Source organism: Pseudomonas sp. Irchel s3h9, from assembly GCF_900187475.1.
GTDB classification, from domain to species: Bacteria; Pseudomonadota; Gammaproteobacteria; order Pseudomonadales; family Pseudomonadaceae; genus Aquipseudomonas; species Aquipseudomonas neuropathica.
On the sequence record NZ_FYDH01000015.1, the window covers coordinates 57,672 to 115,342 of the forward strand.

At 60.2% G+C, this 57,671-nt stretch carries 49 protein-coding genes (1 of these 49 only partly in view); 28 read left to right on the plus strand and 21 right to left on the minus strand.

Annotation, left to right across the window (positions count from 1 at the left end; all coding sequences use genetic code 11):
- Positions 1-1,088, plus strand: the 3' portion of a protein-coding gene (gbcB, locus tag CKW26_RS22865) for a glycine-betaine demethylase subunit GbcB (RefSeq protein WP_007911227.1). The gene continues 13 nt to the left of window position 1, outside the view; only the last 1,088 of its 1,101 coding nucleotides appear in the window; the start codon falls outside the window, past its left edge; the stop codon is at positions 1,086-1,088.
- Between the two features lie 181 nt (positions 1,089-1,269).
- Here gbcB and CKW26_RS22870 read toward each other — a convergent pair whose 3' ends face one another.
- The 3 genes from CKW26_RS22870 to CKW26_RS22880 form a co-directional block, all read right to left on the minus strand.
- A complete protein-coding gene (locus CKW26_RS22870) occupies positions 1,270-2,094 on the minus strand; it encodes an NAD(P)-dependent oxidoreductase (RefSeq protein WP_095050269.1) in 825 nt (274 codons plus the stop codon).
- A 294-nt stretch (positions 2,095-2,388) separates the two neighbouring features.
- A complete protein-coding gene (locus tag CKW26_RS22875) occupies positions 2,389-2,922 on the minus strand; it encodes a transposase (RefSeq protein ID WP_095050270.1) in 534 nt (177 codons plus the stop codon).
- A 309-nt stretch (positions 2,923-3,231) separates the two neighbouring features.
- Positions 3,232-4,272: a low specificity L-threonine aldolase gene (locus CKW26_RS22880; protein WP_093429910.1), complete on the minus strand. Its 1,041-nt coding sequence runs from the start codon at positions 4,270-4,272 to the stop codon at positions 3,232-3,234.
- A 126-nt stretch (positions 4,273-4,398) separates the two neighbouring features.
- Between CKW26_RS22880 and CKW26_RS22885 the strand changes: the two genes are divergently transcribed.
- The 8 genes from CKW26_RS22885 (at position 4,399) to fdhA (ending at position 14,512) form a co-directional block, all read left to right on the plus strand.
- Positions 4,399-5,109: a TraX family protein gene (locus tag CKW26_RS22885; protein WP_095050271.1), complete on the plus strand. Its 711-nt coding sequence runs from the start codon at positions 4,399-4,401 to the stop codon at positions 5,107-5,109.
- 285 nt (positions 5,110-5,394) lie between these two features.
- A complete protein-coding gene (locus tag CKW26_RS22890; RefSeq protein ID WP_007913117.1) occupies positions 5,395-6,648 on the plus strand; it encodes a serine hydroxymethyltransferase in 1,254 nt (417 codons plus the stop codon).
- Between the two features lie 20 nt (positions 6,649-6,668).
- The gene (locus tag CKW26_RS22895) at positions 6,669-7,919 is read left to right on the plus strand and encodes a sarcosine oxidase subunit beta (protein ID WP_034155011.1); all 1,251 of its coding nucleotides are present in this window, start codon (positions 6,669-6,671) and stop codon (positions 7,917-7,919) included.
- 14 nt (positions 7,920-7,933) lie between these two features.
- Complete coding sequence (locus CKW26_RS22900) at positions 7,934-8,263, plus strand: sarcosine oxidase subunit delta (RefSeq protein WP_007913119.1); 330 nt, start codon at positions 7,934-7,936, stop codon at positions 8,261-8,263.
- Positions 8,260-11,277, plus strand: a complete 3,018-nt coding sequence (locus CKW26_RS22905; RefSeq protein WP_095050272.1) for a sarcosine oxidase subunit alpha — start codon at positions 8,260-8,262, stop codon at positions 11,275-11,277. Before CKW26_RS22900 ends, CKW26_RS22905 begins: the two co-directional genes overlap by 4 nt.
- Before the next feature lie 132 nt (positions 11,278-11,409).
- Entirely contained in the window at positions 11,410-12,042 is a 633-nt protein-coding gene (locus CKW26_RS22910; RefSeq protein WP_008086919.1) for a sarcosine oxidase subunit gamma, read from the plus strand.
- Positions 12,043-12,255: 213 nt separating this feature from the next.
- Positions 12,256-13,113: a formyltetrahydrofolate deformylase gene (gene purU, locus CKW26_RS22915; RefSeq protein ID WP_008086918.1), complete on the plus strand. Its 858-nt coding sequence runs from the start codon at positions 12,256-12,258 to the stop codon at positions 13,111-13,113.
- A gap of 199 nt (positions 13,114-13,312) precedes the next feature.
- Positions 13,313-14,512, plus strand: coding sequence for a formaldehyde dehydrogenase, glutathione-independent (gene fdhA / locus CKW26_RS22920; RefSeq protein ID WP_093429915.1), 1,200 nt, complete (start codon positions 13,313-13,315; stop codon positions 14,510-14,512).
- A gap of 252 nt (positions 14,513-14,764) precedes the next feature.
- Here fdhA and CKW26_RS22925 read toward each other — a convergent pair whose 3' ends face one another.
- Positions 14,765-15,439 (minus strand): anti-sigma factor domain-containing protein, encoded by a 675-nt coding sequence (locus tag CKW26_RS22925; RefSeq protein ID WP_095050273.1) that lies wholly within the window; start codon positions 15,437-15,439, stop codon positions 14,765-14,767.
- Positions 15,436-16,071, minus strand: coding sequence for an RNA polymerase sigma factor (locus tag CKW26_RS22930; RefSeq protein WP_095050274.1), 636 nt, complete (start codon positions 16,069-16,071; stop codon positions 15,436-15,438). Before CKW26_RS22930 ends, CKW26_RS22925 begins: the two co-directional genes overlap by 4 nt.
- 150 nt (positions 16,072-16,221) lie before the next feature.
- On the opposite strand from CKW26_RS22930, the gene CKW26_RS22935 reads away from it, so the two are divergent.
- Positions 16,222-16,779, plus strand: a complete 558-nt coding sequence (locus CKW26_RS22935) for a DUF2780 domain-containing protein (protein WP_095050275.1) — start codon at positions 16,222-16,224, stop codon at positions 16,777-16,779.
- Between the two features lies 1 nt (position 16,780).
- Here CKW26_RS22935 and CKW26_RS22940 read toward each other — a convergent pair whose 3' ends face one another.
- Positions 16,781-17,668 (minus strand): acyltransferase, encoded by an 888-nt coding sequence (locus CKW26_RS22940; protein WP_095050276.1) that lies wholly within the window; start codon positions 17,666-17,668, stop codon positions 16,781-16,783.
- Positions 17,669-17,853: 185 nt separating this feature from the next.
- On the opposite strand from CKW26_RS22940, the gene CKW26_RS22945 reads away from it, so the two are divergent.
- From CKW26_RS22945 to creD, 4 genes are all read left to right on the plus strand, one after another.
- On the plus strand, positions 17,854-18,357 hold the full coding sequence (locus CKW26_RS22945) for an ATP-dependent zinc protease (protein ID WP_095050277.1): 504 nt from the start codon (positions 17,854-17,856) through the stop codon (positions 18,355-18,357).
- Positions 18,358-18,430: 73 nt separating this feature from the next.
- Positions 18,431-19,111, plus strand: a complete 681-nt coding sequence (gene creB, locus CKW26_RS22950) for a two-component system response regulator CreB (protein ID WP_038363216.1) — start codon at positions 18,431-18,433, stop codon at positions 19,109-19,111.
- Positions 19,111-20,529 carry a two-component system sensor histidine kinase CreC gene (gene creC / locus CKW26_RS22955; RefSeq protein ID WP_095050278.1) on the plus strand — a complete coding sequence of 473 codons (1,419 nt, stop codon included), beginning with the start codon at positions 19,111-19,113 and terminating at the stop codon, positions 20,527-20,529. The genes creB and creC overlap by 1 nt, the downstream gene beginning before the upstream one ends.
- A gap of 168 nt (positions 20,530-20,697) precedes the next feature.
- Positions 20,698-22,068 (plus strand): cell envelope integrity protein CreD, encoded by a 1,371-nt coding sequence (creD, locus tag CKW26_RS22960; RefSeq protein ID WP_095050279.1) that lies wholly within the window; start codon positions 20,698-20,700, stop codon positions 22,066-22,068.
- A 208-nt stretch (positions 22,069-22,276) separates the two neighbouring features.
- On the opposite strand, the gene CKW26_RS22970 is transcribed toward creD, so the two are convergent.
- From CKW26_RS22970 to CKW26_RS23005, 8 genes are all read right to left on the minus strand, one after another.
- Complete coding sequence (locus CKW26_RS22970) at positions 22,277-22,906, minus strand: glutathione S-transferase (protein ID WP_095050281.1); 630 nt, start codon at positions 22,904-22,906, stop codon at positions 22,277-22,279.
- A gap of 209 nt (positions 22,907-23,115) precedes the next feature.
- Positions 23,116-23,295, minus strand: a complete 180-nt coding sequence (locus tag CKW26_RS22975) for a hypothetical protein (RefSeq protein WP_095050282.1) — start codon at positions 23,293-23,295, stop codon at positions 23,116-23,118.
- Positions 23,292-24,422 carry a PepSY domain-containing protein gene (locus CKW26_RS22980; protein WP_095050334.1) on the minus strand — a complete coding sequence of 377 codons (1,131 nt, stop codon included), beginning with the start codon at positions 24,420-24,422 and terminating at the stop codon, positions 23,292-23,294. The genes CKW26_RS22975 and CKW26_RS22980 overlap by 4 nt, the downstream gene beginning before the upstream one ends.
- A gap of 74 nt (positions 24,423-24,496) precedes the next feature.
- Entirely contained in the window at positions 24,497-26,923 is a 2,427-nt protein-coding gene (locus CKW26_RS22985) for a TonB-dependent siderophore receptor (protein WP_095050283.1), read from the minus strand.
- Positions 26,924-27,157: 234 nt separating this feature from the next.
- Positions 27,158-28,132, minus strand: coding sequence for a FecR domain-containing protein (locus tag CKW26_RS22990; RefSeq protein WP_095050284.1), 975 nt, complete (start codon positions 28,130-28,132; stop codon positions 27,158-27,160).
- A complete protein-coding gene (locus CKW26_RS22995) occupies positions 28,129-28,605 on the minus strand; it encodes an RNA polymerase sigma factor (protein WP_189661312.1) in 477 nt (158 codons plus the stop codon). Before CKW26_RS22995 ends, CKW26_RS22990 begins: the two co-directional genes overlap by 4 nt.
- A gap of 353 nt (positions 28,606-28,958) precedes the next feature.
- Positions 28,959-29,666 carry a PolC-type DNA polymerase III gene (locus CKW26_RS23000; protein ID WP_095050285.1) on the minus strand — a complete coding sequence of 236 codons (708 nt, stop codon included), beginning with the start codon at positions 29,664-29,666 and terminating at the stop codon, positions 28,959-28,961.
- Positions 29,663-31,597, minus strand: a complete 1,935-nt coding sequence (locus CKW26_RS23005; RefSeq protein ID WP_305883329.1) for a putative nucleotidyltransferase substrate binding domain-containing protein — start codon at positions 31,595-31,597, stop codon at positions 29,663-29,665. The genes CKW26_RS23000 and CKW26_RS23005 overlap by 4 nt, the downstream gene beginning before the upstream one ends.
- Positions 31,598-31,856: 259 nt before the next feature.
- Between CKW26_RS23005 and CKW26_RS23010 the strand changes: the two genes are divergently transcribed.
- Positions 31,857-32,303, plus strand: coding sequence for a response regulator (locus CKW26_RS23010; protein WP_095050287.1), 447 nt, complete (start codon positions 31,857-31,859; stop codon positions 32,301-32,303).
- Positions 32,304-32,702: 399 nt separating this feature from the next.
- Here CKW26_RS23010 and CKW26_RS23015 read toward each other — a convergent pair whose 3' ends face one another.
- The gene (locus CKW26_RS23015) at positions 32,703-34,880 is read right to left on the minus strand and encodes a malate synthase G (RefSeq protein ID WP_095050288.1); all 2,178 of its coding nucleotides are present in this window, start codon (positions 34,878-34,880) and stop codon (positions 32,703-32,705) included.
- Positions 34,881-35,333: 453 nt separating this feature from the next.
- Here CKW26_RS23015 and CKW26_RS23020 point away from each other — a divergent pair, with 453 nt between their 5' ends.
- Positions 35,334-35,852 carry a glycine cleavage system protein R gene (locus CKW26_RS23020; RefSeq protein WP_093429935.1) on the plus strand — a complete coding sequence of 173 codons (519 nt, stop codon included), beginning with the start codon at positions 35,334-35,336 and terminating at the stop codon, positions 35,850-35,852.
- 223 nt (positions 35,853-36,075) lie between these two features.
- Here CKW26_RS23020 and rarD read toward each other — a convergent pair whose 3' ends face one another.
- The 5 genes from rarD to CKW26_RS23045 form a co-directional block, all read right to left on the minus strand.
- Complete coding sequence (gene rarD / locus CKW26_RS23025) at positions 36,076-36,963, minus strand: EamA family transporter RarD (protein WP_093429936.1); 888 nt, start codon at positions 36,961-36,963, stop codon at positions 36,076-36,078.
- A gap of 206 nt (positions 36,964-37,169) precedes the next feature.
- Entirely contained in the window at positions 37,170-38,144 is a 975-nt protein-coding gene (locus tag CKW26_RS23030; RefSeq protein ID WP_095050289.1) for a serine/threonine protein kinase, read from the minus strand.
- A 170-nt stretch (positions 38,145-38,314) separates the two neighbouring features.
- A complete protein-coding gene (locus CKW26_RS23035; protein WP_093429938.1) occupies positions 38,315-40,216 on the minus strand; it encodes a PhoX family phosphatase in 1,902 nt (633 codons plus the stop codon).
- A 70-nt stretch (positions 40,217-40,286) separates the two neighbouring features.
- Positions 40,287-41,051 (minus strand): TOBE domain-containing protein, encoded by a 765-nt coding sequence (locus CKW26_RS23040; RefSeq protein WP_095050290.1) that lies wholly within the window; start codon positions 41,049-41,051, stop codon positions 40,287-40,289.
- 182 nt (positions 41,052-41,233) lie between these two features.
- Positions 41,234-41,968, minus strand: coding sequence for a ComF family protein (locus tag CKW26_RS23045; protein WP_095050291.1), 735 nt, complete (start codon positions 41,966-41,968; stop codon positions 41,234-41,236).
- A 91-nt stretch (positions 41,969-42,059) separates the two neighbouring features.
- Here CKW26_RS23045 and bioB point away from each other — a divergent pair, with 91 nt between their 5' ends.
- The 10 genes from bioB (at position 42,060) to CKW26_RS23095 (ending at position 54,610) form a co-directional block, all read left to right on the plus strand.
- A complete protein-coding gene (gene bioB / locus CKW26_RS23050) occupies positions 42,060-43,115 on the plus strand; it encodes a biotin synthase BioB (protein WP_007910031.1) in 1,056 nt (351 codons plus the stop codon).
- A gap of 159 nt (positions 43,116-43,274) precedes the next feature.
- Positions 43,275-44,453 carry an 8-amino-7-oxononanoate synthase gene (bioF, locus tag CKW26_RS23055; RefSeq protein ID WP_095050335.1) on the plus strand — a complete coding sequence of 393 codons (1,179 nt, stop codon included), beginning with the start codon at positions 43,275-43,277 and terminating at the stop codon, positions 44,451-44,453.
- Positions 44,446-45,177 carry an alpha/beta fold hydrolase gene (locus CKW26_RS23060; RefSeq protein ID WP_095050292.1) on the plus strand — a complete coding sequence of 244 codons (732 nt, stop codon included), beginning with the start codon at positions 44,446-44,448 and terminating at the stop codon, positions 45,175-45,177. The genes bioF and CKW26_RS23060 overlap by 8 nt, the downstream gene beginning before the upstream one ends.
- Positions 45,170-45,979 carry a malonyl-ACP O-methyltransferase BioC gene (gene bioC, locus CKW26_RS23065; protein WP_095050293.1) on the plus strand — a complete coding sequence of 270 codons (810 nt, stop codon included), beginning with the start codon at positions 45,170-45,172 and terminating at the stop codon, positions 45,977-45,979. Before CKW26_RS23060 ends, bioC begins: the two co-directional genes overlap by 8 nt.
- The gene (bioD, locus tag CKW26_RS23070) at positions 45,976-46,656 is read left to right on the plus strand and encodes a dethiobiotin synthase (protein ID WP_095050294.1); all 681 of its coding nucleotides are present in this window, start codon (positions 45,976-45,978) and stop codon (positions 46,654-46,656) included. Before bioC ends, bioD begins: the two co-directional genes overlap by 4 nt.
- Before the next feature lie 107 nt (positions 46,657-46,763).
- Entirely contained in the window at positions 46,764-47,060 is a 297-nt protein-coding gene (locus tag CKW26_RS23075) for a pyrroloquinoline quinone biosynthesis protein PqqE (RefSeq protein ID WP_093429944.1), read from the plus strand.
- A gap of 274 nt (positions 47,061-47,334) precedes the next feature.
- Positions 47,335-49,140 (plus strand): phenylacyl-CoA dehydrogenase, encoded by a 1,806-nt coding sequence (locus tag CKW26_RS23080; RefSeq protein WP_095050295.1) that lies wholly within the window; start codon positions 47,335-47,337, stop codon positions 49,138-49,140.
- Positions 49,141-49,440: 300 nt separating this feature from the next.
- Positions 49,441-50,730: a GGDEF domain-containing protein gene (locus tag CKW26_RS23085; RefSeq protein WP_095050296.1), complete on the plus strand. Its 1,290-nt coding sequence runs from the start codon at positions 49,441-49,443 to the stop codon at positions 50,728-50,730.
- A 90-nt stretch (positions 50,731-50,820) separates the two neighbouring features.
- Entirely contained in the window at positions 50,821-52,617 is a 1,797-nt protein-coding gene (locus CKW26_RS23090) for an acyl-CoA dehydrogenase C-terminal domain-containing protein (RefSeq protein ID WP_095050297.1), read from the plus strand.
- Positions 52,618-52,831: 214 nt separating this feature from the next.
- Positions 52,832-54,610: an acyl-CoA dehydrogenase C-terminal domain-containing protein gene (locus tag CKW26_RS23095; RefSeq protein WP_095050298.1), complete on the plus strand. Its 1,779-nt coding sequence runs from the start codon at positions 52,832-52,834 to the stop codon at positions 54,608-54,610.
- Positions 54,611-54,837: 227 nt separating this feature from the next.
- Here the strand turns inward: CKW26_RS23095 and CKW26_RS23100 are convergent, their stop codons facing one another.
- Positions 54,838-55,752 carry a LysR family transcriptional regulator gene (locus CKW26_RS23100; protein WP_077574788.1) on the minus strand — a complete coding sequence of 305 codons (915 nt, stop codon included), beginning with the start codon at positions 55,750-55,752 and terminating at the stop codon, positions 54,838-54,840.
- A gap of 169 nt (positions 55,753-55,921) precedes the next feature.
- Between CKW26_RS23100 and CKW26_RS23105 the strand changes: the two genes are divergently transcribed.
- Together CKW26_RS23105 and CKW26_RS23110 are read left to right on the plus strand one after the other, a co-directional pair.
- A complete protein-coding gene (locus CKW26_RS23105) occupies positions 55,922-57,205 on the plus strand; it encodes an aspartate aminotransferase family protein (protein ID WP_095050299.1) in 1,284 nt (427 codons plus the stop codon).
- Positions 57,206-57,398: 193 nt separating this feature from the next.
- Positions 57,399-57,557, plus strand: a complete 159-nt coding sequence (locus tag CKW26_RS23110) for a YqaE/Pmp3 family membrane protein (protein WP_003228885.1) — start codon at positions 57,399-57,401, stop codon at positions 57,555-57,557.
- Positions 57,558-57,671: the final 114 nt, after the last annotated feature.

Sequence of the window (57,671 nt, forward strand, 5' to 3'; positions counted from 1 at the left end):
TCCTGAATCCGGTCACCACCCAGACCTGGGCCAATGGCCGACACATCGTCCGTTGCGTCAAAGTCATCCAGGAAACCTGGGACGTGCGCACCTTCTGCTTTATGGCCGATCAGCCGATCCTGTTCTTCTTCAAGCCCGGGCAGTTCGTGACCCTGGAGCTGGAAATCGAAGGCCAGCCGATCATGCGCTCGTACACGATCTCCAGTTCGCCGTCGGTGCCGTACAGCTTTTCGGTGACGATCAAACGGGTGCCGGGCGGTAAGGTTTCCAACTGGCTGCACGATACGCTGCATGAAGGCCAGGAGCTGGCGGTGCACGGGCCGGTCGGGCTGTTCAATGCCATCGACTTTCCGAGCCCGAAAGTGCTGTACCTCAGCGGCGGCGTCGGGATCACGCCGTGCATGTCGATGGCGCGTTGGTTCTACGACACTAACGCCAACGTCGACATGACCTTTATCCACAGCGCGCGCTCGCCGAAAGACATCATTTACCACCGCGAGCTGGAACACATGGCGTCGCGGATTGACAACTTCAGCCTGCACCTGATTTGCGAGAAGCACGGCTTGGGCGAGCCGTGGGCCGGGTATCGCGGCTACCTCAATCACAAGATGCTTGAGTTGATGGTGCCGGACTTCCTTGAGCGCGAAGTGTTCTGCTGCGGCCCGACGCCGTACATGAACGCGGTCAAGCGCCTGCTGGAAGTGGCCGGTTACGACATGTCGCGTTATCACGAGGAATCCTTCGGTGCTACGCCACCGGAAGCTCGTGCCGATGCGGTCGAGCAAGCCGAACAGGCAGCCGATGCGCCAGAAATCGATGCAGCGGATCTGCATCAGGTCGAATTCACTTCGTCGGGCAAGAGCATTCGTGTTGCACCGGGCGAGACGGTGCATGCGGCGGCGGCCAAGCTGGGGTTGATGATTCCGAAGGCGTGCGGGATGGGCATTTGCGGGACGTGCAAGGTGCTCAAGCTGGGCGGCGAGGTGGAGATGGAGCACAACGGCGGGATTACCGAGGACGATGAGGCGGAAGGTTTTATCTTGTCTTGCTGCAGTGTGCCTAAAGGGGATGTGCGAATCGATTTTTGAGTGGGGCGAATTTTTGCGTACGGCTTGTCCCTCACCCCAGCCCTCTCCCAGAGGGAGAGGGGGCCGATTTTTAGGCTTTTCAAAATGTGAGTTCGGCGGGGAATTTCACGTCGGCGTAGCTCTGATAAACACCACGGTCAGTCCCCTCTCCCTCCGGGAGAGGGCTAGGGTGAGGGGCTTTTCAGTCGATAAACAAATCCGGCATGAGTGCCGCGTCGCTTTCTCGATCAAAGCGATATTGACCGAACTCCGTCACACCGCTCTCCCGCAAAATCTCCTCATCAATCAACAACCGCCCGGTAATCTGCCGCCCGCTGCTATCCAGAATCACATGCGCCGCATCCGCCATGATCGCTGGCGTTCGCGCCTGCTTGAACGACTCCCGATTACCCAACTGAAATTCAATCGCCGCCGTCGCAATCATCGTCTGCGGCCACAACGAATTGACACTGATCCCGTAACTGGCAAATTCCTCGCTCATCCCGATCGTCAGCATGCTCATGCCGTATTTGGTCACGGTGTAAGGGCTGAACTGTGCAAACCATTTGCTCGCCAGATTTAGCGGCGGCGACAGGTTGAGAATGTGCCCGGCGGACTTTTTCAGATAAGGCAGGGCGGCCTGGCTGCACAGCAACACCGCGCGGGTGTTGATCTGGTGCATCAGGTCGAAGCGTTTGAGCTCGATGTGTTGCACACCGGTGAGTTTGATCGCCCCGGCGTTGTTCACCAATGCATCGATGCCGCCGAAATGTTCGTTGGCCTGAGCCAGTGCCTGGCGTACGGCGTCTTCATCACGCACATCGACTTGCAGGGCCAAAGCCTTGCCGCCCGCTGCTTCGACTTCCGCTGCGACGCTGTGAATGGTCCCGGGTAACTTTGCGTGGGGTTCGGCGCTCTTCGCCGCAATCACGATATTGGCCCCGTCCCGGGCGGCCCGTAGCGCAATCTCACGGCCAATGCCACGGCTGGCGCCGGTGATGAACAGGGTTTTGCCTTGTAACGACATGCCGATGCTCCTGCTTATTGTTATGTGAGCGGAGGGCTCGACAGACAATGTAGACCAAGTCTTTCAGGGCAGAAGGAAGGCGTTTGATCGTTCCCACGCTCCGCGTAGGAATGCAGCCGTCGACGCTCCGGGTCATAGCGGTGTTAAGCATGTCGACAGTGGTGAGGCTGGAACGCGGAGCGTTCGGAGAGGCATTCCCACGCGGAGCGTGGGAACGATCAGTGGGGTGGAGTCGGATCTGATCGTTCCTACGCTCTGCGTGGGAATGCAGCCCGGGACGCTCCGCGTCCCATTTCAATACCAGCACTGAACCTCAATCAGCCCCGGCATTCCCGTGTAGTTTCTGGCACTCGAATAACGCCAATGCTCTGGCAAATCCACATACCCGCGTTTCACCGGGTTGTTGTGGATGTATTCAAGCTTCTGGCGCATGACCGATTCGCTATAAACCATCTCAGCGTGGGAGCCTTCCTGCCACAACTGGTAAACCCGGTCTTGCTTGTGCGCACGTTTGCTAAAGCGCAGACGTTGCAGGGCTTTGTCTGCACCTTTGCTTTGCAGATCATCGATGATTTGTCGCTCGGTGAAAGATTTGAACTGGCTGAGGCATTTACTCAGGTCGGGCGCCTGAGCGACGAAGTGAAGATGGTTTTCCAGAATCACGTAGCCGTACAGCTTCAAGTCATGGTGGGTCTGTTGATAACGCCAGCAGTTGAGCAGGTGGTCGACGATGTAGGGACGGATGAACAGCGGCAACCACTCCATGACCGTGCAGGTCAGAAAATGTGGCTTGTCGGTTTCGGTAAGGGTGTAGCGGCTGCGGCCCATGGGATTCTTCCTTGAATCTTGCGGTGCATTGGAGATGGAACGCGGAGCGTCCCGGGGTGCGTTACCACGCGGAGCGTGGGAACGATCAGGATGAGGCGGGTGGCATGTTCTCGCTAGAAGAGAAGTCTGGTGTTGCGGTGGGAAAAATCATTCCCGATCGAAGATCGTTTCCACGCTCTGCGTGGGAATGCAGCCGTCGACGCTCTGCGTCATAGCGGTGTTAAGCATGTCGACAGTGGTGAGGCGGGAACGCGGAGCGTCCCGGGAGGCATTCCCACGCGGAGCGTGGGAACGATCAGTGCAGGGGGATCAGGCGGACATGACTTCGCGGATGTCGCGGGCCAGTTCGCGGACGCGTTCTTCTTCGGTGTCCCAGGAGCACATGAAGCGCGCGCCGCCCTTGCCGATGAAGGTGTAGAAGCGCCAGTTCTTCGCGGTCAGCGCGGCGATGGCCGGTTCCGACAGTTGCAGGAACACGCCGTTGGCCTGGACCGGGAACATCAGTTCGACGCCTGGAATGTCGCTGACCAGCTCGGCCAGCAGTTGCGCGCAGTGGTTGGCGTGGCGGGCGTATTTCAGCCAGGCACCGTTTTCGAGAATGCCGACCCAGGGTGCCGAGAGGAAACGCATTTTCGACGCCAGTTGTCCGGCCTGTTTGCAGCGGTAATCGAAATCTTCGGCCAATTTGTGGTTGAAGAACAGGATCGCTTCACCCACGGCCATGCCGTTCTTGGTGCCGCCGAAGCACAGCACATCGACACCGGCCTTCCAGGTCAGATCCGCCGGCGAGCAGCCGAGGAAGGCGCAGGCGTTGGAGAAACGCGCGCCGTCCATGTGCAGGTGCAGACCCAGTTCTTTGCAAGTGGCGCTGATGGCGCGGACTTCTTCCGGGGTGTAGACACTACCGACTTCAGTGGCTTGGGTCAGGGTCACCACACGCGGTTTCGGGTAGTGAATGTCCTGGCGCTTGAGCGCGACTTCGCGGATCGATTGCGGGGTGATCTTGCCGTTTTCGGTGCCGGCGATCAGCAGTTTCGAGCCGTTGGAGAAAAATTCCGGGGCGCCGCATTCGTCAGTTTCGACGTGGGCGGTTTCCGAGCAGATCACGCTGTGGTAACTCTGGCACAGCGACGACAGGGCCAGCGAGTTGGCGGCGGTGCCGTTGAAGGCGAAGAACACTTCGCAGTCGGTTTCAAACAATTGGCGGAAATGGTCGGCCGCGCGTGCGGTCCATTCATCGTCGCCATACGCGCGCTGGTGGCCGTGGTTGGCCTGTTCCATTGCAGCCCAGGCTTCAGGGCAGATACCGGAGTAGTTGTCGCTGGCGAATTGTTGGCTCTTGTCGGTCATGGCCGGCTTCCGTGGTCGAGACTCTTGTGAAGGCTCGTGGTCAATGAGGGTGCGCACTTTACCGAAGATCTTCCGGGGAGCACACGGGATGTCACGTTCAGGAAATTACCAGTTTGTAGGACGATTATGCACTTGAGCAAACGCGACGGCGCACTGGATCTGCTCAAGTGGCTGGCGCTGCTGTGCATGTTGCTCGATCACCTGCGATATGCCGGGTTCTCCGCCGATTGGCTGTATGTGCCTGGGCGGCTGGCGTTTCCGTGGTTTTGCCTGGCGATGGCGGCGAATCTGGCGCGCGCCGGGTCGCGGAGGATGGAATGGCGCTATCTGGGCTGGTTGATGCTGTTCAGTGCAGTCAGTGAGATTCCCTATCGGCTGTACATTCCTGAGCCCGATACGTTGAACGTGATGCCGACGCTGGCGTTGGGCTTGCTGGTGGCGCGGGGGTGGCAGGATCCCTCGATCATGTCGCGATTGCTCGGTGTTGCTGTGCTGGTGCTGGCCGCCATGTTTCCGGAACGGCTGATGTTCGGTTTCTTCGGGATTCTGCTACCGCTGGCAATGCTGTTGGTGTTTCGCCGTCCGTGGTACTTCAGCTTCCTGCCGGGTTTGATATGCCTCGCAGCGAATCAATGGCAAGTGCTGTACGACTCGGCGAGGTTCGGCAGTAGCGTCGCCATTCTCGGTATTGCGACATGCCTGTTTGCGCCAATGCTAGGAATGTTCCTGTTGCGACATGGGCGATATCTCCAGCCGACACCGATGCGGCGCTGGGCCTATACCCTTTATCCCGCGCATTTTCTCCTCTTGCTACTTATCCGCCAGGTCGCCGCATAACCCTGTGGGAGCTGGCTTGCCAGCGATAGCGGTGGGTCAGCCACCATCAATGCCGGATGTGCCGCCGCCATCGCTGGCAAGCCAGCTCCCACAAGGTTCTCCAGTGTTTTCGAGATCGAGTCTGGCAATGGCATTTCAGGCCATGTCGTAAACGCACCTTTGCGTGGCGCGCGCAGGCATTTGAGCTGTCTGCGCCGGTCATACCATCGGCATCAAAGGGCACTGCCTTCATTGCCAGTGCCTTACCGAGACGAATGGCGCACAGATGCCGCTGGGAGAGACGCGATGTTCAGCAAGCAAGACCAGATCCAGGGTTACGACGATGCACTGCTGGCGGCGATGAATGCCGAGGAGCAACGTCAGGAAGATCACATCGAGCTGATCGCGTCGGAGAACTACACCAGCAAACGCGTGATGCAAGCGCAAGGCAGCGGCCTGACCAACAAATACGCCGAAGGCTACCCGGGCAAGCGCTACTACGGTGGCTGCGAGCATGTGGATAAAGTTGAAGCACTGGCCATCGAACGCGCCAAGCAACTGTTCGGCGCCGATTACGCCAACGTCCAGCCGCACTCCGGTTCTTCGGCCAACAGCGCCGTGTACCTGGCGCTGATCCAGCCAGGCGACACCATCCTCGGCATGAGCCTGGCCCACGGCGGGCACCTGACCCACGGCGCGAAAGTGTCGTCTTCGGGCAAGCTCTACAACGCCGTGCAGTACGGCATCAACACCGACACCGGGCTGATCGATTACGACGAAGTCGAGCGTCTCGCCGTCGAATCCAAGCCGAAAATGATCGTCGCCGGTTTCTCCGCTTACTCGAAGACCCTGGACTTCCCGCGCTTCCGTCAAATCGCTGACAAGGTCGGCGCGCTGCTGTTCGTCGACATGGCCCACGTTGCCGGTCTGGTCGCCGCCGGTCTGTACCCGAACCCGCTGCCGTACGCCGACGTGGTCACCACCACCACGCACAAAACTTTGCGCGGTCCACGTGGCGGGCTGATCCTGGCCAAGTCCAACGAAGAAATCGAGAAGAAGCTCAACGCTGCCGTGTTCCCCGGCGCCCAGGGCGGCCCGCTGATGCACGTCATCGCCGGTAAAGCCGTGTGCTTCAAGGAAGCGCTGGAGCCCGGCTTCAAGGCGTATCAGCAACAAGTGATCGACAACGCTCAGGCGATGGCCAGCGTGTTTATCAAACGTGGCTACGATGTAGTGTCCGGCGGCACCGACAACCACTTGTTCCTGGTCAGCCTGATCCGTCAGGGCCTGACCGGCAAAGACGCCGACGCCGCCCTCGGCCGCGCGCACATCACCGTCAACAAGAACGCCGTGCCGAACGATCCGCAGTCGCCATTCGTGACCTCGGGCCTGCGCATCGGCACCCCGGCCGTCACAACTCGCGGCTTCAAGGTGACCCAGTGCGAAGTGTTGGCCGGCTGGATCTGCGACATCCTCGACAACCTCGGCGATGCCGATGTTGAGGCCAATGTTGCCCAGCAAGTGTCGGCCCTGTGCGCAGACTTCCCGGTTTATCGCTGAGTGTTCTGGAGTAACTGACTATGCAACGCTATTCGGGCTTCGGCCTCTTCAAACACTCCCTCAGCCACCACGAAAACTGGCAGCGCATGTGGCGCACGCCGACGCCGAAGAAGGTCTACGACGTGGTCATCGTCGGCGGCGGCGGGCACGGTCTGGCGACGGCTTACTACTTGGCCAAAGAACACGGCATCACCAACGTCGCCGTGGTCGAGAAGGGCTGGCTGGGCGGCGGTAACACCGCGCGCAACACCACCATCGTGCGGTCCAACTACCTGTGGGACGAGTCGGCGCACCTGTACGAACACGCGATGAAATTGTGGGAAGGCCTGTCGCAGGATCTCAACTACAACGTGATGTTCTCCCAGCGTGGCGTCTACAACCTGTGCCACACCCTGCAGGACATCCGTGATTCCGAGCGTCGGGTCAGCGCCAACCGCCTCAATGGCGTCGATGGCGAACTGCTCAACGCCAAGCAAGTCGCTGACGAGATTCCGTACCTCGACTGCTCGAAAAATACTCGCTACCCAGTGTTGGGCGCGACTGTTCAGCGTCGCGGCGGCGTTGCCCGTCACGATGCCGTGGCCTGGGGCTTTGCCCGTGCCGCTGACGCCCTCGGTGTCGACTTGATCCAGCAGACCGAAGTGATCGGCTTCCGCAAGGAAAACGGCGTGTGCATCGGTGTCGAAACCAACAAGGGCTTCATCGGCGCCAAGCGCGTCGGCGTGGTCACGGCCGGTAACTCCGGGCACATGGCCAAACTCGCCGGTTTCCGCCTGCCGATCGAATCCCACCCGCTGCAAGCGCTAGTGTCCGAGCCGATCAAACCGATTATCGACAGCGTGATCATGTCCAACGCCGTGCACGGTTACATCAGCCAGTCCGACAAGGGCGACCTGGTGATCGGCGCCGGTATCGACGGCTACAACGGCTACGGCCAGCGTGGTTCGTACCCGGTGATCGAACACACCATTCAGGCCATCGTCGAGATGTTCCCGGTGTTGTCCCGCGTACGCATGAACCGCCAGTGGGGCGGCATCGTCGACACCACCCCGGACGCTTGCCCGATCATTTCGAAAACCCCGGTACCGAACATGTTCTTCAACTGCGGTTGGGGCACCGGTGGCTTCAAGGCCACACCTGGCTCGGGCAACGTGTTTGCCGCGAGTCTGGCCAAGGGTGAAATGCACCCGTTGGCCGCACCGTTTTCCATCGACCGTTTCCACAACGGCGCACTCATCGACGAACACGGCGCTGCTGCCGTCGCCCACTAACAGGAGAAATCCCCATGTTGCATATCTTCTGTCCTCACTGCGGCGAGTTGCGCTCCGAAGAGGAATTCCACGCATCCGGCCAGGCGCACATTCCGCGCCCGCTGGATCCAGGCGCCTGCACCGACGAGGAGTGGGGCGACTACATGTTCTTCCGCGATAACCCGCGCGGACTGCACCACGAACTGTGGGATCACGTCGCCGGTTGCCGCCAGTACTTCAACGTCACCCGCGACACCGTGACTTACGAGATTCTCGAAACCTACAAGATCGGCACCAAGCCGCAATTCACCGACAAGGCTGATTCGGCGAAAACAGCCACGACGGCGCTGGGAGAGAAGGTATGAGCCAGACCAATCGCCTGTCCAATGGTGGACGGATCGACCGCAACAAAGTGCTGAGCTTCACCTTCAACGGTCAGAGCTACAAAGGCTTCGAGGGTGACTCGCTGGCCGCCGCACTGATCGCCAACGGCGTCGATATCATCGGCCGCAGCTTCAAGTATTCGCGTCCGCGCGGGATTTTCGCTGCTGGTGCCGAAGAGCCGAACGCGGTGCTGCAGATCGGTGCTACCGAAGCCACGCAGATTCCCAACGTGCGCGCCACGCAACAGGCGTTGTATCAAGGCCTGGTTGCGACCAGCACCAACGGCTGGCCGAGCGTCAACAACGACATGATGGGTATTCTCGGCAAGGTCGGCGGCAAGCTGATGCCGCCGGGTTTCTACTACAAAACCTTCATGTACCCGCAGTCGTTCTGGATGACCTACGAGAAGTACATTCGCAAGGCTGCCGGTCTGGGCCGTTCGCCGACCGAGAATGATCCGGACACCTACGACTACATGAACCAGCACTGCGACGTGCTGATCGTCGGCGCTGGCCCGGCCGGTCTGGCCGCTGCCCTGGCCGCTGCGCGCAGCGGTGCCCGAGTGATTCTGGCCGATGAGCAGGAAGAGTTCGGTGGCAGCCTGCTCGATTCCCGCGAAAGCCTCGACGGCAAACCGGCGATGGACTGGGTCGCCAGCGTCATCACGGAACTGAAGAACACCCCGGACGTGCTGCTGTTGCCGCGCGCCACGGTCAACGGTTACCACGACCACAACTTCCTGACCATTCACGAACGCCTTACCGATCACCTCGGCGACCGTGCGCCCATCGGTCAGGTGCGTCAGCGTATTCACCGTGTTCGCGCCAAGCGTGTCGTGCTGGCGACCGGTGCTTGCGAGCGTCCGCTGGTTTACGGCAACAACGATGTGCCGGGCAACATGCTTGCCGGTGCGGTGTCGACTTACGTGCGTCGTTACGGCGTAGCACCGGGCAAGAAGCTTGTCCTCAGCACCAACAACGATCACGCCTACCGCGTGGCACTGGATTGGCTCGACGCCAGTCTGCAAGTGGTGGCCATCGCCGATGCGCGCAGCAATCCGCGTGGTGCGCTGGTGGAAGAAGCCCGCGCCAAAGGCATCCGCATTCTCACCGGCAGCGCCGTGATCGAAGCCCGTGGCAGCAAGCGCGTCACCGCTGCTCGTATTGCCGCGATCGATGTCAAAGCGCACGCCGTGACCAGCCCGGGCGAATGGCTCGACTGCGATGTGATCGCCAGTTCCGGCGGTTACAGCCCGGTCGTTCACTTGGCCTCGCACCTCGGTGGCAAGCCGACCTGGCGTGAAGACATCCTCGGTTTCGTTCCGGGCGAAGCACCGCAGAAGCGCGTGTGCGTTGGTGGCATCAACGGCGTGTACGGTCTCGGCGATTCGCTCGCTGACGGTTTTGAAGGTGGCGTGCGCGCTGCCGCTGAAGCCGGTTTCCAGACCGTCGAAGGCGTGCTGCCAAAAGCCCTGAGCCGTCTAGAAGAGCCGACGCTGGCGCTGTTCCAGGTGCCGCATGAAAAGAACACCGCACGGGCGCCGAAGCAATTCGTCGATCTGCAAAACGATGTGACCGCTGCTGCGATCGAACTGGCGACCCGCGAAGGTTTCGAATCGGTCGAACACGTCAAACGCTACACCGCGCTGGGTTTCGGCACCGATCAGGGCAAGCTCGGCAACGTCAACGGTCTGGCCATCGCGGCCCGCTCGCTGAACGTGACCATCCCGCAGATGGGCACCACCATGTTCCGTCCGAACTACACGCCGGTGACTTTCGGCGCCGTGGCCGGTCGTCACTGTGGGCACATCTTCGAGCCGGTGCGTTACACCGCGCTGCATGCCTGGCATGTGAAGAACGGTGCCGAGTTTGAAGACGTCGGTCAGTGGAAGCGTCCATGGTACTTCCCGAAAAACGGTGAAGACCTGCATGCCGCCGTGAAGCGTGAATGCAAAGCTGTGCGCGACAGCGTCGGCCTGCTCGACGCCTCGACCCTCGGCAAGATCGACATTCAAGGCCCGGATGCCCGCGAGTTCCTCAACCGCGTGTACACCAACGCCTGGACCAAACTTGACGTGGGCAAGGCTCGCTACGGTTTGATGTGCAAAGAAGACGGCATGGTCTTCGACGACGGTGTGACGGCGTGCCTGGCCGACAACCATTTCGTCATGACCACCACCACCGGCGGCGCGGCGCGCGTGCTGCAGTGGCTGGAGCTGTACCACCAGACTGAATGGCCGGACATGAAGGTTTACTTCACCTCCGTGACTGACCACTGGGCGACCATGACCCTGTCCGGGCCGAACAGCCGCAAGCTGCTCAGCGCCGTGACCGACATTGATCTGAGCAACGAAGCGTTCCCGTTCATGACCTGGAAAGAAGGTCTGGTCGGCGGCGTGCCGGCGCGGGTGTTCCGCATCTCGTTCACCGGTGAGCTGTCGTACGAAGTCAACGTGCAGGCCGACTATGCGATGGGCGTGCTGGAGAAAATCGTCGAGGCCGGCAAGCAGTACAACCTGACCCCGTACGGCACTGAAACCATGCACGTCCTGCGTGCCGAGAAGGGCTTCATCATTGTCGGTCAGGACACGGACGGCTCGATGACCCCGGATGACTTGAACATGGGCTGGTGCGTCGGTCGCACCAAACCGTTCTCGTGGATCGGCCAGCGTGGGATGAACCGTGAAGACTGCGTGAAGGATCAGCGTAAACAGTTGGTCGGCCTGAAGCCGATTGATCCGAATGTCTGGCTGCCGGAAGGCGCGCAATTGGTGTTCAACACCAAGCAGGCGATCCCGATGACCATGGTCGGCCACGTGACGTCCAGCTACGCGCACAACTCCCTCGGTTATTCGTTTGCCATGGGTGTGGTCAAGGGCGGTCTGAAGCGCATGGGTGAGCGGGTGTTTGCACCGCTGGCCGATGGCAGCGAGATCGAGGCGGAGATTGTTTCTTCGGTGTTCTTTGATCCGAAGGGTGATCGCCAGAACATCTGACACTGATCGTTCCCACGCTCTGCGTGGGAATGCATCCCGGGGCGCTCCGCGTCCCAAGAGCGGACGCAGAGCGTCCATGGCGGCATTCCCACGCAGAGCGTGGGAACGATCAAGAATTCAGGAAGGTGCTTTATGACCACAGCCAATGTTTACCAACAACGCCCGACCACCGGCGCCAAGGCCGAGTCGTCGCTGCACCATGCCGACCTCGCCAGCCTGGTCGGCAAGGGCCGCAAGAACGCCGGCGTGATCGTGCGGGAAAAGAAACTCCTCGGCCACCTGACCATTCGTGGCGATGGCCACGATGCCGCGTTCGCCGCCGGTGTGCACAAGGCCCTGGGTATCGAACTGCCCGGCGCTCTGAGCGTGATCGTCAAAGGCGAAACCAGCCTGCAATGGATGGGCCCGGATGAGTGGCTACTGATCGTGCCGAGCGGTGAAGAATTCGCCGCCGAACAGAAACTGCGTGAAGCCCTGGGCGATCTGCACATCGCGATCGTCAACGTCAGCGGTGGCCAGCAGGTGCTCGAACTGAGCGGCCCGAACGTGCGTCAAGTGCTGATGAAATCGACCAGCTATGACGTGCATCCGAATAACTTCCCGGTCGGTAAAGCGGTGGGCACGGTGTTCGCCAAGTCGCAGCTGATGATTCGCCACACCGCTGAAGACACTTGGGAATTGCTGATTCGTCGCAGCTTCTCGGATTACTGGTGGTTGTGGTTGCAGGATGCTTCGGCTGAGTACGGGTTGAGCGTTCAGGCCTGATCAAAAGCCACCCCCTCACCCCAGCCCTCTCCCCCCAGGGGGGAGAGGGGGAAAGGGAGCGGATTTGTGTGTTTTTCGAGCTTGAGTTCGACGCGATATTTCAGGTCGGCGTAGCTCGAATGAACACCTCGGTCAGTCCCCTCTCCCTTTGGGAGAGGGCTAGGGTGAGGGAAAAACCTGACACCCCGCACAAAGAACAGGAGTCACCGCACCATGAGCCGCGCCCCAGACACATGGATTCTGACCGCCGACTGCCCCAGCGTCCTCGGCACCGTGGACGCGGTGACGCGTTTTCTGTTCGAGCAGGGCTGCTACGTCACCGAGCACCACTCGTTCGATGACCGCCTCTCCGGGCGTTTCTTCATTCGCGTGGAATTCCGTCAGCCCGACGGCTTCGACGAACAATCCTTCCGCGCCGGTTTAGCCGAACGTGGTCAGGCCTTCGGCATGATCTTCGAACTGACCGCGCCGAACTACCGGCCGAAAGTGGTGATCATGGTCTCCAAGGCCGATCACTGCCTCAACGACTTGCTCTACCGCCAGCGCATCGGCCAGTTGTCGATGGACGTCGCGGCGGTGGTCTCCAATCACCCGGACCTCAAACCGCTGGCCGACTGGCACCAGATTCCCTACTACCATTTCCCCCTCGACCCCAACGACAAACCGTCGCAGGAGCGTCAGGTGTGGCAGGTGATCGAAGAGTCCGGCGCCGAACTGGTGATCCTCGCCCGCTATATGCAGGTGCTGTCGCCGGAGCTGTGCCGCAAGCTCGATGGCAAGGCGATCAACATTCACCACTCGCTGCTGCCGGGTTTCAAGGGCGCCAAGCCGTATCACCAGGCCTACAACAAGGGCGTGAAACTGGTTGGCGCGACGGCGCATTACATCAATAACGACCTCGATGAAGGGCCGATCATTGCCCAGGGTGTCGAGGCGGTGGATCACAGTCATTACCCTGAGGATCTGATTGCCAAGGGGCGCGATATTGAAGGCCTGACGCTGGCGCGGGCGGTTGGGTATCACATTGAGCGGAGGGTGTTTCTCAACGCCAATCGTACGGTCGTTCTTTAGGCCGCCATCGCTGGCAAGCCAGCTCCCACAGGGATTTGTGTCGTACACAGGATTTGAATCCAATCCGAACCTTGTGGGAGCTGGCTTGCCAGCGATGAGGCCCTGACAGGCAACACATAAACAGCATCTGTACCCGAGCACTCAACGCGCTGCCTGCCTGGGCAACGCGGTTCCATAAAAACAACAGCGAGGTGAAAGCATGTCTGGCAATCGTGGTGTGGTGTATCTCGGCGCTGGCAAGGTCGAAGTACAGAAAATCGACTATCCGAAAATGCAGGACCCGCGCGGTCGCAAGATCGAGCACGGGGTCATTCTCAAAGTGGTTTCCACCAACATCTGCGGCTCCGACCAGCACATGGTGCGCGGCCGTACCACGGCGCAAACCGGTCTGGTGCTGGGGCACGAGATCACCGGCGAGGTGATCGAAAAAGGCTCCGACGTCGAAAACCTGAAAATCGGTGACTTGGTCTCCGTACCGTTCAACGTGGCTTGCGGGCGCTGCCGTTCCTGCAAAGAGCAACACACCGGCGTGTGCCTGACCGTCAACCCGGCCCGTGCCGGCGGTGCTTACGGTTACGTCGACATGGGCGACTGGACCGGTGGCCAAGCCGAGTACGTGCTGGTGCCATACGCCGACTTCAACCTGTTGAAACTGCCGGACCGCGACAAGGCCATGGAGAAAATCCGCGACCTGACCTGCCTCTCCGACATCCTCCCTACCGGTTACCACGGCGCCGTCACTGCCGGCGTTGGCCCGGGCAGCACCGTTTACATTGCCGGCGCCGGCCCGGTCGGTCTGGCCGCTGCCGCTTCCGCGCGTCTGCTCGGTGCGGCGGTGGTGATCGTCGGCGACGTCAACACCATCCGCCTGGCCCACGCCAAGGCGCAGGGTTTTGAAATCGTCGACCTGTCCAAGGACACGCCGCTGCACGAACAGATCGCCGCACTGCTGGGCGAGCCGGAAGTGGATTGCGCAGTGGACTGCGTCGGCTTCGAAGCACGCGGCCACGGCCACGACGGCGTGAAAGCCGAGGCTCCGGCCACCGTACTCAACTCACTGATGGGTGTGGTGCGCGTGGCCGGCAAGATCGGTATTCCCGGCCTGTACGTCACCGAAGATCCGGGCGCTGTCGATGCCGCCGCGAAAATGGGCAGCCTGAGCATTCGCTTCGGTCTGGGCTGGGCCAAGTCGCACAGCTTCCACACCGGCCAGACGCCGGTGATGAAATACAACCGTCAGCTAATGCAGGCGATCATGTGGGATCGCATCAACATCGCCGAAGTGGTGGGCGTGCAGGTGATCAGCCTCGATCAGGCGCCGGAAGGGTATGGCGAGTTCGATGCCGGCGTGCCGAAGAAGTTTGTGATTGATCCGCATAAGTTGTTTAGTGCGGCGTAAGGCTTAAGTTCGATACAAAACGGCGACTTCAGGGGCGCCGTTTTTTTGTTTAGAGCCAAGGTCAAAAGCTACCCCTCACCCCAGCCCTCTCCCGGAGGGAGAGGGGGCCGACCGAGGGATGCTCACAATTTACGCCGACCTGAAAATACCGCTGTGAATCCATAATCGGCTCGGTAATTCAGGTCGATGAAACTCGAGAGAACACCACGGTCAGTCCCCTCTCCCTCTGGGAGAGGGCTAGGGTGAGGGGCTTTACAAGGCCGCCAACGTCCCTTGATACAGCACCGGCCCCGTCGGCTGCCCGGTCGGCGAACCACCTTTCGGTTCCAGGCTCACTGCCAGCGCAATCGGTTTGCCGATCAACACCTTCTGCGCCTCGTTCAACTCAACCTTGGCTTTGCCGCCCGCCGGAATAACGCCGAGGGAAATCGGTTTGCCATCCGCCGGAATCGCCCACAGCTCCAGGCTACGATCCGAATCAACCGCCGCCAGCGTCAGCGGCTCAACTTGCAGATAATCCGCATGCGCTTCGACCTTCAGCGCCGGTTGCGCATCGGCGGTCAGCAGCGTGGCGCGGTAGCGGGCGTCGTCGCGGTTGTACAGCGAGCCGAGGAGCACCAGCACGGCAATGGAGCAGATCGCAGCGGTGAGTCGCAGCCAGTTCCAGAATGGCCGTTTCTCAGGCACATGCAGCACCTGCGGTTCGATGCGCGCGGTGATGCCTTGCCACACGCGGTCGGGCACCGGATGTTCCGGCAGCGCTTCGGTGAGAGAGACGAGGCTTTCCTGCCATTGCGCCAGTTCAGCCCTTAATGCCGCGTCATCCAGCAGCAACTGTTCAAAGCGCCGCCGCGCAGGTGCAGACATCAGGCCAATCGCGTAATCGGCGGCGAGGGCGCGGCGCAGGGCAGGGGTCTGGTAGTTCATGATTCAAGGCACCGGCGCAGACGTTCGAGGCCACGGCGAATCCAAGATTTGACTGTCCCCAGTGGCGTGGCGAGATGTTCGGCGAGTTCCGTGCACGACAATCCTTGAAAGTAGGCCACGGTGATTGACTGGCGCTGCATGCTTTCGAGGGTTTCGAGGCATCGGTTCAGCGCGTTGGCCTCACGGGCGCTGTTCAGTTGCTCGTGAACCGAGGGGCTTTCGTCCGGCAGTGTGTCCTGTTCCAGATCGGTCAGTGGCCTTTCGCGATGTTTACGCAACTGATCGATGGCCTGATTACGGGTGATGTTGATCATCCAAGTCAGCGGCGCCGACAGGTGCGCTTCGTAGCGCGAGGCGTTGTTCCAGATGCGCACGAAGCTTTCCTGCAGCACTTCCTCCGCCAGATCGGTGCGGCCCATAAACCGCAGGGCGACGCCATGCAGACGCGGGCCGACGCTGCGGTACAGCGTTTCGAAGGCGCGACGATCGCCCAGTGCACACTGGGCCAACAGCTGGCGCAACTGATCGGTGTCGGCGATGGAAATGACCACTCTCCAGGCAAAGGTCGAGCGACGAGGGCTGGGCTCGGACTGTTCACAGGCTAGTTCAGCGACAGCGGTTGTGCCATTCATCGCGAAGGTGTCCGGGATTTCACGTTTTATATACGCAGGCCGGACGAAAATGGATGCGCCGCGCCGGAACATGCCGGCGGATACCCGGTCAAACCGGCAGTTTCACTGCTCGTGCAACGGGTGGTTTTCACAGCGCAAGAGGATGTCTGAATGAAGATTTCACGCGGTATTGCCTTGGCATCGCTCCTGACCCTGGCCGCCGGGCCGGTGTTTGCCGGTTTCAGTCTGAACGACGTCGCTGGTGCGGTTTCGGGGATGCAGGGCGGTGACAAGGCGGCCGCTGCGGCGCCGACCTCGGAAACCGCCGGTTTGCTCAGTGCTCTCAGTGCGCTGGATGTCACGCCGGAGCAAGCCGTTGGCGGCACCAGTGCGATGCTCGGTCTGGCCAAGAATCAATTGAGCAGTACCGATTATTCGCAGTTGGCCAAAGAAGTGCCAGGCATCGACAAACTGTCGGGTGGCAGCGGCAATCTGGCGGCGTTGGGCGCTTTGCTCGGCTCGTCCGGCAAGTCCGCCGGGCTGGAGAATGCGCTGGGCAACGTCAAGGACACCAATGACCTGAACAATGCCTTCAGCGCATTGGGCATGGACAGCGGCATGATCGGCCAGTTTGCCCCTGTGCTGTTGCAATACCTCGGTCAGCAGGGCGTCGGCGGTTCGCTGCTGAGCAGCCTGGGCAGCATCTGGGGTGCCGGCACCGGTAGCTGATTCAGCCGCGTTCGCTGCGCAGTTCGGCGATGCGCTGATCCTTCTCGTTCCAGAGCTGGTTGACCCAGTTCTGGACCGTCTGGCGGAACGCCGGATCATTCTCGTAATCGCCCTGCCACAGTGCCGGGTCGAGTTCGCGGGTCTTGATGTCGATGATCACGCGCGGCACTTTGCCGCTGATCAAATCCCAGAAACCCGGGATGTTCGCCTGTGGATAAACCACCGTGACATCGAGAATCGCATCCAGCTGTTCACCCATCGCCGCCAGCACAAACGCTACGCCACCGGCCTTGGGCTTGAGCAAATACTTGAACGGTGATTGCTGCTGCGCGCTTTTCGCGGCGGTGTAGCGCGTGCCTTCCAGGTAATTCACCACGGTCACTGGCTGACGCTTGAACAGCTCGCAGGCCTGTTTGGTGATTTCCAGATCCTTGCCGGCCAGCTCCGGATGCTTCGCCAGAAACGCCTTGGTGTAGCGTTTCATGAACGGGTAATCCAGAGCCCACCATGCCAGTCCGAGAAACGGCACCCAGATCAGTTCTTTCTTGAGGAAGAATTTGAAGAACGGCGTGCGGCGGTTGAGGGTCTGGATCAGCGCCGGAATGTCGACCCACGACTGGTGGTTACTGACCACCAGATACGAAGTGTCACTGCGCAAGTCTTCGCCACCGCGAATGTCCCATTGGGTGGGGATGCACAGGCGGAAAATCAGCTTGTCGATTTCGGCCCAGGTCTCGGCGATCCACATCACCGCCCCCGACGCGTAATCGCGCCAGCGGCCTGGTGCGATCAGTTTGAGCAGAGCAAATACCAGCAACGGCCCGATCAGGATCAGGGTGTTGAGCAACAGCAGCAGGGTGACGAAACAGCCGGTGAGCAGGCGGCGCATAAGCAACTCTTTGCAAACGGATGGGCACGCCATGATAAGCAGCTTCGCGCGACAGGCCAAATCGGCGGTGACGAATGTTTCACTTTAGTCGCGTTAACCTGATCGTTCCCATGCTCTGCGTGGGAACGATCAAGCGCGCAACGGTCTAAAATCCCGTTGCCCAACCTCTCAAGGAAGCCCCTTACGTGAAATCCCTCCTTGCACTGTTTGCCCTCGTCGCCCTGCCGGTCATGGCCGCCGAGCCGACCCTGTACGGGCGCTATGAATACATCGCGCTGCCGGAAATCGGCGGTGAAGTGCTCAAGGCCAAGATGGACACCGGCGCCCTGACCGCCTCGCTGTCGGCCAAGGACATCGAGACCTTCACCCGCGATGGCGATGAATGGGTGCGGTTCCGCCTCGCCACCAAAGACGCCAGCAACAAGGTCTATGAACACAAGGTCGCGCGGATCAGCAAGATCAAGAGCCGTTCGGATGAAGAGGACGAGGGCGAAAGCACCGAAGTCGCCAAGCGCCCGGTGGTCGATCTGGAACTGTGTCTGGGTAACGTCAAGCGTACCGTCGAGGTCAACCTGACCGACCGCAGCAACTTCAACTACCCGCTGCTGATCGGTGCCAAGGCCTTGCGTGAATTCGGCGCGGCAGTGAACCCGGCGCGGCGCTTCACCGCCGACAAACCGGACTGCTGAACCAAGTGGTCTCATTGACGTAACGTCAGGCTTGGGGCACCGTTCGCGCACCTAACCCACGGGCTCGGACGCCATGCCTCATATCCTGATTGTCGAAGACGAAGCGGCGATTGCCGACACGCTGATTTTTGCTCTGCAGGGCGAGGGCTTCACCACCACGTGGCTGAGCCTAGGCGCGGCGGCGCTTGAACATCAGCGGCAGACGCCGGCCGATCTGATCATCCTCGACATTGGCCTGCCGGACATCAGCGGTTTCGAGACCTGCAAGCAACTGCGGCGCTTCAGCGAGGTGCCGGTGCTGTTCCTCAGCGCCCGCGATGCCGAGATTGATCGTGTGGTCGGGCTGGAAATCGGCGCCGACGACTACGTGGTCAAGCCGTTCAGCCCGCGAGAAGTCGCGGCGCGAGTAAAGGCAATCCTGAAACGCATGGCGCCGCGTCCAGCGATTGAGACCAGTTCAGCGCTGTTCCGTATTGATCCGGAACGGATTCAAATCATTTATCGCGGCCAGACGTTAAGCCTGACCCGCCACGAATTCCGCCTGCTGCAATGCCTGCTCGAACAACCCGAGCGGGTCTTCAGCCGCGAGCAATTACTCGATGCGCTGGGCGTGGCGGCCGACGCCGGTTACGAGCGCAGCATCGACAGCCACATCAAAAGCGTGCGCGCCAAACTGCGTCTGGTGCGTGCCGACGCCGAGCCGATCCAGACCCATCGCGGCCTTGGTTACAGCTACAGCCCGGGGCACAGCTGATGTCACTGGGGCTGCGGATCTTTTTGGTGTATGTGCTGTTTGTCGGCCTGACCGGGTATTTCGTGCTCAACACGGTGATGGAAGAAATCCGCCCCGGCGTGCGCCAGTCCACCGAAGAAACCCTGGTCGATACCGCCAACCTGATGGCGGAAATCCTCCGTGATGATTTCAAGGCCGGCACCCTCAGTGAGAATCGCTGGCCTGAATTGCTGCGCGCGTATGGCGAGCGTCAGCCGCAAGCGACCATCTGGGGCTTGCCGAAAAATCAGGTCAACCACCGTATCTACGTCACCGACGCGAAAGGCATCGTCGTGCTCGATTCCAGTGGTGTCGCGGTCGGTCAGGATTACTCGCGCTGGAACGACGTCTACCTGACCCTGCGCGGTGAGTACGGCGCACGTTCGAGCCGCAGTGATCCGGATGACGCCAGCTCGTCGGTGATGCACGTCGGCGCGCCGATCCGCGACAACGGCCAGATCATCGGTGTGGTCACCGTGGCCAAGCCGAACAGCTCATTGCAGCCCTACGTCGATCGCACCGAGCGGCGCCTGCTGTTTTACGGCGCCGGATTGATCGGTCTCGGTCTGCTCTTTGGCGCATTGCTGTCGTGGTGGCTGAGCCGCGCGCTGCATCGTCTGACCGGTTATGCCCAAGCGGTGAGTGAGGGCCGGCGGGTGGAAGTGCCGCATTACCGTGGCGGTGAACTGGAACAATTGGCTACCGCCGTGGAACAGATGCGCACGCAACTGGAAGGCAAGGCCTACGTCGAGCGTTATGTGCACACGCTGACCCATGAACTGAAAAGTCCGCTGGCGGCGATTCGTGGCGCGGCGGAGTTGCTGCAAGGGGACATGCCGCCGGTTCAGCGATTGCGCTTTGTCGGCAACATCGACAGTGAAAGTGCGCGGATGCAGCAGTTGATCGAGCGGTTGTTGAATCTGGCACAAGTGGAACAACGTCAGGGCCTTGAAGAGCGGGTCGCCGTGCCGTTGGCGGCGCTGGTTGATCAGTTGTTGCAGGGGCAGGCGGCGCGGATTGAAGGAAAGCAGTTGCGCATCGAACAGGCGATTGCGGCTGATCTTCTGTTGATCGGCGAGCCGTTTCTGCTGCGTCAGGCGTTGGGTAATCTGCTGGAGAATGCGCTGGATTTCACCCCGGTTGAGGGGCTGCTGCGCTTCAGTGCCGAGCGGGTTGGCGAGCAGATCGAATTTCGATTGTTCAATGAAACGGCGCCGATTCCTGACTACGCTTTGCCGCGTTTGACTGAACGCTTCTACTCATTGCCGCGCCCGGACAGTGGACGAAAAAGCACGGGGTTGGGGCTTAACTTCGTTGAAGAAGTGGTCAAGTTACATGGTGGGACGATGCAGATTCGTAATGTCGAAAGTGGTGTTGAGGTGACATTGCGCTTGCCTTGATTCCGTCAAAAGATCGCAGCCTTCGGCAGCTCCTACATAGGGTGCGTACACCTGTAGGCGCTGCCGAAGGCTGCGATCTTTTGATTTTTCCACACAATCTCCACATTCCCCCCACAAAACCCCCACACCCACTCAGCAGACTCTCCCCATCCAAACAGGGAGAGTCCCATGAACAAGAATCTGACTATAAAGCTCGGCGCCATCGCCCTGCTGATCCTGCTGTTATTGATCCCGCTGCTGATGATCGACGGCGTCATCGACGAGCGCCAACAGCTGCGCGATGGCGTGCTCGAAGACATTGCCCGCAGCTCCAGCTACAGCCAGCAACTGAGCGGCCCGGTGATGGTGGTGCCGTATCGCAAAGTGATTCACAACTGGAAAACCAACGATAAAACCAACCAGCGTTACGACGAACCGGGCGAAGAACGCGGGCGTTTGTACTTCCTGCCGGAACGATTTGAACTGGACGGCCAGGTGCAAACCGAACTGCGTGCGCGGGGCATTTATGAGGCGCGGCTGTTCCACGCCGATAACCGCATCAACGGCCATTTCTCATTGCCGGCGCAATTGGGCATCAAGGAAGACTTCAGCGACTACCAGTTCGATGCACCGTTTCTCGCGGTCGGTATCAGCGATATTCGCGGTATCGAAAATGCGCTGAAACTGGAACTCGATGGCCAGCGCCTCGATTTCGTTCCGGGTACGCAAGTCGGTTGGCTCGGTGAAGGTGTGCGGGTCACGCTGCCGTTGCTCGACACCAGTAAAACCACGGAACTGAGCTTCGGCTTCGACCTGCGTCTGCAAGGCACTGGTTCATTGCAGGTGCTGCCGGTGGGCAAGAGCAGCAGCGTCAGCCTCACTGCCAACTGGCCGCATCCAAGCTTTGTCGGCAACTTCCTGCCGGGCAAACGTGAAATCAATGATCAAGGTTTCAGCGCCGATTGGCAGACCACGTTTTTCTCCACCAACCTGCAAGACGCCATGAGCCGTTGCGTGAGCAGCAATGATTGCGAGGCGTTCAACGGTCGTAGCTTCGGTGTGAGCTTTATCGATCCGGTGGATCAATATCTGAAGAGTGACCGGGCGATCAAGTATGCGCTGCTGTTCATTGTCCTGACGTTCGCCGGTTTCTTCCTCTTCGAAGTACTCAAGAGTCTGGCCGTGCACCCGGTGCAATACGCGCTGGTTGGTGTGGCGCTGGCATTCTTTTATCTGTTGTTGCTGTCGCTGTCGGAGCACATTGGTTTTGCCCTGGCATATTTGCTGTCGGCCAGTGCCTGTGTGGTGTTGATCGGATTTTATGTCTGCCATGTGCTGCGCAGTGTGCGTCACGGCTTGAGTTTTTCGGCGGGGCTGGCGGCGTTGTATGGCCTGCTTTATGGCTTGCTGAGCGCTGAGGATTACGCGTTGTTGATGGGCTCGTTGTTGCTGTTTGGTTTGCTCGGTGTGTTCATGGTGCTGACGCGCAAACTGGATTGGTACGGGATCGGTCAGAAACCGGCGAAGCCGTTGGAGTTTGATGTCGGGGCGATGCAATGAGCCGGTCGCTGGGATTGCGTGAGGATCAGTGCTGGAGGGAGGGATTGGTGACGCGGATGATCGGTTTTTTGCCTGTGGAACCGAGGTGGTGCCATCGCTGGCAAGCCAGCTCCCACAATGAGTTCGGTGATGACACAAATCCCCGATCTACCACAAATCCTGCGGGAGCTGGCTTGCCAGCGAAGAGGCCGGAACAGGCGCCGCCGATTTAAGGCTTGGGCATCGTGGCGATCATGGACGGTCGCTGACTCACCTCAAAGAACCAGTTGGCCAGTTGCGGGTTGGCATCACGCCAGCCCAGGTCCGGGAAACGCAGATCGAGATAACCCAGCGCACACGCCACGCTGATCGCCGCGACATCGAAATGGCTGGTCAGCTCGGCAATGGCATCTTTTTCCAACACTGCGAGGGCGCGGCGGATCTTGTCGCGCTGAGCCTCGAGCCATTCATCCCAATGCTTTTCCGGCGCGCGCAGGACCATTTCATAACGCACTATCACCGACGCATCCATGATCCCGTCGGCCATCGAGGCCAGGGTCAGGCGGCGCCAGCGAGCCGCGCCTTCGCGCGGGATCAGCGGGTTGCCGACGTGCTGCTGGTCGAGGTATTCGAGGATCACCCGGCTGTCATGGATAACGTTGCCGTCGGCCAGGCGCAGGGCAGGGATCTTGCCCAGCGGGTTGTCGAGATTGAGCTCGGCGCTCGGGCTGACCGGGCTTAGCACGCAGTCTTGCAGCGCGACGCGATCCTGCTGGCCGGTTTCGTGCAGCAACACCATCACTTTGCGCACAAACGGGGAGAGCGTGTTGTGGTACAGGGTCATGCTGGGGGCGGACATTGGCAAACCTCGGTGATCGTCGAAGAGCAGGTGGTTAGCCTAGTCAGAACCGCGATGGCTGGCGAGGGAATTTATGGCGCCCATCCGGGCGCCATCGCTGGCAAGCCAGCTCCCACAGGTTTTTGCAGTGAATACACATTTCAGGCCCAGCAGAGATCCTTGTGGGAGCTGGCTTTCCAGCGATGAGGCCATCACCGACAGCACAAAAACTACCTGCGCAGCAACAATCCCCTGATCGCCAGAAAGGCCGGAACACCCAGTCCGACCCAGCTCAATGCATCCCAAATCCCATCCCCCAGCAACGCCGCAAACAACCCCGCCGCACTGAGCAACGCAATCACGATCGGCGTGCTGAAGACTTTCCAGAAACTCGACTGACGCGGCTTCATGCAGAGGCCTCCGCCGTTTCCAGCACAGGCCTGGCCGCTCTGCGCCGAACCACCCACAAATACACGCCACTGCCGAGCACAATGATCGTCAGCACATCCAGAGTGGCCCAGAGGATTTTCATCGGCATGCCGCCATAGTCACCAAAGTGCAGCGGCTGCGACATGCCCATGGCGTCCATGTACCACGGCCGTTCGGCCACGGCGGTGACCTGCAGCGTGGTCGCATCGATCAGCACCGGCGTCAGCAGATGCGAGGTCAGGTGCGTACCGCCCTTCATGAACACCGAGTAATGGTGTTCGCTGGAAAAGCGTGTGCCGGGGAAGGCAATGAAATCCGGTTTCATCTCCGGCGCAACTTCAGCAGCGATATCGAGCAAACGCGTGGCCGGCGCCAGGTGGGTCAGCGGTGGCGCACCGCGGTACGGTTCGATCAGCGCAGTCAGTGCGTCATTGCGCCAGGCAGCGATCAGCAGGTCGGCGCAGGCGCTGATCACACCGGTCACGCCGACAACCAGCGCCCAGGTCAGGGTGACAACACCGATCAGGTTATGCAGGTCGAGCCAGCGCAGCCGTGTCGACTTGTCCTGACGCACCGTGCCGAACTTCAAACGGCGCATGAACGGCAGGTACAGCACCGTCCCGGATACGATGGCCACGACAAACAGCAGCCCCATGAACGCCAGCAGTAATTTGCCCGGCAGCCCGGCGAACATGTCGACATGCAGTCGCAGGATGAACAGCATCAAGCCGCCATTGGCCGAAGGCGTTTCCAGCGCTTCCCCGGTTCGCGCATCGAGCATGAACGTGTGCGAGGAATTCGGTTCGGTGCCAGCGGTTTTCGCCATGATCGTCAGCACGGCGTTCGGCTCATCGTCATCGAAGCCGAAGTACTGCACGACGTCATCGGGGCGATGCTTTTCGGCGGCCTCGACCAGTTGCGCCAGATTCAATCGAGGCGTATCGGCTGGCAGCTCGCGCACTTCGGGTGCGTCGCCGAGCAGGTGCTCGATCTCGTGATGAAAGATCAGCGGCAAACCGGTCAGTGCCAGCATCAGCAAAAACACGGTGCAGACCAGGCTGGTCCAGGTGTGGATGAACGACCAGCGACGAATTGTTTTACTTTTCATTTCATGACCTTCAAAAACACCAAAGCCGTCCACGAAGGACGGCCTGGTCACAGGGCCTGTTTCAGCTCAAGCGCTTACCACTTGTAAGTGGCGCTGGCGACGACACTGCGTGTGTCGCCGTAGTAGCAGTAGAAGCTGTCGCAGGTGGAAATGTATTCCTTGTCGAACAGGTTGGTTGCGTTGACCGCCAGCGACGCGCCTTTGAGGCTGTTGTCCAGACGGCCGAGGTCGTAATGCACACTTGCGTCGAACACGGTGTAGGCGTCCGCTTTGCCCAGCCAGGTATTGGCCTTGTCGCCGTAGGTGTTGCCGGTGTAACGCACGCCACCGCCAATGCCGAAGCCGTCGAGGACGCCGGCGTGCCAGGTGTAATCGGTCCACAGCGACGCTTGCTGGTTCGGCATCAGTTGCAGGCGATTGCCCTTGTCGACGCCATTCTGCACTTCGGATTTGGCCAGGGTGTAGGCAGCGATGACTTTCAGGTTGTCGGTGACGTCGGAAACCGCTTCCAGCTCGAGGCCTTTGACTTTCACTTCGCCGGTCTGACTGGTGATCGAGACGTTGTTGACGAAGGTGTTGACCGAGACGTTCTTTTGGGTGAGGTCGTACACGGCGGCGGTCAGCAGGGTTTTACTGCCCGGTGGCTGGTACTTGATGCCCAGTTCCCACTGCTTGCCTTCGGTCGGTTTGAGCGAACCCGTCGAGGTAGCGTCGGCACCCGTGGTCGGCTGGAAGGATTCGGCGTACGACAGGTACGGCACGAAACCGTTGTCGAAGACATAACTGAGCGCTGCGTTGCCGCTGAAGGCCTTGTCACGCTGGGTGTTGGTGGCATCGCCCTTGTTGATGAACTTTGTGCTGGTGTGCACCCAGTCTTCACGGCCGCCGAGGGTCAGGCGCCACTGGTCGAGGGCCATCTGGTCCTGAATGTACAGGCCGGTCTGGTAGGTTTTCTGGTCGTAATCGTAAAACGCCGTGGAGCGCGCTGGACGTACGATTGGCTGGCCGTAGATCGGGGTGATCACGTTGGTGGTCAAACCGTCGCCGAAGATCGAGGTGTAGTTGGTGTTGCTGCGCTGATGATCCAGGCCCAGCAGTAGGGTGTGGCGGATGTCGCCGGTGGCGAAGTCAGCCTGGAAGTTGTTGTCCACGGCGAACTGGCTGATGTCTTCGTCGACGCTGGTGCTGGTGCGCCCGACGTTGCCTTGATCATCCACTTCGGTGAACGGGTAGGAACCCGGCGTCAGCGACTGGAACGACAGGTCCGACTTGGTGTAGCGCAGGTTCTGCTTGAACTGCCAGACATCGTTCAGACGATGTTCGAAGGCGTAGCCCAGCGCGTAGTAGGTGCGATCGTAATATTCCCAGTCCGGATCACCCAGATTCTTGTGGTGGGAAATATCACCGAACGGTGACTTGATCTTGGTGCCCTGAATCGGCAGGAACTGACTGGTGATGCCGGTATCGTCGCGGGTGAACTGGCTCAGCAGGGTGAGCTTGGTGTCGTCGTCGATGTTCCAGGTCAGGCTCGGCGCGATGTTGTAGCGCTTGTTGTCGACGTGATCGACTTGCGTGCCGCTGTAGCGCACCACACCGCTGAGACCATAGAGGAACTGGCCGGCGTCATCGATCTTGCCGGTGCTGGCGAAGTTGATCTGACGGTGATTGTCGCTGCCGTACTGCAGCTGGATTTCGTTGCTGGCTTCGGCGCTTGGGCGACGGCTGACCATGTCCAGCAAACCGCCCGGTGGGGTCTGACCGTACACCGACGACGCCGGGCCACGCAGCAGGGCGAGGCGGTCGAGGTTCCAGGTTTCCTGTTTCGGGTTGGCGTACACGCCTTTTGGCAGCGGCAGGCCGTCGAGGAACTGGGTCGGTTCGAAACCGCGCACACGCAACCAGTCGGCACGGGTGTCGCTGCCGTAGCTGCTGGCGGTGATACCCGGCATGTAGCGCACGGCGTCATCGAGGCTGTGCACGCTGCGGTCGTCCATTTGCTGGCGGGTAGCGACGGAGATCGAACGCGGTGCTTCGACCAGCGCGGTGTCGGTCTTGCTGCCAGCGGCGGTGCGGGTGGCGGTGTAGCCGTCGACCGGTCCCCAGGCGCTTTCGAAGTTTTCCACACCGATGACGGAAGTTTCCGGCAGGGCCAACGTCCCTTCAGGCACCGCCACAAGGGTGTAGGTGCCGGTGCTGCTTTGTTCCAGTTGCAGACCGGTGCCACGCAGGGCCGCGCGCAAGGCACCGGCCGCGTCGTACTGGCCGTTGACCGGTGCCGAGGTTTTGCCTGCCGCCAGCGACGGACTCAGCGACAGCGCAATGCTGCCTTGGCTGGCGATCTGGTTCAGGGTGGTCGACAGAGGCGCCGCCGGCAGGTTGTAGGCGCGCACGCTGGACGCTTGTTCAGCGGCGAGCAACGGACTGCTGATCAGCGGCGCGCTGAGCGCGATGGCGACGGCCAGCAGACCGGGGCGCAACAAGGTGTCTAGCGAACGGGACATACGGCGGCTCCTGAATGGAAATATTTCTCAATTGCCTGTGTGCCGGATGAAAAGCAGAAAGTGATAGGGCAGGATGAAAATAATTTCGATTAACTGGAAACAGCCACATTTCTGCGGGCTTGATCGTTGCCACGCTCCGCGTGGGAATGCCTCAATGGACGCTCTGCGTCCGCTTCGGCAGGGACGCAGAGCGTCCCGAGCTGCATTCCCACGCAGAGCGTGGGAACGATCAGGTCAAGGGGAGGAGGGCTCGGCCTTAGCGACTGTGACCCAATATGGCGTATGCCGCTCGATCTGCACCGGCAGGGTCGGCAGCAGGGCGCTCAGGGCTTTATCGGTGTCATGCAGCGGGAAGCTACCGGTAATCCGCAGGTCAGCCACGTCCGGTGCCACGCCCAGATGCCCGCGACGATAACGCCCGAGCTCGTGCACCAGATCGCCCAACCGCGCGTTATCGACCACCAACATGCCGCGCGTCCAGGCATCGGCGCCGGGGTTGAGCGCGACGATCGAACCCAATCCATCACTGCGCAGCAGCACTTGCTGGCCTTCATGGAGGATTTGCTCTGCAGGGTTGGATTGCGGGTGCGCCGCGACCGCCGACTGCAACACACTCAGGCGCGTGCCTTCTTCTTCACGCTTGACCAGGAACCGCGTACCCAGCGCGCGCATGCTGCCTTCGCGGGTTTCGACGATAAAAGGGCGCGCATCGCCATGCCCGGTTTCGACAAGAATTTCGCCTTCCTGCAACACGATCAACCGGCGCTTCTCATCGAACCGCACATCCACCGCACTGTGGGTGTTCAGATTCAACACAGTGCCGTCCGCCAGACGCACGGTGCGCTGCTCACCGGTCGCGGTGCGTTGATCGGCGAGCCAGTAATCCAGCGGCAGAAAGCGTTCGCTGGCGAACAGCCCCACACCGACCAGCACCACAACGCTGGCCAGCCCACCGCCCAGTCTGCGCACCCGGCGGCGAATGCCTTCGCGTGACTGCAGCAAGGCACTGCGGGCCGGACCTTTGGCCACGCTGAAGCGCTGATCGAGCATGCCCAGTTGCCGCCACGCGCGGGCGTGTTCTTCATGGGCCGCATGCCATTTGGCGAATTCCTCACGCTCCAGCGGGCTGCTTGAGTCGAGGGTCAGTTGCCAGGCAATCGCCGCGTCCAGCACATGCGCCGGCACCGGTCTGGAACTGGCCGGACTCATGTCGGCTCACCGTACAGGGCGATGTAGCACTGCCGAATGCCTTGCGCCAGATATTGCCGAACGCGCGGCACCGAGACGCCAAGCTTGTCGGCGATCTCGGCATGGCTGAGGCCATCGAGGCGGTTATAAAGGAAAGCGGCGCGGGCCTTGGTCGACAGTTTGCCGAGCAAGCGGTCGATGGCTTTGAGGTCTTCGAGAATCATTTGCTGTTCTTCCACCGACGGTTGTTCGCCTTCGGGGATCAGCATCAGTTCGGTGAGGTAGGCCTGTTCCAGCGCCGCACGGCGGAAGTAGTCGAACAGCAAACCTTTGGCGATCGCCACCAGAAAGGCGCGGGGCTCACGGGGTGTCAGCATGTCGTCGCGACCGAGCAGGCGGACGAAGGTGTCCTGGCTCAGGTCTTCGGCGCGCTGCGGGCAGGCCACATTGCGCCGCAGCCACGCCAGCAGCCAACCGCGATGGTCACGATACATCGCACCGACGAGCTCACTGTTAGGGCTTGGGACTGACGACACCGGACATCACCGATTGGGAAATATTAACTAACGCGAATTGTTCGCGATTGTGGCAGAGGTGGGAATGGTTAGCAATTGGCCACTGGTCAGGTAAGCGTTTAAAGGCAGACCCTCACCCTAGCCCTCTCCCGGGGGGAGAGGGGATCGATCGGGGGATATTCTGGAGGTACACCGACCTGAGCGAACTTCAGGGAATCCATAATCGACCCGATTTCTCAGGTCGATGAAGAGCCCGAGACACCTCGGTAGGCTCCCTCTCCCTCTGGGAGAGGGCTGGGGTGAGGGGGATGGATCTTGGACTTGACTCAATTTCAGAACGAAGGCGCCTGCTGCCGCCGCTTCCACTGACTCAGCCGCTGCTGCAAATTCAACGGACTATGAATCTGCTTCCCCCGCGCCCGGCTGAACAGAATCAACGCCAACTCCGCAGTGGCCAGCGCATCGGCACTGGCGTTATGCCGCTCGAACACCTCAAGCTTGAACCAGTCGATCCACTCATCCAGCCCGGCCTCACGAATATTCGCTTGCGGACACACCAGCGGTGCAATGTCGGCGACATCAAGAAAGACCTGCTGCAACTTGTGCCCCAGATGTTCCTTCAGCGCACGCCCGAGCATGTGCTGATCAAACGGCGCATGAAACGCCAACACCGGGCTGTCGCCGATAAATTCCATGAGTTCCAGCAACGCCTCGGCCGGCTCACTGCCCGCCGCAATCGCATTCGGCCCCAACCCGTGAATCAACACGCTGGGGCTGAGCTTCAGCTCGCGACATTGCAGCGTGCGTTCGAACTGCTGACTGAAATCGATCGCGCCGTCCTCGATCACCACCGCGCCAATCGACAACACACGGTCCTTGTTCAGATTCAGCCCGGTGGTTTCCAGATCCAGCACTACCCAACGTTGTTCGCGCAGTGTGCATTCGCTCAACTCGGTAATCGTCGGCAGCTGCGCCAGACGCTGCTTAAAATCCACCGGCACCACCGCACTCGCCGGGCGCAGCCACGAGAACAGGCTCATAGCTGATACCGCAAGGTCAGGCTGCTTTGCAGGCGCTGGGCCTGGCGCAGGGATTCACGCAGGATGCGCCGGTCGAGATGATTGAGGCTGTCCGGGTCGACGCGGTTGGAATAGGGCAGGTTCTCCCGCGTCTGCAATTGATGCTGCTGCATGCGCGTCTGCTGTATGAAGTGATAGGCCTCTTCATACGCCGCGCCATCCAGTCGCTCGATGACTTCTTTCTCGACCAACTGACGGAAGCGCTCGAGGGTATTGTTGGCGTCGATACCGTTAGCCAGCGCGAGCAATCGTGCGCCATCCACGAACGGCGTCAGCCCCTGCACCTTCAGGTCCAGCGTGGCTTTCTCGCCATTCTTGCGTGCCAGCACAAACTCACGGAAACGCCCCACCGGTGGACGATTGCGCAGGGCGTTCTCGGCCATCATGCGCTGGAACAAACGGTTGTCGCCGACCTGATCGAGAATGCCCCGGCGCAGTTGTTCACAGCCTTGTTCATCACCCCAGACCACGCGCAGGTCGAAATAAATGCTCGACCCGAGCAGATTCTCCGGCGTCGCCTCACGAATAAAAGCTGCAAAGCGCCGTGCCCATTCTGCCCGCGACAGACACAGCTCGGGGTTGCCGGCCATGATGTTGCCCTTGCACAGGGTGAAGCCGCACAGCGCCAGGCTCTGGTTGATCTGCTGGGCAATTGGCAGCAGCTTGCCGCGAATCTCCGCTGCATGCGCAGCATCGCGGGCGTCAAACAGAATGCCGTTGTCCTGATCGGTGTGCAGCGTTTGCTCGCGGCGGCCTTCGCTGCCGAAGCACAGCCAACTGAACGGCACGCCGGGATCGCCTTTTTCCGCGAGGGTCAGCTCGATCACCCGGCACACAGTGTGATCGTTGAGCAAGGTGATGATGTGGGTGATCTGCGTCGACGACGCGCCATGAGCAAGCATGCGCTCGACCAGTTGGCCGATCTCACCGCGCAGACCGACCAGCTGTTCGACGCGTTGGGCGCTGCGAATCGTCCGGGCTAGATGCACCAGGTCGACCCGTTGTAGCGAAAACAGATCACGTTCTGAGACCACGCCACACAAACGCTGATCCTTGACCAGACAGACATGCGCGATGTGCCGTTCGGTCATGGCAATCGCCGCATCGAACGCACTGTGATCCGGCGAAAGATAAAAGGGCGAAGGCGTCATGTGGCGCTCGATGGCCTCGCTGAAATCACCGACGCCCGCAGCCACGACATGACGCAGATCACGCAGGGTGAAAATGCCCAGCGGCGCCTTGTGTGCATCCACCGCAACGATGCTGCCGACCTGCTGCTCGTGCATCAGCTTCACCGCTTCACGCAATGGCGTGTCGGGGCTGCAGGTGACCGGGTGACGCATCGCCAGTTCGCCCAGTCGGGTGTTCAGCGAGTACTGCGTGCCGAGGGTTTCCACGGCTTTCTGCTGCACTTGCTGATTGACTTGATCGAGCAGACTGCTTACCCCGCGCAAGGCGAAATCGCGAAAGGCGTTGGAGAGGGCGAACAGTTTGATGAACGCCAGTTTGTTCAGTTGCAGGCAGAAAGTGTCTTCGCCCGCAAGGTGCTCGGTGCGCGTCGCGCGTTCGCCGAGCAATGCGGCCAGCGGAAAACATTCGCCGGTGGTGATTTCAAACGTGGTCTCGGTGCCGGGCTTGGTGATGTGCTGACGTTCGCCGACCACCCGACCTTGCTTGACGATATAGAAGTGTTCAACCGGGCCGTCGGCGGGTTTGATGATGCTTTCGCCCTGGCCGTAGAAACGCAGCTGACATTGCTCCACCAGATAAGCCAGGTGGGCGTGTTCCATCTGATTGAAGGGCGGGAAGCGCTGGAGGAATTGCAGGGTGCCCTGAATGTTCTGCAATACCGCGGTTTTCCCTGCCTGGGTGAAGGCGTCCGCTTTACTCATAACCATTACCGCAGTCTTTTTCGAATTGTTGTTGTCGGATCGTTCTGGCCATGGTCGACCCCTGCGGGCGGGGTGCCCATTGGACGTAAGTCTAGGTTTGCCATGCCGTTCGGCACATTTGGGAAGTGCCCTACAAAAACAGTCGGAAATTCGCCCGCCAGCCTCTTGGAAAAAAATCCGACGAAGTGCACATTGAAGCTCTGCTTAGCGATGTCTGACGACTGTGCCAGGTGATTGATTTGAAAACGTAGAGAACGCCATGTCCGACCACGATATTTTGAGCGACGCCGAGCGTGAAGCGCTCAGCGCTGTAATGCTCGAACCCGATTTGCCGCCGCAGCGTGTACTGATCGTCGATGACGACAAGGACGCCCGAGAGCTGTTGTCGGAGATTCTCGCGTTGGATGGCATTCGTTGCATGACCGCAGCCAGTGGCGAGACGGCGCTGAAGATGCTCGAAGAAAAACCTTCGATCGGGCTGGTGATTACCGATCTGCGCATGGGCCATGTCGGTGGCCTTGAGCTGATCCGCCAGGTGCGTGAGTCGGTAAGGGCGGCGATGCCGATCATCATTGTCTCGGGCGATGCCGATGTGAAAGACGCGATCGCGGCGATGCATTTGAGCGTGGTGGATTTTCTGCTCAAGCCGATTGATACGGGCAAGTTGTTGGAGTTGGTGAAACATGAATTGGGGATTGAACCCTAAGAGCCCCTCACCCTAGCCCTCTCCCGGAGGGAGAGGGGACTGACCGCGGTGAATGTTTGAGGTACACCGACCTGAGATTCCCGAGTCGAACTCCGGTTTTGAAAGCACAAAGATCGGCTCCCTTTCCCTTCTACCCTTGGCAACTCCTGAGCCGAGCTCAGATTTTGAAAAGCACAGAGATCGGCTCCCTTTCCCCTCTACCCTTGGCAATTCCTGAGTCGAGCTCAGATTTTGAAAAGCATACAGATCTGCTCCCTTTCCCCCTCTCCCCCCTGGGGGAGAGGGCTGGGGTGAGGGGGGATGGATCTCAAGCCCACCACAAAAATCCAATCCACAGCACAAACAAAAAAGCCCTGATCTTTCGATCAGGGCTTTTTCATGTCCGGCATTCAGCGCAAGTTACAGGCCGTTGGCCTTCTTGAACTCGCGACGACGACGGTGCAGCACCGGCTCGGTGTAGCCGTTCGGCTGTTTGGTGCCTTCGATCACCAGTTCGACCGCCGCCTGGAAGGCGATGTTGCTGTCGAAGTTGGGTGCCAGCGGACGGTACAGCGGGTCGTTGGCGTTCTGACGATCCACCACCGGCGCCATGCGCTTGAGGCTTTCCATCACTTGCGCTTCGGTGACTACACCGTGGCGCAGCCAGTTGGCGATGTGCTGGCTGGAGATACGCAGTGTGGCACGGTCTTCCATCAGGCCGACGTCATTGATGTCCGGCACTTTCGAGCAACCCACGCCCTGGTCGATCCAGCGCACCACATAACCAAGAATGCCCTGGGAATTGTTGTCCAGTTCGTTCTTGATCTGCTCAGGCGTCCAGTTCGGGTTGACCGCCAGCGGAATGGTCAGGATATCGTCTACCGAAGCGCGAGCACGTTTGGCCAGTTCGGCCTGACGGGCGAACACGTCGACCTTGTGGTAGTGCAGCGCGTGCAGCGCAGCAGCAGTCGGCGACGGCACCCAAGCGGTGTTAGCACCGGCCAACGGGTGCGCGATTTTCTGTTCGAGCATCGCCGCCATCAGGTCCGGCATCGCCCACATGCCTTTACCGATTTGCGCGCGACCTTGCAGGCCGGTGCTCAGACCGATATCGACGTTCCAGTTTTCGTAAGCGCCGATCCACTTCTCAGCCTTCATGTCGGCCTTGCGTACCACCGGGCCGGCTTCCATGGAGGTGTGGATTTCGTCGCCAGTGCGGTCGAGGAAACCGGTGTTAATGAACACCACGCGCTCGCTGGCCGCTTTGATGCAGGCCTTGAGATTGACCGTGGTGCGGCGCTCCTCGTCCATGATCCCGACTTTCAGGGTGTTGCGCGTAAGGCCCAACACGTCTTCGATGCGGCCGAACAGCTCGTTGGTGAACGCTGCTTCTTCCGGGCCGTGCATCTTCGGTTTAACGATGTAGACCGAGCCGGTGCGGGTGTTACGACGCGAGGTATTGCCGTTGAGGTTGTGCATCGCCGCCAGGCAAGTCACCAGACCGTCGAGGATGCCTTCCGGAACTTCGTTGCCGTCTTTGTCGAGGATCGCGTCGATGGTCATCAAGTGGCCAACGTTGCGCACGAACAGCAGCGAACGACCGTGCAACGTCACTTCACCGCCATTTGGCGCGGTATAGGTGCGATCCGGGTTCATGGTGCGGGTGAAGGTCTGACCACCCTTGGCGACTTCTTCCGAAAGATCGCCCTTCATCAGGCCGAGCCAGTTACGGTAGATCACCACTTTGTCGTCGGCATCGACGGCGGCCACGGAGTCTTCGCAGTCCATGATGGTGGTCAGCGCCGCTTCCATCAGGATGTCTTTGACGCCGGCCGGGTCGGTCTGGCCAACCGGGGTAGTGGCGTCGACCTGGATTTCGAAATGCAGACCGTTGTGTTTCAGCAGGATCGCGATTGGCGCGTTGGCGTCGCCCTGGAAACCAATCAGTTGTGCATCGTCGCGCAGACCACTGTTGCTGCCGCCCTTGAGGGTGACCAGCAGTTTGCCGTCGGCGATTTTGTAGCCGGTCGAATCGACGTGGGAGCCAGCAGCCAATGGCGCGGCTTCGTCTAGGAAGGCACGGGCGAAGGCGATGACTTTGTCGCCACGCACCTTGTTGTAGCCTTTGCCTTTTTCCGCGCCACCTTCTTCGCTGATTGCGTCGGTGCCGTAGAGGGCGTCATACAGCGAACCCCAGCGGGCGTTCGAGGCATTGAGAGCGAAGCGGGCGTTCATCACCGGCACAACAAGTTGCGGGCCGGCGGTACGGGCGATTTCATCATCGACGTTTTGTGTCGTTGCCTGGAAATCAGCCGCTTCTGGCAGCAGATAACCGATTTCTTGCAGGAAGGCTTTGTAGGCCACGGCGTCGTGCGCCTGACCGTTGCGTTCCTGATGCCAGGCGTCAATACGAGCCTGGAAGTCATCGCGTTTGGCGAGTAGGGCTTTGTTCTTCGGCGCCAGGTCATGAATGACCTTGTCGGCACCTTCCCAGAATTTTTCGGCGGTGAGGCCGGTACCGGGAATGGCTTCGTTGTTCACGAAGTCGAACAGGACTTTGGCGACCTGCAGGCCACCGACTTGAACGTGTTCAGTCATTGCTTGCCTCACTCTGCTCAGCTATTTCGCTTTTCAGCTCTTCAATTTGACAATGAAGCCTCTGGCCATTTAAACCACAAACCTGCCGACCAGTACATGCCATTGCTGGCGGCTGGGCTGGGACCAATCAACGGCTTGGGGCCTTGCTGACGGGGCTTTCAGGGTTGCGAACAGGCTTTGGGCAGACATCGATTCAGCGTTATGTAGTGCGCGCTGCGGCATACTACATGATGAGTTGCGCTTGTGAAAATCAGACTAATTACGTCGTTCTGCGACCTCATGTCGCATTGCGGTCACATCGCGGAACGGGATGTTCTCAAAAAACAGATGGATTGTTCCAGCTAAATATAAAAAGTTGTACACGATTTGTTGTTTCGGGCGTCTGAGGCGGCGGACCGTCCCTTGCCTATACTTGCCCTTCTACAACAAAAGTCATGACAAGAGGGCTGCGCCATGGACCATCTCGTACTCACCGTATTCGCCCCGGACAAGCCCGGGCAGGTCGAGCGCATCGCCCAATGCATTGCCGAACACGGCGGTAACTGGCTGGAAAGCCGCATGTCGCGGATGGCCGGGCAGTTCGCCGGGATTCTTCGGGTCGGGGTGCCGGCAGAGGCTTACGACGAATTAGTCGATGCCTTACAAGCATTGTCGACGCATGGCATTCGCGTATTGATTGCCGAGAGTGGCATCGAGCAATCCTGCACCTGGAAGCCGATCGCCATGGAGTTGGTGGGCAATGACCGGCCCGGTATCGTCCGCGACATCACTCGGTTGTTGAGCGAGCAGGGCGTCAACCTTGAGCGGCTGGTGACTGAAGTGCGTCCGGCACCGATGAGCAGCGAACCGCTGTTCCACGCCGAAGCGATTCTCGCGGTACCGCTAACCCTGTCGCTGGATGTATTGCAGTCGCGGCTGGAAACCCTGGCTGATGATCTGATGGTCGAACTGGTGTTACGCACAGACAGTTAAGCGCTGACCGGGTTATCCAGTTTTAACGTGCACCTGCCTGTGGATAACCTGTAGAGACCGGGCGCAGCGCCAAGCCGGCCGGGGCTTGCGCGGAACTGATCAAAAAACCGCCAACATTCAGTGACTTGCACACAAACGGCGGGGATCACGATGTGGATAACCTTGGGAAGGAACGATGCAGGCCACGAGAACCGTGGCCTGTGAGGGTTTGTACGTTTTTTGATCAGCTGCGCCGGCGTAAACTGATCACGGCATCGACGCTGTAAACGGCCAGGCCGGCCCAAATGAAGATAAACGCCACCAGTGTGCTGGACGATAGATGCTCACCGAACAGCAGCACGGCTTGCAGCAGCACCAAAGTCGGCGCCAGGTATTGCAAGAAGCCGATGGTGGTGTAGGGCAAGTGACGCGTGGCAGCGTTGAAGCACACCAGCGGGACCAATGTCACCGGGCCGGCCGCTACCAGCCACCAGGCTTGCGAGGTGGTCCAGAACTCCGGTTGGGCGCTGGTCGCGGTCTGATTGAACAGCAGCCAGGCAATCGCGATCGGTACCAGCATCCAGGTTTCCACCACCAGTCCCGGCAACGCCTTGACCGGCGCCTGTTTGCGGATCAGACCGTAGAAGCCGAACGTCAACGCCAGCACCAGCGACACCCACGGCAGACTGCCGACCTGCCACACCTGTTGCGCCACACCGACCGCCGCCAGGCCGACCGCGAGCCACTGCATCCGCCGCAAGCGCTCGCCGAGAATCAACATGCCCAACAGCACGTTCACCAACGGGTTGATGTAGTAACCGAGGCTCGCTTCCAGCATGCGCCCGTTATTCACCGACCACACGTAGGTCAGCCAGTTGGCCGCGATCAACGTGCCGCTCAAGGCCAGAATCGCCAAACGTTTAGGGTTGTCGAGCAGTTCGCGCAACCAGCCCGGGTGTTTCCACACCATCAGCAACAACGCACCAAACAGCGCCGACCACAGCACTCGATGGATGATGATTTCAACGGCCGGCACTTCGGCGATGGCTTTGAAGTAGATCGGGAACAGGCCCCAGATGATGTAGGCGCTCAGGCCCAGAATGTACCCGCGACGCGGGTTGGCGGCTTGCATGCAGAATCCTTGCTTAGGCAGCTAACAAAGGAGGGATTGTAAGGAGATTTGTCTACGAGTGCCGTAGCGCAATGGTCGGGAAATTGTGAACACCGGACAAATGTAGGAGTGAGCCTGCTCGCGATCGCGGTCTGACATTTAACATTTACGTCGACTGACAAAGCTCTATCGCGAGCAGGCTCACTCCTACAAGGGGGAGGTGGTGATCAGAAGAGTTTCAGTGGCTCTTCATTCAGCGCGGATAGCTGCTCACGCAGCGCCAGCACCTGATCACCCCAATAACGCTCGGTGCCAAACCACGGAAAACTGTGCGGGAAGGCCGGGTCATCCCAGCGCCGCGCGAGCCAGGCGCTGTAGTGCATCAGGCGCAAGGCGCGCAGCGGCTCGATCAGCGCCAGTTCTCGCGGATCGAAGTCGTGGAACTCGTTGTAGCCGTCCATCAGTTCCGACAACTGCCCTAGGCATTCCTGACGATCACCGGCGAGCATCATCCAGATGTCCTGCACCGCCGGGCCCATGCGGCAGTCGTCGAGGTCGACGATGTGGAACATCTCGTCGCGGCACATCATGTTGCCGGGGTGGCAGTCGCCGTGCATGCGGATGTTCTGGTGCGGCGTGTTGGCGTAGGCATCTTCCACGCGATTGAGCAGGTCGCGGGCGACAGACTCGTAGGCCGGCAGCAGGCTTTTTGGAATGAAGTTGCCTTCAAGCAAGGTGTTCAGCGAGGCATGGCCGAAGTTCTGCACGGCGAGGGCTTCACGGTGTTCGAACGGCTTGGTCGCGCCGACCGCGTGGATGCGCCCGAGCAACTGGCCGAGGCGATACAGCTGATCAAGGTTGCCCGGCTCCGGCGCACGACCGCCGCGACGCGGGAACAGGGTGAAGCGGAAACCGGCATGCTCGTGCAGGGTTTCGCCGTTGTGGATCAGCGGCGCTACCACCGGGATGTCGACGTTGGCCAGTTCGAAGGTGAATTGATGTTCTTCGAGGATGGCTTCGTTGGTCCAGCGTTGCGGGCGGTAGAACTTGGCGATCAGCGGTTCGGAGTCTTCGATGCCGACCTGATAGACGCGGTTTTCGTAGCTGTTGAGCGCGAGAATGCGCGCATCGCTCAGGAAACCGATGCTTTCAACGGCATCGAGCACGAGGTCTGGGGTGAGGGTTTCAAACGGGTGGGCCATGCTGACTCCTGCGCGCAGCAGGCTGCCGCGTCCGGCCCAGCATGGTAGCGCAGATGGCAGCGGGGGAGGTGGTTGGTGTCTGTGCTGACGCTATCGCGAGCAGGCTCACTCCTACAGGGGAACGCACGCATTCCAAATGTAGGAGTGAGCCTGCTCGCGATGAGGGCCTGTCAGGCGCCGACGATTCCACCATCCTCGCGAGTGATCGCCATCACCGAAGACCGCGGCTTGCCATTCGGCAGATGCTCGGGGAAGGTCGACCCGCCGTTCTCCCCCGGATGCTGAATCCCGACAAACAGGGTTTTCTGATCCGGCGAGAAACTGATCCCCGTCACCTCACAACCAATCGGCCCGACCATGAACCGGCGAATTTCACCGGTCTTGGGATCGGCGCAAAGCATCTGGTTATTGCCCATCCCGGCAAAGTCGCCGGCGTTGCTCGAATCGCCATCAGTGAGAATCCACAGGCGACCGGCCTTGTCGAAACCCAGGCCATCCGGGCTGTTGAACATGTTCTGCGGGGTGATGTTCTTCGAGCCACCCTTCGGCGTCCCGGCATGCACGCCCGGATTACCGGCGACTACAAACAGGTCCCAGGCAAACGTCTTCGATGCGTGATCGTCACGGTCGGTGCGCCAGCGCAGAATTTGCCCGTAGACGTTTTTCTCGCGCGGGTTCGGCCCGCCCACCGGCTGCCCGTCTTCGCCGCGCTTGGCGTTGTTGGTCAGGGTGCAATAGACCTGGCCATCCTTCGGACTGACGACGATCCATTCCGGGCGGTCCATGCGTGTTGCACCAACCACGCTGGCGGCGAGGCGTGCATGGATCAGCACTTCGGCCTGATCGGCAAAGCCGCTGCTGGCGTCGATGCCGTTTTTGCCGTGGGTCAGCTCGATCCACTGGCCCTGGCCTTTCGGGTGATCGGGGTTGCTGTCGCCGTTGTCGAATTTCGCCACGTACAAGGTGCCGTGATCGAGGATGTCGCGGTTGGCCTTGGCGTTGCGGTGGTTGATGCGGTCGCGGCTGACGAATTTGTAGATGAACTCGCCACGCTCGTCGTCGCCCATGTACACCACGGCGCGACCGTCGTCGGTCTCGGCCAGTGCGGCGTTTTCATGTTTGAAGCGGCCCAGCGCGGTGCGTTTGACCGGGGTCGATTGCGGGTCGAACGGATCGATCTCGACCACCCAGCCGTGACGGTTGAGTTCGTTGGGGTTTTTCGCCATGTCGAAGCGCGGGTCGTACGGGTGCCAGTTGATTTCGCGGCTGGCGACCGAGACGCCGTAACGCTTCTGCGCCGGGTCGAACTGTTGCTGGGCATTGCTGCTGCCGAAACAGTCGGTGAAGTTTTCTTCGCAGGTCAGGTAAGTGCCCCACGGCGTTTTGCCGTTGGCGCAGTTCTGGAAGGTGCCGAGGACTTTCTTGCCGTGTTTGTCGGCTGCCGTTTTCATCAAGTCGTGACCGGCAGCCGGGCCGCTGATGCGCAGCGGTGAGTTGCCGTGAATGCGGCGGTTGTAGCGTGAGCCCTGAACGAACTGCCATTGGCCGTTCTTGCGCTGTACCTCGATCACCGACACGCCCTCGCAGGCCAGTGCTTTACGCACGTCTTCGGCCGATTGCGGCATGCCGCCGTGCGGATAGAGGTAGCGGTAGTTGGTGTATTCGTTGTTGATCGCCATCAACGCGCGATTGCGGTCGTCGGGGAAGGCGAACAGGCTCATGCCGTCGTTGTTGTCGCCGAATTGCACTTCCTGTGCGGCCGCGGTGCCGTTGCCGCTCGGGTCGAAGGCCGGGCCGTTCTTCTGCAGGGGCTGGCCCCAACTGATCAGCACCGAAGACTTGTAGCCTTTGGGCAGGGTGATGACGTCGGTGGTTGCCGCCGGAATACTCTCGAAACCGAGCAGACGGCTGTTGCCGGCGCTGACGCCAGTGGCCAGCGCGCTGCGGCTCAACAGGCTGCCGCCGAGGAACATCGCCGCGCCGCACAGCGCACCGGCGCCGATGAAACCGCGACGGCTGAGGCCGACCATTTTTTCCAGGTCAGTGGATTGGTTTTCTTCTAATAGGCTCACATCAGGCTCCCTGCATGGTTTTGGCAGCCACCTTAATGAGCGTCGATGACGCTTTCGTTGCAGCGCCTGATTACAGCGGCGTGCCGAGCAGCACATTGGACGGCGAAAACTGCACCTGCACCGGTTGTGCGACGCCCAGCCCGCGAGTGCGCAGGTCCAGCGGTTCCGCCAGGGCACAGAGGGTATGGCCGTTGGGCAGGGCAATGCGCACTTCGCTCGGGCCGTCTTCGGCGTCGAGAATTGCTTCGATGGTGCCGTTGAGAAGATTGTGACCAAACGTTGCAGGCTGCTCGTTGCTGAGCAATTCCAGCCAGCCGGCCTTGATCAGGGCCACCACTTCGGTGCCGGCTTGCAGCTCCAGATGCACGGTGCTGTCGTGGGTGATCTGCGCGTCGAGGCACAGGCCTTCGGCCAGTTCGAGGCGGATCAGGTCATTGCGGCCCTGCGCTTCGATCGCCACGACCTTGCCGTGCAACTGATTGCGTGCGCTGGTTCTGAGCATCAAACGACCGAGCAGATCCAGATCACTGGCGTCTTCCGCTGCCTCCAGCACCTGGGTCTGCAAGGCCTGCAGTTTTTGGTACAGGCGCAAAACGCGCTCGCCTTCGCTGGAGAGTTTCGCGCCGCCGCCGCCCTTGCCACCGACAGCGCGCTCGACCAATGGTTTTTGCGCCAGGTTGTTCAACTCATCAATGGCGTCCCACGCCGCTTTGTAACTCAGGCCTGCGCTTTTCGCCGCGCGGGTGATCGAGCCCTGTTCGGCGATGTGTTGCAGCAAGGCGATGCGCTGCGGACGGCGGACGATGTGCTGGGAGAGCAGGGAAGGCATGGACATGGATGGGTGCTTTTTTGTGGCGGTGGACGTGGAAGTTGGCCGCTCGCAACGCGAGAGTCAAGTCGAGCCGAGATCCCTTGTAGGAGTGAGCCTGCTCGCGATTGCGGTGGATCAGTCAGCATAAATGTTGGCAATGATGACGCTATCGCGAGCAGGCTCACTCCTACAGGGATTGTGCTGGCTCAGGTGCCGGGTTTTGGCGTGCGGGCCAGGCAATAGACATCGACCCGCGCAGCGCCTGCGTTCATCAGTAACCGGGCGATTGCCTGGGCAGTGGCACCCGTAGTCAGCACATCATCGATCAACGCCAGATGCCGGCCTTTCACATCGGAGTCGGGTATCAGGCTGAAAGCATCGCGCAGATTACCTTTACGCGCCTTGGCATCGAGATTTTGCTGAGCGTCGGTATCCTTGATTCGCCGCAGAACCCGTTCTTCGCACGGCAGATCCAGTGACTGACTCAACCACCGCGCCAGCATCGCAGCCTGGTTGAACCCGCGTTGACGCAGGCGTTTGTTCGCCAGCGGCACCGGCAACAACACATCAGGCCTCGGCAACCCCTCATCGAAGCGATGTTGCAGGTATTGCCCGAGAACGTCGGCGAGCAGGTGACCAAACGGCCATTTTGCGTTGTGTTTAAAACGCGTAATCAAACTGTCGACCGGGAAGCCATAGCGCCACGGCACCACCACCTGTTCGAATGCCGGCGGCTCTAGCAGGCACTCGCCACAGGTCAGGCCGGCGGCGAATAGTGGCAGAGCGCAGGTCTGGCAGTGGTCGCCGAGCCACGGCAAATCAGTTTCGCAGGCCACACAGATTGGCATTTCTGCTTCTGCCGGCTCATCGCAAAGCAAGCAGCTCTGTACGTTATTTAAACAGATGTAAACCTGTCCTTCGTATCGTGGTTGACAGCGCATGACTCTTCCTTAAATATGCCGAACATCCGTGTCGCGCCTGTGGGTATTCCGTTCCCGCAGCCGCCAGCCAAGCATAACCAAGGAACTACCCATGAGCGCGAGCACCACTGCCACCCTGCGTCACGACTGGTCTCTGGCCGAAGTCAAAGCACTCTTCGTACAGCCATTCAACGACTTGCTGTTCCAGGCGCAAACGGTGCACCGCGCACATTTCAACGCCAACCGCGTTCAGGTGTCGACCCTGCTGTCGATCAAGACCGGCGCCTGCCCGGAAGACTGCAAGTACTGCCCGCAGTCCGGTCACTACAACACCGGCCTTGAAAAAGAAAAGTTGATGGAAGTGCAGAAAGTCCTCGAAGAGGCAGCACGCGCCAAGGCCATCGGTTCGACACGTTTCTGCATGGGCGCGGCGTGGAAACATCCGTCGGCCAAAGACATGCCGTACGTGCTGAAAATGGTCGAAGGCGTGAAGGCCATGGGCCTGGAAACCTGCATGACCCTCGGCCGTCTCGATCAGGATCAGACCGAGGCACTGGCCAAGGCCGGGCTCGATTACTACAACCACAACCTCGACACGTCGCCCGAGTTCTACGGCAGCATCATCACCACCCGTACTTACAGCGAACGTCTGCAAACGCTGGCCTATGTGCGTGAATCGGGGATGAAGATCTGCTCCGGCGGCATTCTCGGCATGGGCGAGTCGCTGGATGACCGCGCCAATCTGCTGATCCAGTTGGCCAACCTGCCGGAGCATCCGGAATCGGTGCCGATCAACATGTTGGTGAAAGTTGCCGGCACCCCGCTGGAAAACGCCGAAGACGTCGATCCGTTCGACTTCATCCGCATGCTCGCCGTGGCCCGCATCCTCATGCCGCAATCCCACGTGCGCCTGTCCGCCGGCCGCGAAGCGATGAACGAGCAGATGCAGGCCCTGGCCTTCTTCGCCGGCGCCAACTCGATTTTCTACGGCGACAAACTGCTGACCACCGCCAACCCGCAGGCGGACAAGGACATGCAGTTGTTCGCGCGTCTGGGCATTCAGCCGGAAGCTCGTGAAGAACATTCCGATGAGGTTCACCAGGCCGCAATCGAACAGGCGCTGGTGGAGCAGAAGAGCAGCGAGCAGTTCTACAACGCCGCGGTTTAAAGCTGCGCGGATTCCTCTGAAGGAATGCAAAACCCCTTGTGGGACGAGCCTGCTCGCGAAAGCGGTGCCTCAGTCGACATTGATGTTGGATGTGAAGGCCTATTCGCGAGCAGGCTCGCTCCCACAAGGGATCTGTGTCACTTGAAAGTCGAGGCCTGCATGTCTTTCGATCTCGCCGCACGCCTTGCTGCCCGTCGTGCCGAAAATCTCTATCGCCAGCGACCGCTGCTTGAGTCCCCGCAAGGCCCGCAAGTGGTGGTCGACGGTAAACCGTTGCTTGCCTTCTGTAACAACGATTACCTCGGCCTGGCCAATCATCCGCAAGTGATCGAAGCCTGGCGCGCCGGCGCTGAACGTTGGGGTGTCGGTGGTGGCGCCTCGCATCTGGTGATCGGCCACAGCGGCCCGCATCACGCACTGGAAGAAGCGCTGGCCGATCTCACCGGTCGACCGCGTGCATTGCTCTTTACCACCGGCTACATGGCTAATATCGGCGCGGTCACGGCGCTGGTCGGGCAGGGCGATACGGTGCTGGAAGACCGTCTCAATCACGCTTCGCTGCTGGACGCGGGTCTGTTGTCCGGCGCGCGTTTCAATCGTTATCTGCACAACGACGCGGTGAGCCTGGCCAAGCGTCTTGAGAAAGCCACCGGCAATACGCTGGTAGTCACCGACGGTGTGTTCAGCATGGACGGCGATCTCGCTGACCTGCCGGCATTGGCTCGTGAAGCCAAGGCCAAAGGCGCGTGGCTGATGGTCGATGACGCTCACGGTTTTGGGCCGCTGGGTGCGAACGGTGGCGGCATCGTCGAGCATTTCGGTTTGAGTCAGGAGGACGTGCCGGTACTGGTCGGCACCCTCGGTAAAGCCTTCGGCACCGCTGGCGCCTTCGTCGCGGGCAGCGAAGAGCTGATCGAAAGCCTGATCCAGTTCGCCCGTCCGTACATTTACACCACCAGCCAGCCCCCGGCGCTGGCTTGCGCGACCCTGAAAAGTCTGGAGTTGCTACGCACTGAACACTGGCGCCGGGATCATCTGCAGACCTTGATCCGCCAGTTCCGCCAGGGCGCCGAGCAGATCGGCCTGGAGTTGATGGACAGCTTCACGCCGATCCAGCCGATCTTGATCGGCGATGCCGGGCGCGCGGTGCGGTTGTCGCAAATGTTGCGCGAGCGCGGGCTGATGGTTACCGCCATCCGCCCACCGACCGTGCCCGCCGGCAGCGCGCGCTTGCGCGTGACCCTGACCGCCGCCCACAGCGAGGCGCAGGTGCAGCTATTGTTAGAGGGACTGGCCGATTGCTTTGCCCAACTGTCGTCGGAGCCAAGCCATGCGTAATCGCCTGATTCTGCTGCCCGGCTGGGGCCTCGGTGTGTCGCCGATGGAGCCTCTGGCCGCCGCTTTGCAAGGGCTCGACGAGCATCTGAAAGTGGAAATCGAGCCGCTGCCGGAGCTGGATTCCAGTGACCTGCAAGACTGGCTCGATGAACTCGATGAACGCATTCCACAAGACGTCTGGCTCGGTGGCTGGTCGCTGGGTGGCATGCTCGCGTCCGAATTGGCGGCGCGCCGTGGCGAGCGCTGCTGCGGTTTACTGACTCTGGCGAGCAACCCTTCCTTCGTTGCCCATGAGCAGTGGCCGACCGCGATGCCGGGCGAGACCTTCGATGCATTTCTCGCCGGTTGCCAGGCCGATCCCCGGCTGACCCTCAAACGCTTTTCGCTGCTCTGTGCTCAAGGTGCACAAGATGCGCGCGGCTTGTCGCGGTTGATGCTCGGCGGCGCACCGCACACGGCGCCGTCGGCGTTGATGGCGGGCCTGGAATTGCTCGCGCAACTGGACACCCGCGAAGCACTGCAAGCATTTCGCGGCCCGCAATTTCATCTGTTCGCCGGACAGGACGCTCTCGTTCCGGCGGAAGCGGCGGGGGCGTTGTTCGTCCTGTTGCCGGACATCGAAATAGGTCTGATCGAACAGGCCTGTCATGCGTTCCTTCTGGAAGACCCCCACGGACTGGCGGGCGCTATCCAGGCTTTTTTACATGAGTGCGGTGATGACTGATTTGTCTCTTGTGCTGCCTGGCGGCTTGCCTGACAAGCGTCAGGTCGCGGCCTCTTTCTCCCGCGCGGCGGCCAGTTACGACAGCGTCGCCGAGTTGCAACGTGATGTGGGTACACAATTGCTTCAACGCTTGCCGGCGGATTTTTCACCGTCGCGCTGGCTGGATCTGGGCTGCGGCACCGGCTATTTCACCCGGGCACTGGCCTCGCATTTTATCGAGGGGCACGGTCTGGCGCTGGACATTGCCGAGGGTATGCTCGATCACGCGCGGCCGTTGGGCGGCGCTGAGTACTTCATTGCTGGCGATGCGGAGCGTCTGCCGTTGCAGGACTCGACTTGCGCCCTGATCTTTTCCAGCCTGGCGGTGCAGTGGTGCGCGGATTTCGATGCAGTGCTCAGCGAAGCCTTTCGCGTACTGAAACCGGGTGGGATTTTTGCGTTTGCTAGTCTTTGTGTCGGGACGCTGTTTGAGTTGCGCGACAGCTGGCGGCAGGTCGACGGGATGGTGCACGTCAATCGCTTCCGCGATTTCGCCCGCTATGAGCAATTGTGTGCGGCCAGCGGCTTGCGCACGTTGAGTCTGGAGAATCAGCCGCACGTGTTGCACTACCCGGATGTGCGCAGTTTGACCCATGAGTTGAAAGCCTTGGGTGCGCACAATCTGAATCCGGGGCGGCCGGGCGGTTTGACCGGGCGGGCGCGGATTCTCGGGCTGGTGGAAGCTTACGAGCAGTTCCGTGAAGCGTCGGGATTGCCGGCGACTTATCAGGTGGTCTACGCCGTGTTGGAGAAACCCGTATGAGCGCAGCCTATTTCATCACCGGAACGGACACCGATGTCGGCAAGACCACGGTTGCCGCAGGGTTGCTGCACGCGGCGCGTTCGGCCGGGCTGAGCACAGCGGCGGGCAAACCGGTGGCGTCCGGGTGCGAAGTGACGCCCAAGGGGCTGCGCAATTCCGATGCGTTGGCGCTGTTGGCCGAATGTTCGCTGCCGCTGACTTATCAACAGGTCAATCCCGTGGCGTTCGAGCCTGCGATTGCTCCGCATCTGGCGGCGCGTGAGGCCGGAGTAGCGTTGACCGTGCAATCGTTGCTGGCGCCGATGCGCGAGATTCTGGCGATGAACGCCGATTTCACCTTGATCGAGGGCGCGGGTGGCTGGCGGGTGCCGTTGGCGGATCAGGACAATCTGTCGGATCTGGCGATTGCGTTGAAGCTGCCGGTGATTCTGGTGGTGGGTGTGCGGCTGGGGTGCATCAGTCATGCCCTGCTGACGGCCGAGGCGATTGCCCGTGATGGGCTGCAATTGGCCGGGTGGGTGGCGAATATCATCGATCCGAAGACTTCGCGGCTTGAGGAGAACCTCGCCACATTGGCCGAGAGAATTCCGGCGCCGTGCCTTGGGCGCGTGCCGAAACTCAAGAGCTTGAGTGCCGAAGCGGTAGCGGATCATTTGCAACTGGATCTGCTCGACTAAGCTTTTCTCTATGGGCAGGCACTGTGCCATTAGTGTTTTTGACGGGTGTTTTTCTGGCGCCTCTGGTTCAATGGCGCCATTGATCCTTCCCAAGGATGAGAACTGTTATGGAAATCTCCGGTAACACAGCTTTTTATGCAGGTCTGAGCTCGATTCAAAGCGGGCAGAACCGCGTTGATCAGGCCGCCAGCCAGATTGCCAACAACACCATTGAGCGTTCGGTCACCAGCCAGTCTTCGGAAGCGCAGGTCGATCGTCTGCGCGGCGTTGATCGCAGCCAGCAAATGGACCTGGGCAGCGACATGGTGCAAATGGCCCAGGGCAAATTTCAGGTGGAGCTAGGCGTAAAAGTTGCCAAAGCTTCCGACGAAATGCTCGGTACGATCATCGACACCTTCGCCTGATTTTTCACCATCTACACCCTGAACGCCGCGCTTTGTCGCGGCGTTTTTCGTTGTAAGTCCTTCTCCCTCAACTAATCTTTTTTCAGCGCCCATGACTCGTTCGAGCTCATGGCGGTTTGCTGCGTCCGCTGTTTGAAAGATGCGGGGACGAACGGCAAAAGATCGATGCTTGACAAGATTTCGGCGTAAACGTATGTTTCAAACAACTGTTTGACCGTCACAACAAATCAACACGGTCGTTCATTCCCGGTTACATCAGCAGAGGTTTATCGCTATGCCTGACTACAAGGCCCCCTTGCGTGATATTCGCTTCGTTCGTGACGAACTGCTCGGCTACGAAGCGCACTATCAGAGCCTTCCGGCTTGCGCAGACGCAACTCCAGACATGGTTGACGCCATTCTCGAAGAAGGCGCCAAGTTTTGTGAGCAGGTACTGGCACCGCTGAACCGCGTGGGCGACCTCGAAGGTTGCACCTGGAGCGAGTCCGGCGTGAAAACTCCGACTGGCTTCAAAGAGGCGTACAAGCAATTCGTCGAAGGTGGCTGGCCAAGCCTGGCTCACGACGTTGAGCACGGCGGTCAGGGCTTGCCTGAATCGCTGGGTTTGGCAGTGAGCGAGATGGTTGGCGAAGCCAACTGGTCGTGGGGCATGTACCCAGGCCTGTCGCACGGTGCGATGAACACCATCTCCGAGCACGGCACGCCTGAGCAGCAAGAAGCCTATCTGACCAAACTGGTTTCCGGCGAATGGACCGGCACCATGTGCCTGACCGAACCACACTGCGGCACCGACCTGGGCATGCTGCGCACCAAGGCCGAACCTCAGGCCGATGGTTCCTATAAGGTTTCTGGCACCAAGATCTTCATCTCGGCCGGTGAACACGACATGGCCGATAACATCGTCCACATCGTGCTGGCCCGCCTGCCGGACGCACCGGCTGGTACCAAAGGCATCTCGCTGTTCATCGTTCCAAAGTTCCTGCCCAATGCTGATGGCACCGTCGGTGCACGCAACGCAGTGAGTTGCGGTTCGCTGGAACACAAGATGGGCATCCACGGCAACGCCACTTGCGTGATGAACTTCGACGGCGCCACCGGTTACCTGATCGGCCCGGCGAACAAAGGCCTGAACTGCATGTTCACCTTTATGAACACCGCACGTCTGGGTACCGCACTGCAAGGTCTGGCCCACGCCGAAATCGGTTTCCAGGGCGGCCTGAAATACGCTCGCGACCGTCTGCAAATGCGCTCCCTGACTGGCCCGAAAGCGCCAGACAAAGCCGCTGACCCGATCATCGTGCACCCAGACGTTCGCCGCATGCTGTTGACCATGAAGGCGTTCGCCGAAGGCAACCGTGCGATGGTGTACTTCACCGCCAAACAGGTCGACATCGTCAAATACGGCGTCGATGAAGAAGAGAAAAAGAAAGCCGATGCACTGCTGGCCTTCATGACCCCGATCGCTAAGGCGTTCATGACCGAAGTCGGTTTTGAATCCGCCAACCACGGCGTACAGATCTACGGCGGCCATGGCTTCATCGCCGAATGGGGCATGGAGCAGAACGTTCGCGACAGCCGCATTTCGATGCTGTACGAAGGCACCACCGGTATCCAGGCACTCGACCTGCTGGGCCGTAAAGTGCTGATGACGCAAGGCGAGGCCCTGAAAGGCTTCACCAAGATCGTCCACAAGTTCTGCCAGAACAACGAAGGCAACGAAGCCGTTGCAGAGTTCGTCGCACCGCTGGCCGCGATCAACAAGGAATGGGGCGAGCTGACCATGAAGGTCGGTATGGCTGCCATGAAAGATCGCGAAGAAGTCGGCGCGGCTTCCGTGGACTACCTGATGTATTCCGGTTATGCCTGCCTGGCTTACTTCTGGGCCGACATGGCGCGTCTGGCAGCTGAAAAGCTGGCAGAAGGCACCGGCGACGCGGCGTTCTACACGGCCAAGCTGCAAACCGCGCGCTTCTACTTCCAGCGCATCCTGCCGCGTACCCGTACGCATGTGGCCACCATGCTGTCGGGCGCCAACAACCTGATGGACATGAAAGAAGAAGACTTCGCACTGGGCTACTAAGCATTAACGCGGTCTGTTGAAAAACCGCTGCTCCCTTGGGGGGCAGCGGTTTTTTTATGCGCGGAGTTCCTCCGGTTGTGGGTATTCCTGGAAGAAATTCCCGACATGGCCATCAAGCATGATGGCCATGAAGGAGGTTTCATCTCCAAGGAGGCAAAAAACCTTGGTCGAAGGCTCAGAAATCAGCGTTTCCGGCCGTTAAAGAGACTGCGTGTGATCTGGATCACATTGTGTGTGCTTAACTGCATGCATTGCAGGCACAATGCCACCTCTTTGCCATGACGGGTCGGAGCTTTACCCTTGCCGCGTTCTTCCGCTGTACGTTTCAGCCATTTCCTACCTTCACTGCTGTTGTTACTCGCGGGGTTGGCGGCTGCGTACGTCAAAGACCTTAGCGTGTTCTTCACGTCGCTGTTCAACGTGTTGCCGACGTTGGTGCTGTTGCTGGGCGGCGCGTATTGCGCGGTTTACCGCCGTCAGCGCGAGCTGTTTCTGATGCTCACGGTGTACATCGCCTACTTTCTGCTCGACACCCAGACCGACTATTACCGCGACAATGGCAAGGTCCGCGAAGACGCTGCGGTGGTCTTCCACCTCGTCTGCCTGTTGTTGCCGTTGTTGTTCGGCTTGTTCGCCGCATGGCAGGAACGTACACATCTGTTCCAGGACATGGTCGCGCGTTTCGCCGTGTTGCTGGCCTTTGGCAGCGTGGCATTGGGGCTTGAGCAAAGTTATCCCCAGGCATTGCTGATGTGGCTCTCGGAAATTCGCTGGCCGGCGCTACACGGCGCGTGGATGAGTCTGATTCAGCTCTCGTATCCAGTGTTCATCTCGGCGTTCCTGCTGCTGGCCTGGCAATACTGGCGCAACCCGCGTCCGCTGCATGCGGCGCAACTGGTGGGTTTGCTCGGTGTGTTCTGGATGCTGCCGAAAACGTTCATCCTGCCGTTTACCCTGAACATCATGTGCAGTCAGGTGATGTTGATGATCGCCGCCGCGGTTGCGCATGAGGCTTATCAAATGGCCTTCCGCGATGAACTCACCGGACTGCCGGGCCGTCGCGCGCTCAATGAACGCATGCAGCGCTTGGGTCGCAACTATGTATTGGCGATGAGCGACGTCGATCACTTCAAGAAATTCAACGACACCCACGGCCACGATGTTGGTGACCAGGTTTTGCGTCTGGTCGCCAGCAAACTGTCGAAAATCAGCGGTGGCGGTAGGGCGTATCGCTATGGCGGTGAGGAATTCGCCCTGGTGTTCGCAGGCAAAACCCTTGAGGAGTGCATGCCGCACCTTGAGGTGATCCGCGAGTCGATTGCGTCCTACAGCATTCAACTGCGCAATCAGGAAAACCGTCCGCAGGATGATCAGCAAGGTCGTCAGCGCCGCGCCGGTTCCGGTGCTTCCAGCGTTTCGGTCACGGTGAGCATCGGCGTCGCCGAGCGAGTGGAGCAACGCAACCCGGAACAAGTGCTGAAGTCCGCCGACGAGGCGCTTTACGCCGCTAAAGGCGCGGGGCGTAACTGCGTGGTTGCGTTCGGCCAGAACCGTCGTGGCGCGGTGCGCATGGACACGGCCGCAGGTTGAGTGATGACGGCGCATTCAGCGCCTGCACAATGATTGTGGGGCGTGGTGGCCGGCAGTAGGTTGGAGAAATCTGCTGACGGAGAAGCCACCATGCCTGAGTACAAAGCTCCCCTGCGCGACATGCGCTTTCTGATCGACCACGTCTTCGACTTTCACAGCAACTACGCCGCCCTCGGCGCCCACGACGCCAGCCCGGACATGATCAACGCGATCCTCGAAGAGGGCGCGAAGTTCTGCGAGAACGTGCTCGCACCGCTCAATCGCAGCGGTGACGAAGAGGGCTGCCATTTCGACAACGGTGTGGTGACAACGCCTACAGGCTTCAAGCAGGCATTCGCACAATATGTCGAAGGTGGCTGGCATGGTCTGGCGGCAGATCCGAGCTACGGCGGCCAAGGGCTGCCAAGTTCGCTGGGGCTGGTGATCAGTGAGATGGTCGGCTCCAGCAACACTTCCTGGGGCATGTACCCGGGCCTGACCCACGGCGCGATGTCGGCGATCCATGCCCATGGCAGCGCCGAGCAGAAAGACACCTACCTGAGCAAACTCACCGCCGGCCAGTGGACCGGCACCATGTGCCTGACCGAAGCCCACTGCGGCACCGATCTGGGCATCATCAAGACCCGCGCCGTGCCTCAGGCTGATGGCAGTTACGCGGTTACCGGCAGCAAGATTTTCATCTCTGCCGGCGAGCACGATATGAGCGATAACATCATCCATCTGGTGTTGGCCAAGTTGCCGGATGCGCCGGCCGGGACCAAAGGGATTTCGCTGTTTATCGTGCCGAAGTTCTTGCCGGATACGGCGGGTGAAGCGGGCGAGCGCAACGGTGTTTCCTGTGGTTCGATCGAACACAAGATGGGCATCAAGGCTTCGGCCACTTGTGTGCTGAACTTCGATAGCGCCAAGGGCTATCTGATCGGTGAGCCGAACAAGGGCCTGAACTGCATGTTCACCATGATGAACCACGCGCGGCTAGGCACCGGCATGCAGGGTTTGTGTCTGGGCGAAGCAAGCTTCCAGGGCGCGATCAAATACGCTAACGACCGCTTGCAGATGCGCGCGCTGACCGGCGCCAAAGCCCCGGATAAACCTGCAGACCCGATCATTGTCCACCCGGACGTGCGGCGCATGCTGCTGACCATGAAAGCCTTTAACGAAGGCAATCGGGCACTGACCTACTTCACCGCGCAGTTGCTCGATGTCGCGCATCTGAGCGGTGATGCCGAAGCACGGCAGGAGGCCGAGGATTTGCTGGCGTTCCTCACGCCAATCTGCAAAGCGTTCATGACCGACACCGGCCTGGAAGTGACCAACCACGGCATGCAGGTGTTCGGCGGCCACGGTTTCATTCGCGAATGGGGCATGGAGCAACTGGTGCGCGATTGCCGGATTGCACCGATCTATGAAGGCACCAACGGCATTCAGGCGCTGGACCTGCTCGGACGCAAGGTGCTGGGCAGTCAGGGCAAGTTGCTGCGCGGTTTCACCAAAATCGTCCATAAGTTCTGCTCAGCCAACGCTGAGCACCCGCAGCTGGGCAGTTTCGTTGCGCAGCTCAATCAGCTGAACCAGCAGTGGGGCGACCTGACCGTGAAGGTCGGGATGGCGGCGATGAAGAACCCGGATGAAGTGGGCGCGGCGTCGGTGGACTACCTGATGTACAGCGGTTACATCATCCTTGGCTATCTGTGGTTGCGCATGGGCCTGGTGGCGCAGGCGCAACTGGAGGCGGGCGAGGGCGAGGGGGATTACCTGCGCGGGAAATTGGCGACCTGCGAGTTTTACTTCAAGCGCTTGTTGCCGCGTACGGCGGCGCATCGTGCGGCGATCGAGGCGGGCAGTGATTGCTTGATGAAGTTGCCGGCGGAAATGTTTGCGCTTTAAGCAAGATCAAAAGATCGCAGCCTGCGGCAGCTCCTACATGGGACCGAGTTTTATCTGTAGGAGCTGCCGCAGGCTGCGATCTTTTTTGTGATGACTAAAAATAACAAAACGGTCACGGGTTGACCCTATGTGTCACAAAAGTTGTTGAGGTACACTCGGGCTCAACGAAAACATCATTCCACGAATCACCTGTTTAGATCTTGCGAGGTTTGCCATGGCTGACTACAAAGCGCCGCTGCGCGATATGCGCTTCGTCCTCAATGAAGTGTTCGAGGTCGCCAAGCTCTGGGCCGAACTGCCGGCCCTGGCCGAGACTGTCGACGCCGAAACCGTTGAAGCCATTCTCGAAGAGGCCGGCAAAGTCACCAGCAAAAGCATCGCACCTCTGAGCCGCGCTGCCGACGAAGAAGGCTGCCACTGGAAGGACGGTGCCGTCACCACGCCGGCCGGTTTCCCACAGGCTTATCAGACGTACGCTGAAGGCGGCTGGGTTGGCGTCGGTGGCGATCCGCAATACGGCGGCATGGGCATGCCCAAAGCCGTGTCGGCGCAAGTCGAAGAAATGGTCAACTCCGCCAGCCTGTCGTTCGGTCTGTACCCGATGCTGACCGCCGGCGCCTGCCTGTCGATCAACGCTCACGCCAGCGAAGAGCTGAAAGCCGCGTACCTGCCGAACATGTACGCTGGCGTCTGGGCCGGCTCGATGTGCCTGACCGAGCCGCACGCTGGCACCGACCTGGGGATCATCCGCACCAAGGCCGAGCCTCAGGCCGACGGTTCCTACAAGGTCAGCGGCACCAAGATCTTCATCACCGGTGGCGAACACGACCTCACCGAAAACATCATTCACCTGGTGCTGGCGAAACTGCCGGACGCCCCAGCCGGTCCGAAAGGTATTTCGCTGTTCCTGGTGCCGAAGTTCATGGTCAACGCCGACGGCAGCCTGGGCGCGCGCAACCCGGCGAACTGCGGTTCGATCGAACACAAAATGGGCATCCAGGCGTCCGCGACCTGTGTGATGAACTTCGATGAAGCCGTGGGCTATCTGGTCGGTGAGCCGAATAAAGGTCTGGCCGCGATGTTCACCATGATGAACTACGAGCGTTTGGGCGTGGGCATCCAAGGTCTGGCCACCGGCGAGCGCTCCTATCAGAACGCCGTCGAATACGCCCGCGACCGTCTGCAAAGCCGTTCGCCGACTGGCGCGCAGAACAAAGACAAAGTCGCTGACCCGATCATCGTCCACCCGGACGTGCGGCGCATGTTGCTGACCATGAAAGCCTCGAACGAGGGCGGCCGTGCGTTCTCCACCTACGTAGCGATGCAGCTCGACACCGCCAAGTTCAGCGAAGACGCCACCACCCGCAAACGTGCGGAAGATCTGGTCGCGTTGCTGACGCCTGTGGCCAAGGCATTCCTCACCGACCTGGGTCTGGAAACCACCGTGCACGGCCAGCAGATTTTCGGCGGCCACGGCTACATCCGCGAGTGGGGTCAGGAGCAACTGGTACGTGACGTGCGCATCACCCAGATCTATGAAGGCACCAACGGCATTCAGGCACTGGACCTGGTCGGGCGCAAGATCGTCGGCAGCGGTGGCGCTTTTTACAAGCTGTTCGCTGACGAGATCCGCCATTTCACCGCGACGGCCAGCGCCGATCTGGGCGAATTCACCAAACCGCTGAACGATGCCGTCGACACCCTCGACGAGCTGACCTCGTGGCTGCTGGATCGGGCGAAAAACAACCCGAACGAAATCGGCGCGGCTTCGGTCGAATATTTGCAAGCATTCGGATACACAGCGTACGCCTACATGTGGGCATTGATGGCCAAAGCTTCGCTGGGCAAAGAAGCGCAAGACGATTTCTATGCCAGCAAACTGGGCACCGCGCGCTTCTACTTCGCCCGTTTGCTGCCGCGTATTCACTCGTTGAGTACGTCGGTGAAGGCCGGTAGCGAGTCGCTGTTCCTGCTGGATGCGGCGCAATTCTGATGCGATGACGTCATGTAAGCATTCTCTTACATGACGTGCTGCTGTTCTCCCATATGCGTAGATTGGATCCACGGCTAATCTACATTTCATGGACGTCGCGCAGGAAGCGCAAAGCAACAACACGGACACGTAGGATTCTGCCAGGGTGGCGGAGTGAAATGGATGTCAGGGAAACAGTCTGCAAAGCCCCGCTTCGGCGGGGTTTTCTTTTGCCTGCAGAAAAGTAGTCAGGCCAGCGGATCAAGCGCCGGCTTCACTTCGCGCTCCATCACTTCTTCCAACAATGTCTGCAACAGCGCCAAAGGCGCCTGCTGGCGCTGCACATCGCGACAGACCAACCCTACCTTCAGCGGCACGCGCGGTTCGCTCAGCGGTTTCCAGAGCAGATCCTGATCGTCGTACTCCTTTTGCGAACGCCCCGGCAGCACCGTCGCCAGTTTGGTGTGCGGCAGGCTGTCGAGTATCCCCACCATATTGTTCAGTTCGGCCTGCACCTGCGGGCGTCGTCCGAGCGCGGTCAATTGCGCCTGCCAGATCTGGCGGATCTGAAACTCTTCGCCCAGCAGCAACATCGGCAGCTCGGCAGCCTGGCGCATCGAAACTTTCTTGAATTCACGCAGCGGATGATCCGCCGGGATGACCAGCGTCAGTTCATCTTCGTAGAGCATCACGCCGTGCAGGCCGGGTTGGCGCGGCGGCAGGTAACTGATGCCGATGTCCAAAGAACCGTTGAGCAGCCGCCGCTCGATCTCAAGTCCGGTCAATTCATAGATCTGCACCACCAGATGTGGCTGTGCCTTGCGCACCCGCTCAAGCATTTGCGGAACGAGACTGGTGTGAACCGTTTGCAGCACGCCGATTGCCAGCGTGCGCAAGGCCTGCCCCTTGAAGTTGCCCAGCGCCTCACGCGCCCGCTGCAATCCGTCGAGCAGTGGCAAAGCGTGGTTGTACAACGTGTGCGCGGCGAGGGTCGGCAGCAGGCGTTTGCTGCTGCGTTCGAACAAGGTGACGTCGAGGTTCTGTTCGAGCTGGCGGATCTGCTGCGACAGTGCCGGTTGCGAGATCGACAGGCGTTCGGCGGCGCGGCCGACATGGCCTTCTTCGTAGACCGCGACGAAATAACGCAGTTGTTTGAAATCCATAAGTAATGCTTATCGAAAATGCTGGTAAATCGAAATGGCCCGCAGACCTCAGTGAGCCTAGTCTAACCGCATTCACAAGGCTTACAGGGCCAGAAAGCGCGATGAATAGCGTTCGCTTCGACAGTGTTTGCATAGGCAGTTCAAAACACCTTAAACGTGGTGTTTTTCAATGAATCTGTTCAGTTTGCGGCGCCAGACGCCGAGTCTCGATGACCTCGCTTTTGAGGCTGATCCTTCTGATATCAACGAAAATCTTAGCTCCGAGCGCCTGATGCCCAGCGTCGAACGGCCGCAACAGGTGTTCGTGCGTGGTCAGGGTTCGTGGCTGTGGGACAGCAATGACCGCGCGTACCTCGATTTTTCCCAGGCCGGTGGCGCCAACAGTCTTGGCCACAGCCCATCAGCGCTGGTCAAAGCGATTGCCAGCCAGGCGCAGGCGCTGATCAATCCCGGTTTCAACCTGCACAATCGCGGCATGCTCAGCCTCGCTGAACGGCTGTGCGCCAGCACCTCCAGCGATCAGGCCTATCTGCTCAACAGCGGCAGCGAAGCCTGTGAAGCGGCGATCAAACTGGCGCGCAAATGGGGCCAACTGCATCGTGGCGGCGCCTCGCGAATCATTGTCGCGAAGCAGGGTTGCCATGGCCGCAGTCTGGCGACGATTTCTGCCTCCGATAGCTGCAACTTGCACAACCGTTTCGCGCCGTTACTGCCGGGTTTCGATCTGGTGCCGTTCAACGACTTGCCCGCGCTGCACGCCGCGGTCGATGCGCAAACCGTGGCGATCATGCTGGAGCCGATCCAGAGCGATGCCGGGGTTGTTCCGGCGACTGAGCATTACCTAAAAGGCGTTGAACGTCTGTGCCGAGAGCTGGGCATTCTGCTGATCCTCGACGAAGTACAAACCGGCATCGGTCGCTGCGGCACCTTGCTTGCCGAACAGTCCTATGGCGTACGCGCCGATATCGTCGTGCTCGGCAAAGGCTTTGGCGGCGGTGTGCCCTTGGCGGCGCTGCTGGCGCGGGGCAAGGCGTGTTGTTTCGACACGGGTGAACTGGGCGGCACGCATCACGGCAATGCGCTGATGACAGCGGCTGGCCTGGTGGTGTTCGACAGCGTGTACGACCGCAGCTTCCTGCAGCAGGTCAACGATAATGGCCAGCATCTGCGCGAAGGCCTGGCCCGATTGGCGCACCGCTACGACCACGGCGAACTGCGTGGCCAAGGTTTGTTCTACGGACTGACCCTGTCGGACGATTCCGCTGAGGCCGTGGTCCACGCCGCCCTTCACGAAGGCTTGCTGCTCAACGCCCCGCAAGCCAACTGCCTGCGCTTCACCCCGGCCCTTACCGTCAGCAAAACCAACATCGACGAAATGCTCCTGCGCCTGGGCCGCGCCTTCTCGCGAGTGCGAACCGCACAACTGCAATGCCGCAAGGGGATTGCCGTCTGAACTGAAGTTTCTTACCCGATTTCCAGAACCGTCTCGCGGTATAACGCACGCCCCACGCCTGATTCTTTTGGCGTGGAGCGTTTTTTTTGAGGTGGTGGCGATCAAATGGCCGTTGCACTGAACCCTGACGAGCGGCGCAGGTCGATTAGCTTGTATGGCTCAAGTGAGCCAACCCCCATACAGGAGCTGCCCCATGGATTTCATTCGCATCATCATCGCTATTCTGTTGCCACCACTGGGCGTGTTTCTGCAGGTCGGGTTTGGCGGGGCGTTCTGGTTGAACATTCTGCTGACGTTGTGCGGTTATATTCCGGGGATCGTGCATGCGGTGTACATCATCGCCAAGCGCTGAGTACTGCGGCGCCAAGTAGATAGCTTTCGCGAGCAGGCTCGCTCCCACAGGGGATTTGTGAACAACACAGATCCAATGTGGGAGCGAGCCTGCTCGCGAATGGGGCAACCCGGT

Excerpts from the sequence above, each read along its gene's own strand:
- creC (WP_095050278.1), top strand. The coding sequence starts at position 19,111 with ATGTCACTGGGGCTGCGGATCTTTTTGGTGTATGTGCTGTTTGTCGGC.
- CKW26_RS23060 (WP_095050292.1), top strand. The coding sequence starts at position 44,446 with ATGCGTAATCGCCTGATTCTGCTGCCCGGCTGGGGCCTCGGTGTGTCG.
- CKW26_RS22880 (WP_093429910.1), bottom strand. The coding sequence starts at position 4,272 with ATGACCGACAAGAGCCAACAATTCGCCAGCGACAACTACTCCGGTATC.
- creD (WP_095050279.1), top strand. The coding sequence starts at position 20,698 with ATGAACAAGAATCTGACTATAAAGCTCGGCGCCATCGCCCTGCTGATC.
- CKW26_RS22995 (WP_189661312.1), bottom strand. The coding sequence starts at position 28,605 with ATGTATCGTGACCATCGCGGTTGGCTGCTGGCGTGGCTGCGGCGCAAT.
- CKW26_RS23075 (WP_093429944.1), top strand. The coding sequence starts at position 46,764 with ATGGAAATCTCCGGTAACACAGCTTTTTATGCAGGTCTGAGCTCGATT.
- bioD (WP_095050294.1), top strand. The coding sequence starts at position 45,976 with ATGAGCGCAGCCTATTTCATCACCGGAACGGACACCGATGTCGGCAAG.
- CKW26_RS22895 (WP_034155011.1), top strand. The coding sequence starts at position 6,669 with ATGCAACGCTATTCGGGCTTCGGCCTCTTCAAACACTCCCTCAGCCAC.
- bioC (WP_095050293.1), top strand. The coding sequence starts at position 45,170 with ATGACTGATTTGTCTCTTGTGCTGCCTGGCGGCTTGCCTGACAAGCGT.
- bioB (WP_007910031.1), top strand. The coding sequence starts at position 42,060 with ATGAGCGCGAGCACCACTGCCACCCTGCGTCACGACTGGTCTCTGGCC.
- CKW26_RS22870 (WP_095050269.1), bottom strand. The coding sequence starts at position 2,094 with ATGTCGTTACAAGGCAAAACCCTGTTCATCACCGGCGCCAGCCGTGGC.
- CKW26_RS22930 (WP_095050274.1), bottom strand. The coding sequence starts at position 16,071 with ATGAATGGCACAACCGCTGTCGCTGAACTAGCCTGTGAACAGTCCGAG.
- CKW26_RS23045 (WP_095050291.1), bottom strand. The coding sequence starts at position 41,968 with ATGCGCTGTCAACCACGATACGAAGGACAGGTTTACATCTGTTTAAAT.
- CKW26_RS23010 (WP_095050287.1), top strand. The coding sequence starts at position 31,857 with ATGTCCGACCACGATATTTTGAGCGACGCCGAGCGTGAAGCGCTCAGC.
- CKW26_RS22890 (WP_007913117.1), top strand. The coding sequence starts at position 5,395 with ATGTTCAGCAAGCAAGACCAGATCCAGGGTTACGACGATGCACTGCTG.
- rarD (WP_093429936.1), bottom strand. The coding sequence starts at position 36,963 with ATGCAAGCCGCCAACCCGCGTCGCGGGTACATTCTGGGCCTGAGCGCC.
- CKW26_RS23005 (WP_305883329.1), bottom strand. The coding sequence starts at position 31,597 with ATGAGTAAAGCGGACGCCTTCACCCAGGCAGGGAAAACCGCGGTATTG.
- CKW26_RS22875 (WP_095050270.1), bottom strand. The coding sequence starts at position 2,922 with ATGGGCCGCAGCCGCTACACCCTTACCGAAACCGACAAGCCACATTTT.
- CKW26_RS23095 (WP_095050298.1), top strand. The coding sequence starts at position 52,832 with ATGGCTGACTACAAAGCGCCGCTGCGCGATATGCGCTTCGTCCTCAAT.
- CKW26_RS23015 (WP_095050288.1), bottom strand. The coding sequence starts at position 34,880 with ATGACTGAACACGTTCAAGTCGGTGGCCTGCAGGTCGCCAAAGTCCTG.
- CKW26_RS22980 (WP_095050334.1), bottom strand. The coding sequence starts at position 24,422 with ATGAAAAGTAAAACAATTCGTCGCTGGTCGTTCATCCACACCTGGACC.
- CKW26_RS22905 (WP_095050272.1), top strand. The coding sequence starts at position 8,260 with ATGAGCCAGACCAATCGCCTGTCCAATGGTGGACGGATCGACCGCAAC.
- CKW26_RS23000 (WP_095050285.1), bottom strand. The coding sequence starts at position 29,666 with ATGAGCCTGTTCTCGTGGCTGCGCCCGGCGAGTGCGGTGGTGCCGGTG.
- CKW26_RS23080 (WP_095050295.1), top strand. The coding sequence starts at position 47,335 with ATGCCTGACTACAAGGCCCCCTTGCGTGATATTCGCTTCGTTCGTGAC.
- CKW26_RS22900 (WP_007913119.1), top strand. The coding sequence starts at position 7,934 with ATGTTGCATATCTTCTGTCCTCACTGCGGCGAGTTGCGCTCCGAAGAG.
- fdhA (WP_093429915.1), top strand. The coding sequence starts at position 13,313 with ATGTCTGGCAATCGTGGTGTGGTGTATCTCGGCGCTGGCAAGGTCGAA.
- creB (WP_038363216.1), top strand. The coding sequence starts at position 18,431 with ATGCCTCATATCCTGATTGTCGAAGACGAAGCGGCGATTGCCGACACG.
- CKW26_RS22970 (WP_095050281.1), bottom strand. The coding sequence starts at position 22,906 with ATGTCCGCCCCCAGCATGACCCTGTACCACAACACGCTCTCCCCGTTT.
- CKW26_RS22925 (WP_095050273.1), bottom strand. The coding sequence starts at position 15,439 with ATGAACTACCAGACCCCTGCCCTGCGCCGCGCCCTCGCCGCCGATTAC.
- CKW26_RS22935 (WP_095050275.1), top strand. The coding sequence starts at position 16,222 with ATGAAGATTTCACGCGGTATTGCCTTGGCATCGCTCCTGACCCTGGCC.
- CKW26_RS23030 (WP_095050289.1), bottom strand. The coding sequence starts at position 38,144 with ATGGCCCACCCGTTTGAAACCCTCACCCCAGACCTCGTGCTCGATGCC.
- CKW26_RS22985 (WP_095050283.1), bottom strand. The coding sequence starts at position 26,923 with ATGTCCCGTTCGCTAGACACCTTGTTGCGCCCCGGTCTGCTGGCCGTC.
- CKW26_RS22885 (WP_095050271.1), top strand. The coding sequence starts at position 4,399 with ATGCACTTGAGCAAACGCGACGGCGCACTGGATCTGCTCAAGTGGCTG.
- bioF (WP_095050335.1), top strand. The coding sequence starts at position 43,275 with ATGTCTTTCGATCTCGCCGCACGCCTTGCTGCCCGTCGTGCCGAAAAT.
- CKW26_RS23110 (WP_003228885.1), top strand. The coding sequence starts at position 57,399 with ATGGATTTCATTCGCATCATCATCGCTATTCTGTTGCCACCACTGGGC.
- CKW26_RS22940 (WP_095050276.1), bottom strand. The coding sequence starts at position 17,668 with ATGCGCCGCCTGCTCACCGGCTGTTTCGTCACCCTGCTGCTGTTGCTC.
- CKW26_RS22990 (WP_095050284.1), bottom strand. The coding sequence starts at position 28,132 with ATGAGTCCGGCCAGTTCCAGACCGGTGCCGGCGCATGTGCTGGACGCG.
- purU (WP_008086918.1), top strand. The coding sequence starts at position 12,256 with ATGAGCCGCGCCCCAGACACATGGATTCTGACCGCCGACTGCCCCAGC.
- CKW26_RS23040 (WP_095050290.1), bottom strand. The coding sequence starts at position 41,051 with ATGTCCATGCCTTCCCTGCTCTCCCAGCACATCGTCCGCCGTCCGCAG.
- CKW26_RS23020 (WP_093429935.1), top strand. The coding sequence starts at position 35,334 with ATGGACCATCTCGTACTCACCGTATTCGCCCCGGACAAGCCCGGGCAG.
- CKW26_RS23100 (WP_077574788.1), bottom strand. The coding sequence starts at position 55,752 with ATGGATTTCAAACAACTGCGTTATTTCGTCGCGGTCTACGAAGAAGGC.
- CKW26_RS22975 (WP_095050282.1), bottom strand. The coding sequence starts at position 23,295 with ATGAAGCCGCGTCAGTCGAGTTTCTGGAAAGTCTTCAGCACGCCGATC.
- CKW26_RS23090 (WP_095050297.1), top strand. The coding sequence starts at position 50,821 with ATGCCTGAGTACAAAGCTCCCCTGCGCGACATGCGCTTTCTGATCGAC.
- CKW26_RS22910 (WP_008086919.1), top strand. The coding sequence starts at position 11,410 with ATGACCACAGCCAATGTTTACCAACAACGCCCGACCACCGGCGCCAAG.
- CKW26_RS23105 (WP_095050299.1), top strand. The coding sequence starts at position 55,922 with ATGAATCTGTTCAGTTTGCGGCGCCAGACGCCGAGTCTCGATGACCTC.